Source organism: Microcoleus sp. MON1_C5 (genome assembly GCF_036701875.1).
In the GTDB taxonomy this organism is placed as follows: domain Bacteria; phylum Cyanobacteriota; class Cyanobacteriia; order Cyanobacteriales; family Microcoleaceae; genus Microcoleus.
Genome location: NZ_JAUBRN010000014.1, coordinates 1 through 57,671 on the forward strand (window position 1 = coordinate 1; position 57,671 = coordinate 57,671).

A 57,671-nucleotide genomic window follows, 5' to 3' on the forward strand; every position below is an offset into this window, starting at 1 on the left:
TTTTAAGTCGGGAAGTTTTTCCATTCCTTTATCTAATGTCTATCTCGTCTTCTTGTCAAGGGGGTTGAGCAATTACGGATAATCGACGGGATTTTTTGGGCCTAATGGCGATCGGGCTTTTGTTAATGATTTTGTTGCCGGCGCCCAGGGTACTCCTTGAGTGGTTAAATGTTTAGAAGGAAGAGGGAAGAGGGAAGAAGGAAGAAGGAAGAGGGAAGAAGGATTGATTTATCTAGTAGAAAAAGAAGAAGGAATAAGTAAGAAAAGAGAGGTTCACAAATTATCCAATGGTTGCTATATTAGGACTTCGGCATGGGGGTTAGAAACCCGGTTTCTTACTAGATACTTCTCTAAAAAACCACGATTTATTCCAGAAAGCGGGTTTCTAAGGCGTAAGTCCTGTATACAAACGAGTTTAGCGTTTATTAACTCGCTTTCTCTCTCCAAGTAATCTATAGTTTCAGCGACTTATCTGAGAAATATGTCTTACAAATCCTTTACTTTCCAACAATTAAAAGAGCGATTTGGATTGGAACCGTCACTCAGTCCTATTTGGAGTGCCAAGGTTGTTCCTGTAGAACCCTCCGAATGGTTTTGGAGAAGCCTCGAAATTAGTTCTAACACTGCTGTTACAACTGCCAAAGAACGTTCCGAACGGATTATTTCTCCTCTTTTGTTAGAATTTAGGGAAAGGAACCACAGACAATTTTCTATTTTTTCTGGTTGGTCGTTTGATGTAGATGTTGAGCAGGGATTGAATGGGGAATGCGACTTTCTATTATCTTCTGTGCCGTTTGATTTGGAAATTAAAGTTCCGGTTTTTGCATTGAGAGAAACGAAAGGCCCAGAAATAGAATCTTGTCTGCCACAGTGTGCAGCACAAATGGTAGCGGCTCAGCTATTTAACGAACGCGAACACAATTCCATACCTGCCGTATTTGGCTGCGTAACTACTGGCGTTGTCTGGCGGTTTCTTAAATTAGATGGAAATAATTTAATTATTGATGCTGATGTTTATTGTGTCGATAATGTTCCTAGGATTTTAGGTGTGTTGCAAACAATTGTTAATTCATACAAATAATTTAACGACTCTAATAAAATAGGTTGCTAGGTAAAATTATGTTGTTATTACAAACTTAATGATATTTTTTTACCGGAGGCGAGAGCGAAAAAGTTTGACCGCAAATTAAATCATCTAGCTGTACAAATGATCGCAATTACTCCCGAACAAATAGCGCTAATTCCCATTTATCGCGAGAAGTGGCGACAAATTGGACTTTCGATAAAACCAGTCGATCGCCCGCAAGCGACAGCGGCCATCAACACCGCCTACAACATCATCGGCTGTCCTGAACCGGAAATTATTTTCTGTGACAGCCCTTACATAGCTTTGCAAGCTGTTGAACCGCTAAGGATACGCGATTCGGGTCTGGGAATGGGCAGCGAAATCAGAAACAAAATTCATAATGAATTGTACGATATATTACGAAGTCAACTGGGCAGGGAACTGGAAAATCAAATTTACAGCAAACTCTATAATCCGCTGTATGCTCAACTGATGAATCAACTGCACCTTCATGTTAAAGACGAAGTTTACTTCAAATTAGCAAGGAAGTTGGGCGGGAGATTTCAGAGATTCCTGATCGATCAGGCTTATCATAATAACACCATAGTTTCCGAACTGTCAGCCTGTCACGGAAGTTGGGTGGATTTTTGTATTGGCGCGCTCAATTTGGAGTACGATCGCCCTTTATACTCAGCCTTTAAATCTTTAGTGGAAAACTGCGGCTGGATTTACCCGTTCGAGAAAAAGTGCTTTGTGTGCGATCGCCCGATCCAACTTCATTTTGATAGCGAATATTTGCTCCACGCAGAAGGTCAACCAGCGGTTGAATTTGCTGACAAGTTCAGTGTATACTCTTATCGCGGCGTCCGACTGCCAGAAATAATTGGTCAAGTTCCGTCGCAGTCTTGGCAAGCTTCATGGCTGTTAACAGAACAGAATGCCGAAGTGCGGCGAGTTTTGATTCAGGCGATCGGCTATCCGAGAATTTGTCAAGAATTGCAAGCAACAGAATTGGATTCTTGGCAAGAATATACTTTGTTGAAAATTAAGAATAATATAGACATAGAGCCAATTTATTTGTTAAAGATGACTTGTCCGAGTACGGGACACCTTCACGCTTTGCGAGTGCCGCCAAAATTGCGATCGGCTAAAGAAGCGATTAGCTGGGTAAATTGGGGGATAGATCCCGAAGAATTTCAAGTCCAGACTTGACCGAAAGCATCCAGGATACAAGCCCCCGGATTCATCCGTGGAGAAATAAAAAACCTGTATCCGATAAACACGCCCCCGAATTTATCCGTGGGGTCAATGCTTCAATCTAAAATCTAAAATCTAAAATCTAAAATCGATTGACGGGAAAGTTTAGAGTTTTGAGCACACCAGTTTACAGCTAAAGAATTACAGCGCCACAAAAGCAGCGTTCTGCACAAGTCCAGAACAATTAAAAAATGTAGAATTGCAGCCACCGCTTGATACTATGTACTCTGGCAGCTAAAACCCACAACTTCAAATCGACATGAGCCAGCATTCAGACCGCATTGCCCCTCACGGCGGCACCCTGGTCCACCGCATTGCCACACTAGACCAAAGACAAGAATTTTTCGATAAAGCAGAAGTCTTGCCGCGAGTCCAGCTTTCGGATCGATCGATCTCCGACCTGCAAATGATCGCCATCGGCGCCCTGAGTCCCCTCAAAGGGTTCATGAACGAAGCTGATTATCGATCGGTCGTTAAACAAATGCGCCTCTCCAACGGCCTGCCGTGGTCGGTTCCCATCACCCTCTCGGTTTCCCAAGCAGTCGCCGACTCTCTCAAAGAAGGCACTTTAGTGCGCCTCGACTCGCCGGCGGGCGAATTTGTCGGGCTCTTGGAACTTGCAGAAAAATACCACTACAGCAAAGAAGAAGAAGCCCTCAACGTCTACCGCACCGACGACCTCAAACACCCGGGCGTCCAAGTAGTAGACAAATCCGGGCCCGTTAACCTCGCAGGTGATGTTTGGCTGCTGGAACGCGGACTAGACCCCCGGTTTCCCCAATACCAAATTGACCCGGCGAAATCGAGAATGCTGTTCACAGAAAAAGGATGGAAAACGATAGTCGGTTTCCAAACCCGAAACCCCATCCACCGCGCACACGAATACATCCAAAAATGCGCCTTAGAAACAGTAGACGGCTTGTTTCTGCACCCGCTAGTCGGGACGACAAAAGAAGACGACATCCCGGCTGATGTGCGGATGCGCTGCTACGAAATTCTGCTAGAAAAATACTATCCACACGATCGCGTAATTTTGGCAATTAATCCAGCGGCGATGCGCTACGCCGGGCCGCGAGAAGCAATTTTTCATGCTTTAATCCGCAAAAACTACGGCTGCACTCACTTTATCGTGGGGCGCGATCATGCTGGAGTTGGCGATTATTACGGCACTTACGATGCCCAATATATTTTTGACGAATTTGAACCCGGAGAATTGGGAATTGTGCCGATGAAATTCGAGCACGCTTTCTATTGCACGCTGACGGAACAAATGGCTACAACTAAAACAAGTCCCAGCACTCCCGAACAACGGGTGCATTTGTCTGGAACCAAAGTTCGGGAAATGCTGCGCGCTGGAAAATTGCCGCCGCCGCAGTTTTCCCGGCCGGAAGTTGCCGCAGAATTAGCCAAGGCAATGAATATTTTCAATTACGAGATTTAAATCTTGAACATTGGTGGGGGCGACATTCTGCATAGTTTTTAATTTTGAGTTTTGAGTTTTAAATGGGAAATTTTCAACTTAAAGCTCAAAAGTTAAAACTTAAAAACTCCCTTAATACTAAACACTCACAATCTAATTAATTCCCCTAAAATTATTGAGGGGAATTTAACTTAAAATTCAAAACTTAAAATTCAAAGCTATTTAAAAATGGGACTCAAGCGGCGGGAATTTTTGCAGCAAGCTGGCCGGGTGCTGGCCGCCATCGGAATCAGCGAGGCCCTGTGGCTGCCGTTGGGCGATCGCTACCTCCAAGCCTTAGCGCAGCCGACAGCCAGGAAATTGGCTTTGTTGGTTGGCGTTGACAAATATCCAGACTCGCCCCTGCACGGCTGCGTCACGGATGTGGAATTGCAGCGGGAACTGCTGATATATCGGTTTGGGTTTGTGCCGTCGGATATTTTGACTTTGACTGACGCTAAAGCTACGAGGGAGAATATCGAGACGGCTTTTGTCACTCACTTGACTCAACAAGCAAAACCCGGTGACGTGGTAGTTTTTCACTTTAGCGGCTGCGGTAGTCGAATTAGTTTGGGCGAGTCTCCTGGAAAAATGCAAAACAGTTTGGTGCCGGCGGATGATGTTTTGCCGTTGTTAGCAAACCGGGCGGTGAACGATATTTTAGAGGAAACGCTGTTGCTGTTGATGCGATCGCTCGCGACAGAAAATGCGATCGCCATCCTCGACACCAGCTACACCTATCCGGGTTTCCCCAAAAACGGCAACTTTCGCATTCGCTCCCGCCCCCGCCCCACCATCGGCGAGCCTCGCCTCGCAGAATTAACGTTTGCCCAAGACCTCCGCTCCCGCCCAAATCTCCGTCCGGACGCCGCCGTACTTGCCGCGGGCGCGAATTCCGCACTCGCCGCCGAACAAGAGTGGAACGGATTTACCGCAGGTTTGTTTACCTACGCCCTCACCCAAACTTTGTGGTGGGCAACTCCCGCTAGCAGTTTCAGCGTCAGTTTCGGCCGCGCTGCGGGTAATGTCGAGCAAATTGCGGGGTTATCGCAGCAACCGCAAATTCTCAATCACGATTTAACAACCGCGTCGGCGGTGAATTTTTCAAATTTAATTTTGAATTCCCCTGCATCTGACGGCGCTGTGACGGCGGTGGAAGAGGGGGGCAAAACTGTGCAGTTGTGGCTGGGCGGGTTGTCGCCCGGGGTTTTGGAGTGCTGCGGGGGTTCTGTGTTTGCTGTGGATTCCTCCGAGGGCGCGAGGCTTTTGCTGCGGGGACGCACGGGCCTCTCTGCTAAAGCCCAAGTTTTAGATGGGTCTGCTCAAACAGACGGCCAATTAACAGTCGGCGAACTCGTGAGGGAAGAAATTCGGGTATTGCCGCGAAACATCGGTTTGACAGTAGCTTTGGACTCGGGTTTGGAACGCATCGAGCGGGTGGACGCTACCAGCGCCTTTGCGACTGTGCCGCAAGTTTCGGCGGTAGGCAGCGAGCAATTGGCTGACTGTCGGTTCGGCAGAGTCCCGGAAACAACTTTAGCCGCAACAGTCTCGCCTCACGAGCCTGTTTTGTCTCAAAGGCGTTACGGTTTGTTTTCTTTGGCTCAAATGCTGATTCCCGATACTGAGGGCGACGGGGGAGAAGCAGTTAAGGTGGCGGTGCAGCGCTTGACTCCGCAGTTGAAAGCGCAGCAGGCGGGGAAGTTGCTGCGGCTGACTATCAATGAGGGTTCTTCGCGCCTGAAGGTGCGGGCCGAGCTGGTAACTCTCGCACCGCAAGCGCGGGCTGTGGCGCAGCGAGAGCCGATGCGGGCCGGCGGTGATTATCGGCTGGAACCCCTGAGCGCGGAAAGTGAGAAATCGGCAAGCGCTCATATACTAAGTTTGCCAGAGGGCAGCCGAATTAGCTACAGGTTGTATAACGACAGCGATCGCCCGGTTTACTTTGCGGTGTTTTGCTCGGACTGCGCGGGAAGGCTGTCTGTGCTCGGCGCTGAGGGCAAAGACTCTGTGGGGGGGATGTCGCGGGCGATCGCTCCTGGGGAGAATTTGACCGTGCCGGCGGCTGGGGCTGTTGGGTTGGCGGTATCTGGGCCGATCGGACTTGCGGAAACTCGGATTATATTTAGTGAGAAACCCTTCGCTCAAACTCTGGCTGCAATAGAAGCCGAAATGCAGCAAACGAGGGATGCCCTGCCAATTCGAGTGTTGTTGAATCCTTTAAATGTGGCGCGGGCGGTACTCGAAGATTTGCACGTCGCTAGCATTCCGGGGGTGCAGAAAGTGGGGATATCGACGGACGATTTGGCTTTGGATGTGAATGTTTGGGCAACTCTGAGTTTTGTTTATCGGGTGGTTTAATTGAAAAATGGGGACTTGGGAATGTTTTCTATAACCTATAATCCGAATCTATCCCAGTACGAAATCGATATTCACTTCCACATCAGGAAAGGCGAGCGACGCAACTTGTTGACCCCGCCAAAATTTTTGGATTAAACTGTAACCATTAGGAGTCGGCTGGCGGTAAACTTCTAAACATTGTGCCTCTATATCTACTAGCCAGACTTCAGGAATGAGCGATCGAGCGTAAATAAGAACTTTCACATCTCGATCGTAATCAACCGTGCTATCGGATACTTCTACCAACAGCAAAACTTCTGACGCTACTGGATGTGCTGTTGAATAGTAATCAGCCCGGGGTTTCAGCAATACTACATCAGGTTGAGGTTCGGTGCGCTCGTTCAACTGGATGGGGTTTTGCACATCCAGAAAAGCCCGGTTACTGGGAATTTCGCTGAAAAGTCCGATGAATCGTCTCACACAGGAAGCATGACGAGTTCCAATTGCTGCCATTTGGATAAGTTCTCCTTCTATCAGTTCTACCCGATCGCCCTCGGAAAGAATACCAGCTTTGCCCATTAAATGATATTCTTCTACTGTCAACAACCTTTTGAGTAATTGCACTGCCATAACCCACCGCGCTGCTAATTATTTTTTAAATTGTAGTCGATCGGCCAAGGAAGAAGTTATGGTCATGAGTAGTTGGTAATGTCAACAGTCAACCGTCGTCCAGCAAACAGTCAACTGTCAACAGTCAACCGTCAACAGACTGATAAAGCTTTTCTACCATTTGAGCCAAGCGTTTCATTGCAGTTTCAATCTCATCATTTGTTGCAGTCAAACTGATGCGTAAACACTCATGTTTGTGCTGCCAATCTTCCCGCAAACCTGGGAAGAAAGAACTTCCCGGCACGACAATTACGCCAACTTTTTTCAACTCTTGATACAGTTCCCAATCAGTCATTGGCAAATCTTTCAGCCATAACCATGCGAAAATTGCTCCTTCGCCCCGGTGCAAGAACCACGGCAAATCTTTCGGCATTGCTTGTTCGAGAGTGGTTTCTACGATCGCAAATTTGCTTTGATAGTACGGCCGAATTACATTGATGGAGATGTCGGCAAGAGCGCCGGAAGCAATTGCCCGAGTTGCGATCGCCTGTCCGTATCTCGGCGAATGAATGCACATATTGGTCTGAAAACATTCTAATATTTGAATGATTTTTTCATCGCCGATCGCAATTCCGATTCTTTCTCCCGGCAATCCCGCTTTCGACAAACTCATACAGTGCACGATATTGCCACCAAAAATCGGCGTCATTTCGGTAAAATTCAAGGACGGGAACGGAGGGCCGTAGGCGGAATCAACGAACACCGGCACGTCGAAAGCGGCCGCTAAATCGGCAATTTTCTTAACTTCGTCGTCGGTGAGAACGTTGCCGGTGGGGTTGCAGGGACGGGAAAAAATGACGCAACCGGTGGTTTGGTCGATCGACAATTGGCTGAAATCCGGGCGGTATTTGAACCTGTGGGCGGCTGCATCAATATCGAGGGTAGGTTTGCAAGCGACTACCGCTTCGGGAATCAAGCTAACGCCGCCGTAACCCGTGTAGTCTGGGCTCAACGGTAGGACGATATTTTTAAGGCTACCCCCCCTAGCCCCCCCTTCGTAAGGGGGGGATGGGGGGGGTGCGGTGTAGCCGCCGAAAGCGTTGGCTGCGTAGAAATAGATCGATTGACTACCGGGAGTAATTAGGATATTGCGATCGGTCAAATTCAATCCGTAACGCTGGTTAAAATCCGCCAATACCGCATTGATAAACGGCTGATAACCTTGACTGGAACCGTAGCGACAAACCACCTCGCCGTATTCTGGGCTCGCCAAAAGTTCCGCAGTGCAGTCGCGCCACAACTGCTCAACTTCCGGCAAAATCACCGGATTTCCGGCGCTCAAATTGATAAACTCCTGCCCGCTGCCGGCTCTGAGTGTTTCAATAATATCTTTCATAATTGCCCGAACTCCCGTGAGGTGGGACATCTGAGCGCCAAATTGAGTCAGGGCAGGGTTCATAGCAAATGCAGCGACAATGATAGAAGTTTACAGTTTATCTATAATAACTCCAGTCGCAGGCGTTAGCGTAGCTTGGCTGGGGCATGGGTTGTCGATCGAGCGTCTGATTAATTCAATAAACTCGATCGCACAGCATTTTGTTTTTCCCCTCTGCGCGCGCCGGAGCATAAGATTCAGGGCATTTGTGAAGCCCTATCGATCGATCGATCGAACATCGATCGAACAGTGTTTTTTGTCTAAAAATTAGCGAACGGAACAGCATTATCTAATTCAAGAGTTTTGGTAAGATTTCACACCGCCGCGCCCCATGAATTGCCCATACTTGACAGCAGCCATTGGAAACATCTAATATTAGCACTGTAACCCGATCGCAACAGAATTTTATTGGCTCCGGTTACTGCTATAATTGCAGGTTTAATCCAGCCTCAAGACTCAGATTTGTTGCTAGCTCATTTTCATGATTCGCGGTTTGCTGACAGCGGTGCATTTTATCATCAATCCGACTAAAGCCAAGATAGCTCGTAAGGTCACCCTTTGAGTGGCGTTACATAACAAATACATAAATCCCAACCCAAATTAACTGCCGTCAACTTCAACACAACAATGACACACTTTCCACTTATAGAATATGAGCAACTTACCGATCCTAAAGCCAAAGCGGTGTACGAAGAAATCTTGACAGACTTGGGTTTTGGCATCGTCCCCAACCTGTTCAAGTCAATGGCAATCAACCCTGACCTATTAGAAGCAAATTGGAAAAAATTCCGGGGAACCATTCTGCAAGGAGACTTACCCCGCACGCTTAAAGAAATGGTCGGCGTCGCTATTTCCCAATCAAATAATAGCGAGTACGCTCTCCAAGTTCACCTGCACGGATTGTCAGCCTTGGGGATGAGCGAAGAACTACTGCGAACCCTAGTTTCTGACTTTGCCAACTGCCCTTTGCCAAAACGTGATAAAGCGGTAATTACCTTTGGCTTGCTGGCTGCTACAAAACCTCTGGAAATGACAGAAACTGATTACCAAAATCTGCGGGATTTAGGACTTGATGATTCAGAAATCTTTGAGATTATTGCGACAGCAGACTTGTTTAGCTTTGTCAACCGATATACTGATGCAATAGCCCTCGAAATAGATGCTTTGTAATCTATATTTTATACCCATATTATGGGCGATCGGCTAGAAGATCAAGATCGAGAAGAACTTCTGTTAACAGCCCGCCGTTTGTTAGCAGAAGCTCAAGCGCTTTCCATCCGCATTTCCGCTGTCAACGAAGTTGCCACTGCTATTAACCGCACCCTGGATCTCAACCAGATTTTGCGGGTACTAGGCAAGCAAGCCAAATGGTTGCTAGACTTTGAACACTGTAGCGTTTGCCTGTACAGCACTAACGCTTGCATGACCTTATTTGGCCGGCATATCCCTGTAGATATTGGAGCCCTCCCAGAGGGCGGGCCTATTCACAAGGCTTTCACCACACGTCAACCTCAATTAATTCAAGAAGCGGGTGCTACTGCTATTTTATCCCCCTACGCTTCGCAAATTATCCTTCCCTTGGAAAGCGAAGGTAAGGTTTTAGGAACCATTAATTTTGCCACAACCAAGCCGCGGGCTTACACTCAAGAAGACTTGCGGATTGGCTATCTTTTGGCTTTGCAGCTATCCTCAGCTATCCGCAATGCTGAACGTTTTAAAGAGATAAATAGCCTGTATTCCGAGCTCGATGCCGAAAAGCACAAATCAGATCGGCTACTGTTGAACGTGCTGCCGGTGGAAATTGCCGAGGAACTCAAAAATAACGGCAAAGTCGAACCACTTTATTATGATAACGTATCGGTTTTATTTACTGACTTTAAAGGCTTTACTCAGTTATCTGAAAAAATGACTCCGCGAGAGTTGGTTGACGAACTAGATTATTGTTTTTCTTATTTCGATCGCGTGATGGATAAATACTCTATGGAAAAACTGAAGACTATTGGCGACAGCTATATGTGCGCTGCAGGAATTCCTACGCCTCGCCCAACACACGCATTTGACGCTGTACTTGCTGCCATAGAAATTCGACAGTTCATGGATTTGCGAAAATGGCAGAAAGCTCAACAAAATATCCCTTATTGGGATATCCGCATTGGCATTCATTCAGGCCCAATACTTGCTGGGGTAATTGGCCATAAAAAGTTTTCCTATGATGTATGGGGAGATACAGTTAATATTGCATCTCGGATGGAATCTTCGGGCGTACCTGGAAATATCAATATCTCTCACGACACGTTTGAATTAGTTAAAGATTTTTTTGAATGCGAATACCGAGGAAAAATTTATGCTAAAAATAAAGGCGAGTTGGATATGTATTTGGTTCACCATCTTAAATAAATTAGGGAATGGCTAATTGCCCAGGGAAAATGGCTAAGCGAGCCTTTATACCATTTTAGATTTTAGATTTGGGATTTTAGATTTTGATTAGGGAATGACTGATTACTATCACGTTTGGGATCGCGGGCCTACAGTTGGCGTTTTTTTGACGGGTGTTAGATATAGCAATCCTCAATCAGTCGTAAATTTTTTACCCCACCCCAACCCTCCCCTTGGTAAGGGGAGGGAGTAAGAAATTCACAAATGACTTAGGATTGCTATATTGAAATAAAACTCAAGTATGAACTGAGAATATATCGCTCGAAGTTTTTTTTCATAGTTCGGTATTGTATCGGATTGTCACCAGGCTATATTAAAATTATCGAGTTGTAGATTTTATTTTTAAATTATTTATGAGTATTTGGCAAGTCGATTTTTACCGCCGCCCTCTCCAAGACGAAACTGGCAAACCACTGTGGGAACTCTTAATTTGCGACTCGGAAGGCAGTTTTCAATTTAGCGCTGTTTGCCGCCAGGGGGCCGCAAATTCCACTTGGCTAGCTTCGCAGTTGCAGCAGCAAGCTCAAACCCAAAATTTGCCCGCATTGATTCAAGTATTTAGGCCTCAGTCTCTGGGCTTAATCGAAGCTGCGGGCAAAGTTTTGGGCGTCAAGGTGGAAGCGACTCGGCGCACTGCGGCTCTGAAATTGCTGCTGCAACAACGCGCCAAAGAATATTCGAGTATGCCTAATTATACAGGTGAAACTTACAGTGCGATCGCCCTCGACTCGCCGCCCCCCGTGCCTTTACCCGAAAACCTCTGGGGCGATGGCTGGCGTTTTGCTTCCCTACCCGCCGGCGACATTGAAGAGGCTTTCCAAGGGCGTCCCCTGCCAATTTTGGAAATGCCAGAATTTCTGTTACCGCTGAATTTGGGCTTGGCCTCAACAGTACCCGTACCGGGAGTGGTGATTGACGGCGGACGCCAGTCTATGCGGTTGGCTAGATGGCTTCAGGATGCCAAACCTTTCGCTTTGAATTATATTGCTGGAGAACCAGACGGATTGATATTGGAAGCTGGGTTAGTAGATAGGTGGGTTGTGGCTACTTTTGAAGATAGCGAGGTGAAAGCCGCGGCCCAAATTTACCAACAGCGGAAGCAATTAAGTAAAGGATTACATTTTTTATTAGTGCAGCCCGATGATAGTGGCATGACTTATACAGGCTTTTGGCTGTTGAATTTTGATCGATAAGATGTAATATCAATTCCGGTTGCACGAGCGAAATGATTGTTGACCGTTGACTGTTGACTGTTGACTGTTGACTCAGCGTCGAAAAACTGAATGGTTGAGTGTTAACTGTTGACTCGATTTTATTATTCCGATGCAACCGGAAACGATATAAATAATATTATTGGTGATGTCGATCGCTCGCGTGCCGAAAAATAGTAAAACATTGTCCGAGCTCAGTTCCCGAAGATACAGACTCAAACACAACTTTTAAAACAGCTTCTTGAGCTAGCAAGAGATAGTGTAGCAAAGTTATTCCACAACTAAAATCAATCCGTTTCGGATGCCCTGACACACTCGGTTGATGTGAGAGTGGTCTTTTTCGTTAAGACCTTTCTCCGCTAGCATTGCTGACTTCAGCAGCCGTCTGTCAAGGGGGGTAATTTGGCGAAAAGCAAAAATGCGCTCGACGATCGCCTCGATCGAGATTTTGGGGAGGTTAGCAGAGCTGACAGTCATGGTCTTAACACGCTAAAAACAAGTAACAGAACTATGTACCTTTATTTTTAAAGATTTTGTGAAGGTATTTTGTGATTAAGATCACAGATATTTTGTGACAAAATAGTGTATGTCGGGTGACTGCTATCACGAAATCTTCAATTATCTTTACCCCAACTTAACGATGGCCCGATAGAATCACTCTTGTAAAACTCAAGCAGAGGGTAAAAATGGCACAAGCAAAAATCGGAATTATCGGCGGCAGCGGTTTGTATAAAATGGAGGCCCTCAAGGATATTGAAGAGGTGAAAATTGATACACCTTTTGGATCGCCATCCGATGCCGCAATTGTGGGAACTTTGGACGGTACGCCGGTAGCATTTCTGGCTAGACACGGCCGGAACCACACTTTTTTGCCCTCAGAAGTGCCGTATCGCGCAAATATTTATGCAATGAAGAGTTTGGGAGTTGAGTATTTAATCTCAGCGTCGGCGGTTGGTTCTCTGAAAGCTGAGGCGAAACCTTTAGATATGGTAGTGCCCGATCAGTTTATCGATCGTACAAAAAATCGAGTTTCTACCTTTTTTGGAGAAGGAATAGTCGGTCACATCACATTCGGCGATCCGGTGTGCGGCGAATTGGCTAAAGTATTGGCAAGTGCGATCGAATCCTTGAACCTCCCCGACGTTACCCTGCACCGGGGCGGCACCTACGTCTGCATGGAAGGCCCCGCATTTTCCACAAAAGCAGAATCCCACCTTTACCGCAGTTGGGGGGCGACAGTCATCGGAATGACAAATTTGCCGGAAGCAAAATTAGCCAGAGAAGCAGAAATTGCCTACGCAACTTTAGCATTAGTCACAGACTACGATTGCTGGCATGAGGATCACGACAGCGTAACTGTAGAAATGGTAGTTGCAAACTTGCACCGCAATGCAGCAAATGCCCAAAAAGTTATTCAAGAAACAGTCCGTAGACTAACAGAAAATCCCCCCGTTTCCGAGTCGCATTCAGCTTTGAAATATGCAATTCTGACTCGGCTGGATCAAGTGCCGACCGCAACTAAGGACAAAATGGGTTTGCTATTGAAAAAGTATTTGTAAAACGAACCGCGAAGATGCAAAGAGCGCGAAGGAAAAACTGCATCTCTTCCTTCGCGTCCTTAGCGTCTTCGCGGTTCATTTAATCTTACGACCTATTCGTTATCCTATAGTTGACGATTATATCTGAAGGATTAATTTATCAACTGCTTGAATGCGTCGTGTTCGCGAATCTTCTCCAAATCAGCTTCACTTTTTGCCAACTCTTTACACACATTCGGATTGAGATTGAGGGCGCGCTTTAAATTTTCAATTGCTAATTCAATTTTACCTTGTAAGGCATAACATCGGGCTTTATTATACCAAATTCTGTAAAAATCCGGCCGGATTTTAGCAGCATTGTCGTAGGAATCAATCGCAGCTTCGTATTTTTGCAATTTGGAGAGTGCAACGCCTCGATTGTTCCAAGCATCAGTATAATCATTTTTAATTTGTAGGGCTTGATTGTAAGAAATTACTGCTTGTTCGTACTCCTGCATTTTGGAAAAAGCAACGCCTCGGTTGTTCCAAGCATCGGCATAATCGGGTTTGGCTTGAATTGCCTGTTCGTAACAGCCGATCGCCTCTTGGTACTTTTGCAACTCCAACAATACCACACCTCGATTGTTCCAAGCATCGGGATAATTCGGACGAATTGTAGTAGCTTGTTCGTAAGAGGCGATCGCCTCTGGATACCGCTGCATTCTCGTGAGCACTACTCCCCGGTTATTCCAAGTATCGGCTAAATCCGGCTGAATTTGCAGGGCCTGATCGTAAGCTGCGATCGCATCTTGATAACGGTTTTCAAAGAAACAAGCATCTCCCTGTTTAGCATAGTCGCCGGCCGTCAATAACTTTTGGTAATTGCCATAGTTAACCGGAGCAAATTCTTGAATTTGGGCATCCGGGAATAAAAGGTCTGTTTCTGCCTCTGCCGGATGACTTTGCTGTTGAATTTCGCCTAAGATAGTTTCAGCGTCGGAAATTAATAGTTTTAATTGAGAGATTGTATCGTAATGGAGACTTTCAATTTCTTGGCGGGCAATTGTTGTCTGCTTGGACAATTTGCTCAACAGAAACCAAACCCCGACTCCGGCTGCTGTCGGAAACAAAGTTAGGGCAATTATCAGCCCGTTCAGCAGTACCGCCGTGCGCCCGAAAGCAATGTCAACTTCTTCTTGAACTCGATCGCGAATTTCTTCTTTAACTTGCTGCTGTGGGAATTCCTGCTGAATTAACAGTGTCGGCCTCGGTTCAGAGGCAGAAACGCTACTGGCGCAGACTAGAATAGTCGAAAGGGCGATCGGGCTAATACTTTTTCTAAAGATACTTGACAAACGCATTGCCTTAGTGATACGCACCTGAGTTGCGATTTCCATGTGTCAAGAGATGCTGATAACGATGATCCCAGACTAGCCCATTTGTTCAAAAACTATTAAATACAGGATATCTGTTGTGCAGTCCCCTCCGATCAAATTGCTGACGCAAGAATTGCTAGACGAAGTTGCCGCTTCCTCCCGCCGCAGTCCCCGACAGCGACAAAACTACAATTTCCACGACGATTTGTCTGAAAAAGTGCAGCGGTTTGTCAACGTGTTGCAACCGGGCACTTACGTCCGCCCTCACCAACACCTGCGCCCGCCTGCAATTAACGGTTTTGAGTTTTTTGCCGTGATTCAAGGAGAAGTCGGTATTGTTATTTTGAACGAAAACGGTCAAATCCTGCGCTCCTTGCGAGTCAGCGCTGCCGGCCCGACTCGCGCTGTCGAACTTCCAGAGGGTACTATTCACACGTTAGTAGCTTTGGCACCGGATACTGTGATTTTGGAGTTCAAGGAAGGGCCTTATGACGTGGCGGCAGATAAAGGCTTTTTGGCAGGTTTTCCTGCTGAGGAAACGGCGGCGGCGCGAGAATTAGTCCTGATTTGGGAAGCGGAATTTAACACTTGACTAAGGACTGATGACTGTTGACTGTTGACTGTTGACTGTTGACTGTTAAAAATCTCAAATCTCAAATCTCAAATCTAAAATCGATGGGCTGATTACTAATTACTGATGAATCTAATTGTCGTCATCCGATTGTATAAATCCGGGGCGGTGCGAATGATTTTTCTCAGGAGCTCATCAGTCACCCAAAAGACGAGGGGAAACGAAAATGCTTTGCTGAATTCGCTGCATAGTAGGTTGGTAGAAACGAGCAATCTATCGATCGCCTCCACTGATTCCAAACCGAGGAGCATTAAAGCTGGAGGCTTTTCGCCGTCTATTTCTGCTGCGATTGTCGTGTAGAGAGTTGTCGCCGATTCGGGCAAAAACAGTTGCTGCGGTTTCACGGGACAATTTACTTGCAGCCGATCGACTATTTGCTGCCGTAAAGTTAGCGAGTTGCAGTTGACTAAAACGAAAGAAAAGTAACCTTGGGAAAGACGGAGCGCCCGCATTAAAGTTGAGAACGACCGCTCGTTATATTTAGCTGAGTCGTACTTAGCTGCATTGTCTTTAGCTGTATTTTCTGAGCCTTGCTCGATAAACATAAATTGCATATTTTTTATCTAGTTTTAGAGATTTTCTAGATTAAATGATGTTTCTAAAGAAAATGTGAAGATCGAAACTTTATTTTTCCTTGAAAAACTTTGGGTAAGTGTACCACGGTTTTAAATTAATATCAATAGTCCGATCGAAATAGTCCGCTCGACAGACTTGGCTTGAACCACACAAAAAGCACCTGCGACGCACAACAAAAGTATAGCCGCAGGCAGAAGGAAGAAGCATATTTCGCAAGGGTTTCAGCAATTAATAACGTTCTAAATATCTGGCACGATGGCTAGATAAAATGTAATTAAAAATACAAAAAAATCACCGGAAATTCTCAGCCAGCGGCAAAGTAAACCAAAAACTTGCCCCAGCACCGGGAGTGCTAATTACCCCAATTTGGCCGCCGTGAGCACCAATAATTTGGCGACAAAGATATAGACCCAAACCCAAACCGACGGAGTGTCGGGATCGATCGCCCCTAACGTAAAGGTCAAAAAGATGTTCGCACTGTTCCGGCAATATTCCCGCCCCGTCATCTTCCACAGTACAGTAAATCATCCTACTTCCGGGATTGGGGATTGGGGATTGGGGATTGGTAATGGGGGATTGTGGATTGGTAATCGGTAATTTGTGGATGTCTTGTTTTGCTGTGCTTTGATTTATAATTAATTTTCCCGCCTTGATTACTTGAGCCGAAACTGTTAAATTTAGTCCCGGCAGATTGTGTTTCAAAGCATTAGCAATTAAATTAGAGAATACACGCCACAACTGAGTTTTGTCAGCATTCACGGCTGGCAAATTATCCGGCACCAAATTTTTAAAAGTAGCTTTACCCTCATTCATTAAAGGCTCCAAATCTGTCGCAGCAGCTTCAACTACCGCCCTCAAATCAACCGATTCGCAGTGCAAAACCAAACCGCGCAATTCCCCGGCGTGAACTTCCAACAGCGAATTTATCAAGCGCAATTGCTGCTCGCTACCTTGAATCATCCGCTCCAAAACAGAACGGGGAATTGCGATCGAATCCCCAGGTTTCGTCTGCCAATTTTTCAGCACCATTAACATTCCCGCCACCGGGTTTCGCAAGTCGTGAGAAAGAGCGTGGATAAACAGCCGCAGCGATTCTTGTGCCTGTTTTCGCTGCGTGATATCCTCAATTAAACCCTCATAATAAAGCACGGCGCCGCTGCTGTCCCGTACCGCCCGCGCCTTCTCAGAAATCCAGACAATACTGCCGTCTGAGCGGTAAATTTTAGATTCAAAATCCGATACTGTGCCGCTTTTCTCGATCGATCGCAAAAACTCATTTCTGCGAGCCGGATCGACATACAACTGCCGCTCGATATCAGTAAACTTTGCCGTCACTTCTTCCGGGGAATCGCAGCCGTAAATCCGCGCCAAAGCTGGGTTTGCAGTAATGTAGCGGCCGTCGGGAGTGCTTTGAAAAATTCCCTCGCCGGCATTCTCAAAAATGCTGCGGTACTTCGCTTCCGCCACCTCCAACTGCTGGTAAGCAGATTCCAACTCACGCCTGGTACTAAACTCTTTCCGTTGCAGACATTCGTACCAATAAACCGACAAATCGCAAATCAAACAAAACCAAAACAAATATAAGTAAAACCCGGTCAACTTAAAAGGAGTATACTTAGCAAAACTTAGATTTAAAACCAAATTTATCCCGACGTGGCAACACAAAACGCCGAGTTGAGAAATCAAATGGAGGCGCCAGCGGACGGGCATCAGCGTAGCTTGGATCAGAAACGCTAAACTCCAGGTAAAAATTGGTAATTCCCCTGCTTGTGCGACAGCTAACCCAAGCTGTACAATCACCGTCAGCGACCACGAAAAACCCAAAAATAGCAAACCGGGATAGCGCTGTCCGAAGGAGGTTTTTTGCAACACAAAACAGGTCAACAAACCCAATTCTACAGCAGCGCTCGTGTACAAATAAACACTTTTAAACTCCTGGCGAGCGAAGAATCTTTCGCCCAGAAAATAGACCGTTATTGTGAAGGCAAAAAAGATGGCAATTCCCACAGCAGGGCGCAGCCGATCTCGGAGGAAGCGATCGCGCCACACCTCATAAACCGTTAACCCCTGAACTGATTTTGCGTTGCCCAAATAGCTCATACCATTTTAGATTTTAGATTTTAGACTGGCAAAGAGCGATCGTCCGAGTTGACAGCAGGTAGCGAAAACCAGAAACTCGATCCACCTCCGGGAGTGCTTTCGACGCCGATTTCGCCGCCGTGAGCTTTGATAATTTGCTTGGACAGGTACAAGCCCAAACCCAGCCCTGTTAATTGTCGGCTATTAGGGTCGTGAACGTAAAGTTCAAATAGAGATTCCCGCTGTTTGGCGCTGATTCCCACTCCATTATCTGTTACAGTACAGCGAACCATTTTTACGGTGACTCCGGGCAATTTGCTGCCGAGATTGCCAATTTGCCCCTGATAGCGAGGCATTTTGCCACTGCCGTCGAGGTTAAATTTGGCCAGGGTTTCCTGATTTTTCTGGGTGGTCTCGCCTATCCTAGGACGATCGCCCCCAGAAGATATCCGGTTAGCGATACAACCGGCGAGCTGAGTATTTTGAGATGTTAAAACCTGTGAATTTCCTTCAAAACTTAGCGTTTTTTCAACTTCTATTACTTCGGCTTTAAAAGCGATATTGACTCCCGGATGATTGTGTTTGATAGCATTAGTCAACAGATTTTCCAACACTCGCTGCAAGTGTTTGCTGTCGCCATAGACTCTCGGCAAATCCGTCGGTATTTCCTGAGTCAAAGTTGCTTGGTTTTTGGCCAGTATCGGTTCTAAATCGCCAACAATTTCTGAAGTTAAAGACTTTAAGTGCAGCGGTACAGTATTGAGAACAATACCTTTGACCTCGCTAGCGTGAGCGTCGAGCAGGGCATTAACCATAGTCAATTGGTGTTCGCTGGCTTGAACGATCCGCTCCAAAATCGATCGAGAAACCGGAACATCTTGTAGAGAATCAGAGGCCGATTTGTTTAGCAAATTTTTCAGCAGTATTAACATTCCCATAACTGGAGTGCGGAGATTGTGAGAAACTGCGTGCAAAAATAGGTCTTTGAGGCGGTTGCTTTCTTGCAGTTCGTGCATTTTTTGCTGTAGTTGGCGGGTGCGTTCCTCCACTTGAGATTCCAAGTTGGCATTGAGAGCTTTTACCTGCTGCAAAAGTTGGGCTTGCTGGAGAGCGATCGCCACTTGGGTAGCGAGTTTTTCTAACAAATCAATTTCAAATTCCTGCCACTGGCGGGACCCGGAGCACTGGTTGACGGCCAAGATCCCGAACAATTCATCCCCCAGGACGATCGGCACATTTAACGTCGCTCTAATTTGATAGTCGCTGTATATTTGGGCAACTGCACTGCTGAGTTGAACGCTAGCAGTATCGGAGATAGATCGGACACGGTTGGTGGCATAAAACGTTCTCAAGTTTTCGAGCTGATTCTCATCAGCGAGCACCCACCCGAGAATAGAACGGCATTGGCTTCCCACAGACTCAGCCACAACCTTACCGTACACCGGGCTAGGAAGATGTACCCCGTGCGCGTCAACAATACCGATGAAAGCGCGGTCTGCCTTGAAAAATTGCCGGACTTCGGCAACAGTAGTGTTGAGAATTTCTTCGAGGTCGAGGGAGTTGCGAATTCGCAGGGCGATTTCTGAGAGCAAGCGATCGCGATCGGAGGACGCCCGCAAAGCGGTTTCCGCGCGGTGGCGTTCGGTAACGTCTTGGACTGTGGCGGCGATCGCCCCTGACTGAATGGCCGACTGTTCGCAGACAGTGCGTTCGGAGCCGTCTGCCAGCACAATTCGGTAGTTAATGCAATAAGGTTTGTGCTCAAACATAGCTTGGCGCTGCGATCGCGCCACCAATTCTCGGTCTTCTGGATGTACGGCCTGCAAAAAAACTTCTGGTGTCGGTTTGACAGTTCCCGGAGCAAAACCCAAGAGGCGGTAAAGTTCGTCCGACCACCGCAATTCGCTGTTGGGTGTACAGTGTTCTGACGATTCCTGAAAGTTCTCAGTTGCTGCGACGGCGGTGCAATTTAAATCCCAATTGCCCAACTGAGCGATGCGCTGAGCGTTCGCCAGACTAGCTTCGCGCGATCGCAGCGCCGCCGCCGTGCGGCGCACCTCAAAAAGCGCTTGCTGGCGTTCTGCTACGGCGGCCGCCAACATCAGAGCCACAAGGGCGATCGTACCGGTAAAAGCTTGTAAAAATAACACCGCTTGTTTGAGATTATCGCTTTTGGCGAAAAACGGGCCGCCTCCCTGGACTGCTCCCAAAATCGCGATGTAAGACACGATCGAATAAGCAAAAATCGCTCCCGGCGGTTGAAACCGCAGGGCGGCCCAAACTATCAGAGGAAAAGGCAGATACTCCAGCGGATACTGAGCGATCGCCGCCTGTGTTTTCGAGCAAAAAAACAACCAGCTAACGCTCAGCAACAGAGTCAGCCAGAGCGTTATTTCTGAATAATTAATAATTAAAAATATAAGATTATAACGGTTTTCAGTTGCAGTAAAGGTGTGTTTGCGATTAGAAATTCTTACTGGAAAATTAGTAATTGATAATTGATTATTTTGTCTTTTAAAAAGTGCGATAAAACTTGAAATAATGGGGGAGTTTAATGGAAATTTAAAACTATTAACGGCGTGGTTTAAAGTCAGCAGCACTGGCGTCACGAGCAAAATTCCCATGCCGTCTCCGAGCCACGTAGTCCACCAGTTGCGAGAGAAATTGCTCCACTGAGCCCAACCAAAAATGCACGTTCCCAAGTTGCCGAGGGTAGAACCGACCAAAGTAGACCCGATGACAGCGCCCGCCACTAAAGCCAGAACATCTCGCAATCGATCGAGTTTGGTAGAAAATCCGCTCTCTCTCAGCAAAGCCTCTCCAGCCAGCGCTTGCAGGGTGACGCTAAAGGCTGATGTGACAATGACAGCCGACGGTATACCGCCGGTAGAGTTTAACAGCACCGAACCGAGGACAATTCCCGGCCACATCCGTCGTCCTTGCAGTAGCAGTGCCGCTAGAGCAATACCGGCGGGCGGCCACACGGGGGAGGGTTCGGCTTTCACCAGTCCCAGCATCGACACTGCGAGTTTTCCGGTAACAAAGTAGGCCAGGGCCAGGATGCCGGTGTACAGAAGCATTCGAGTGCGGGGGTTGAGCAGTTTCATGTTGAGTGCGATCGAATCCTCCATTCCTAGTTTTTAATTTAGGCGGCATTGGGGCGATCGAACTTCCTCCTGACGACTCACCTGACTGGGGGAGTGGGGAGTTGACTGTTGACTGTTGACTGTTGACTGTTGACTGTTGACTGTTGACTGTTGACTGTTGACTGTTGTGATTGGTGATTAGTAGCAGCTAACAACTCCCCATGCCCCATGCCCCATGCCCCATGCCCCATGCCCCATGCCCCATGCCCCATGACTTCTTAAAATCCAAAACTCCGCTTGCCATCCGGCTTAACAGTAAGCCAATTGGTCTTTGCCATTGCCAGTTGTTCCTCAGAAACTGTAGCGTTCGTAAGATTCGCCCCGCACAAATTTGCTCCCCGCAAATTCGCCTTAGTCAAATAAGCCCCCGTCAAGTCAGCACCTCGGAAATCCGCGCCTTCAAAATTGGCAGTGCTGCAATAAGCCTCAGTCAAGTTAGCATCTCGCAAATTCGCCTGAATTAACCTCGCGTGACCCAAATTTGCCCCCGACAAATCCGCTGCTTGCAAATTTGTCTTCACCAACCTAGCCTGATAAAAATTCCCCCCCGCTAACTGGGCTTTTTGCAGTTGCAGGCCAGACAGTTCGCAGTCAGCAAAATCGCGCTTGCCTTTAAAATATGCTGCTCGCACGCTGTTGGTGTCCCACTTAGGAGCAACTTTCGATACCTTTGACGCTGCTAAATTGTCGCTAGAAGGTCCAACGGTTCCGAAAGTTCTGCCGGACTCAGCCAGACTTCGGGAAACTCTCGGCTGCATCCCCGTGTTCCCGGATTGCGTGAAGGAAGTTCTACCAATGCGGCTTTGATTCGATCGTAAATCTTGATTGATTTTGCTCTGAGGCGGTGACCACGAAGAACCCTCGTCATTAAATATTGTCGGTTCTTCAACAGTACGAGAAGAGCCGTTGAATTGAGTTGCCAAGCCATCGACAAGACTTGGGTCTTCAAATTGGCCCGAGAGAGCTCTGAGGACATCTGCTGCCGATTGGAAGCGGTGCCCAACCATCGGCTTGAGCATTTTTTCGAGAATCCGCGCAAAATTTGGACTCACCTGAACGTGGGGCTGCCAAACAATTTCGCCGGTTACTCCATCAAAATCTAAATCCTTGGGCGATTTTGCTGTCAGCAAGTACAAGCAAGTCATGCCCACCGCATAGATGTCGCTGGCAAATATCGGCCGCAGCGCCATTTGTTCCGGGGGGGCAAAACTAAATGTGCCGACTGAAAATTTCGTGTTGGCGCTTTGGTCGGCGGGGTCTAATAATATTGTTTGGCTAACTTGGTCTTTTACCGCTCCGAAGTCAATCAGAACTAAGTGGCCGTCTTGAACTCGGCGAATAATATTTGCGGGTTTGATGTCTCGGTGAATTACTCCCTGGCTGTGGATGTATTGCACTACTGGCAGAATTTCTAATAGAAAATTTTTAACGTCGGATTCGTTGAAACGGCCTGAGTGCTTGACTTCTTGTTTCAAAGTCGAGCCTTTAACATACTCTTGAACTAAGTAAAATTGCTGTTCCGTTTCAAAATAGTCTAGCAGCCTCGGTACTTGCGGGTGGTCGCCCAGTTGGCCGAGGGTTTTTGCCTCTCGCTTGAATAATTCCCGCGCCATTTCTAAAACTCGCGGCGACGAACTACTGGGTCGCAGTTGCTTGACTACACAACTCGGTTGACCTGGCAATGAGATGTCTTTTGCCAGAAATGTAGCTCCAAAACCTCCTTGGCCTAACGGTTCAATGACTCGGTAGCGAGCGCGCAGCAATAACCGCGCACCGCACGTCTGACACTGGAGAATAGAGTCAGCAGGGTTTTGAGGATGGGGACAGCCCGGATTTACGCAGTAGCTCATATTGATTGAGTTTGCCTATGTTGTTCTGATCTTGTCAGCGTCGCTCGACTGCACAAATTGCCTGTTCCTGCTTCTGGTAGAAATACTAATCTATCAGTTGTCGGCTGGCCGTGCCTTCGATGGCGAATTGGAATTGCACCTAAGTCTTTTATGCCGATATCTTTTCCCTATTTTGATTATCTCGCTGGTCTGAGTTTTTTCGGTTGATTATCCTTGAAGATAGTTTAAAGACTTGCTAAAGTTGTCCTTTTTTGTGTAAAGTCTTTCTAAACTTAGATGCTTTTTACGTTTTTAGATGTCTCTAGCATACCTCATTCTCTGAAGGAGAATGCTACTCATCCCCCAGTAGACATCGACCTTTGGGCATATTCCTCCTTTTTGCTGATGTGTACCATAAGAGTATTGACAGAATTGAATTAGTATGCTATTAAAAGCTTTCCCGAATAAATTCTGGGACTCAAAAGTCGTAGCCTGTCGGCGCCGACTTTTGACTAATAACTACCGAGCACTGACCACTAACTACTGACTAAATTATGCGTATATCTCTAAAGTGGCTCCGGGAATTAGTGGATGTGGCGATATCCCCGGAAGAATTAGCCGAAACCCTGACAATGGCTGGGTTTGAAGTGGAAGAAATTGAAGACCGCCGCCCCTGGGCAAGCGGCGTAGTTTTGGGCAAAATCATTGCCTGCGAACAGCATCCGAATGCAGACAAATTGAGAGTTTGTCAAGTGGATGTGGGTTCATCAGAAGCTTTAAATATTGTTTGCGGCGCACCGAACGCTAGGGCAGACATTTACGTGCCTGTCGCTGTTGTCGGCACTTATTTATCGACTATTGATTTAAAGATTAAACCAGCTAAATTGCGCGGCGTTCCTTCCGAAGGAATGATTTGCTCTCTGGCAGAATTGGGACTATCTAAAGAGTCAGCCGGCATTCACATTTTCGAGTTAGAAAATCCCGAATTGGGCAGCGATATTCGCCCGCTTTTGGGTTTAGATGACGTGATTTTAGACTTGACAGCAACTGCCAACCGTGCAGACGCTTTGAGCATGGTGGGCGTGGCGCGGGAAGTGGCGGCGCTGACTGGGGCAAGTTTGAGAATTCCCGAAGCGAATGGTGTTGCGATTGAGGGCAAAGAAAGTCCTGGTTTGGCAGTAGAAATATCAGAACCGCAAGGCTGCCCGATTTACATCGGCACGGCAATTGAAGGTGTGAAAATTGGTGCTTCTCCAGCTTGGTTGCAGCAGCGGTTGCAGGCGGCGGGAGTTCGGCCGATTAATAATGTGGTGGACGTAACTAATTACATTTTATTGGAATGGGGACAACCGCTGCACGCTTTCGATCGCGATCGCCTGCAATCTTTCACCGGTACTCAAGATATCAGCATCGGCGTCCGCTTTGCCAAAACAGGCGAATCCTTCAAAACTTTGGACGGACAAAACCGCAATTTGCAAGCTCAAAATCTGTTAATTACTGCTAGCGACAAACCTGTAGCTTTGGCTGGGGTAATGGGCGGCGAAGACACGGAAGTTCACGAAGGAACGCAAAATTTAGTCTTGGAAGCGGCGATTTTTGACCAGGCAACGATTCGCCGTTCTGCGCGCGCTCAAGGGCTGCGTAGCGAGGCATCGATCCGCTACGAACGGGGGGTGAATCAGGCGGCCTTGGCGACGGCTTGCAACCGCGCTGTCGCCCTAATTTTGGAGTTGGCTGGAGGCACTGCGACGGTGCAGAAAACGGCGAGTTCGGGGGAGGATTTGAGTTTTTCGCGATCGCTCGAATTGCGTCTCGACCGAGTAAATCTGGTTTTGGGGCAGTTGAAAAGAGGAGAAACGGGCGGTTCTAAATATCTGGAACCTGAAGAGGTAAAAAATATTCTCACAGCCTTGGGATGCGAAGTTGTTCCGACGGAAAAAGAGCGGGTTTGGAATGTGACTGTGCCGCCTTACCGCTACCGGGATTTAGAAAGGGAAATTGATTTAATTGAAGAAGTTGCCAGACTCCACGGTTATGACAATTTCTGCGATACTTTGCCCAGCAAAACGGAACCCGGTTATTTGTCACCGGAATATGCCGCAATTCGGAATGTGCGATCGGCTTTTCGGGCGGCCGGTTTGACGGAACTGATGCACTATTCTTTGGTGAAAACTGAGGGAGAAAATCAGGTGGTGCTGGCGAATCCGCTATTTGTGGAGTATTCGGCTTTGCGGACAGAAATGCTGTCGGGTTTGATTGATGCTTTTGGGTACAATTTGGAACAGGGAAATGGCGCACTAAACGGTTTTGAAGTCGGCCGCATTTTCTGGAAAGATGGGGATGCAATGAAGGAAGCCGATGCAGTGGCGGGGATTATCGGCGGCGATCCGACTGTGTGGAAATGGCAGCAGGGAGGGCGCGATCGACCTTTGACTTGGTTTGAAGCCAAGGGGGTTTTGGAAAGCGCGTTTCAGGAGTTGGGTTTGTCAGTGGAATATCAAAGCGATTCCTCCAATACACGCTTGCATCCGGGCCGCACGGCTGCGTTATCGTTAAACGGAAAACATTTAGGAGTTTTTGGACAGTTGCACCCGCAATTGCAGCAACAAAAGGATTTGCCTGAGCAGGTTTACGTGTTTCAATTAGATTTAGCGGTGCTGTTAAGTCAATTAGGGCGATCGAACGACTTAACTCGCAAATTCGCTGGTTATTCGAGTTTCCCCGCTTCTGACAGAGACATTGCATTTTTCGCACCGGTGGAAGTTCCGGTTGTAGAGATGCAGAGTGCGATGAAAAAGGCGGCGGGTAGTTTGCTGGATTCGGTGGAACTGTTCGACGAATATCGAGGCGACAACGTGCCGGCGGGACAGCGGAGTTTGGCTTTTCGGTTAATTTACCGCGCGGGCGATCGAACATTAAGCGAAACTGATGTCGAACCGGCGCAGCAAAAAGTTCGTGATGTTTTAGTTGAAAAATTCGGTGTCAGCCTAAGAAGCTAATTGTAGGGGGGGTGCTAAAAGTGCTCGCCCTCTCTCGACTTACACGCAAAGACTGAGAAACCGGGTTTCTTCCAAGATGTACCGCCATCAACCAACTATTAACAAAGAAACCCGGTTTCTGCGGCCAAGCGAGTCCTAAATTTGTTGAACAAGTTAATAACTTAACGGCCGCAACATCTCCCGCACAAAAAAAGAACAATCAGGAAACCGCAAAAGAGAAATACTATCACCATCCGCAAGAATCACCCGACTTTGATAACCATCCTGACTCGGTTCTCGAAAAACGTGGAGTTGCCGATTATTCACATCCAAAACCCAATAATCAGTAATTCCCGACTCAGCATAAATTTTCGCTTTAATCCCGCAATCCGTTCTCAGCGTAGTATCCGCAACTTCAATAATCAGATAAATTTCTGAGGGAGTTGGATGGTGGTCTTCATAATAAAGTGGATCGGGTATGACTACAGAAATACCTGGTTCGGGTTCAGAGTAATTATTGAGCCGAACCGGGTCTTGCAGCCGCACAAAAATCTGCTCTCCTAAACGGTTATCCAGTAATATCTTCGTGCGCGCAATCGCCGCACAGTGTGGCGGACTTTTGGCAGCAATCTTTACTATCTGTCCTGCTAGTAATTCTACTCGTTCATCTGCGTCAAGAATCCCAATTTCTGCCATCCGGTGATATTCTTGAACCGTCAACAAACGAATGTCTAATAAAGTCATAGCAATCTTCTCCTATCTAACAAACATCTCTCTTTCCCCTCTTCCTCAGCGCCCTCAGCGCCCTCTGCGGTTAATTAATCTTATTCTTACAACTTTCGTTAAATCCTCTTACTCTTATTGTACAATAACTTTTAAACAAATTCATCTAAGGCTCAAAACCGTGACAAAATATGTGATGTGGGGAAGTTACTGCGAAGACGTTATCGAAAAACGCGCTCCGTTTCGGGACGCTCATTTGGCCGGACTTGCCCAACAAAAAGAATCGGGTGTGTTAAGTACGATCGGGCCAACGAAAGATTTAACAAAAGTTTTTGCAATTTACGAAGCTGAAGATGAGGCGCAGGTGCGACAATTGGTGGAAGCCGATCCTTATTGGGTAAATGGGGTTTGGACTGAGTACGACGTGAAAGAGTGGATTCAAGCTTTTTGAAGGGGTTAACAGGGTGAACATCTTAAGATTGGATGACAGCGATTTAGTTCCTGTGGACTATGGCGATTTGCTGACCAATATTTTAGAGGTTTTGCAGGGGAAAACTCCGTTTAATATATCAGATGACCGCCGCCGTCTGATCGTCGATATTGATGCCATTGCTGCTGATGTTGCAAAATTAGAAGTGCGGACACCCTTGGGTTCCTTTGAACGTCAAGCAGATGCTGCTACTGTTAATTTCCCACCGGAAGTTGAGGAGCATTTTGGCGATCGAGTCATGCAGATTAAAGAGTGTTTGCGGCAACACTTAGCATCTAAATTAGTGCCACAAAATACTTCTATTGAAAAGTTTGTTTCTAGCTTAATTACTCCTTTAGATTCATCCTCTTTTCAGGGAGACGGCAAAAAGTTAGGTCTCAAATACGATTTTGGCACTCGCCACACTTCTTTAGAAAAAGAAAAGCTAACTTTGGAACGCCGGGTCTCTGGGAGTCCTGGGACTTTAAAACTGCATAAATTGACTATTGCTGTGCGAAATACCGATATTTTTCAACAACAGCTAAAGGAGGGTTTAGAAAACTACATTAGGGAAAATGCCGAGAATAGCGACGATAGGCAAGAACTTAACCATCGTCTTGATGAGATGGTTAATAATGAATACTCGGATTTTCATAAATTGATCCGACTGGTAGACAAAGAAACCCTAGGAAAAATTAACAAAGAAGCTAAGATTACTTATTTGGAGTATCTGCTAGAACACATCAGCGCTAGCAGCACAGATACTGTAGGAATCATCTATTTAAAAGATTTGATTCGTCGTCTCAGATTGATAGAAAATTACATCAACGACCCAAATAAATCCGATGGCTATTACGCGGCAAATTATGCTGGTGTTCGAGTTAATTACAGAGAGATCTTTGCGCGGTCGGAATTTTTAGATGCGCTGCCCATTATTCCCCTTGTAGAAGGTTACTTGGGAGAAAGCACGGACAATCATCGGAACGAACGTAAATTTATCTTTGGTCTCAAACTAAAATTGGACAACCCAGTTCAAGCGCGCGGTGGAAAGGACGTATTTGAATATCATCTGAATCTGCTAAATCCAGATAGTGAAGAACACAAAGCAGAACTTACCGAAGATGCTAATACCGAAACCTTCGTCCGCAAAGTGTTAAAAATAGCATTTTTGTATCACTGTGTGTTTGCATCTCCCCACACTCCAGGCTCGCCAAATTACAACCCCGAATTGGAGCTTGAATTTAATCCTATTCCGGCTTTTGAGCAACTAATGACAAATGTATTAAATCGCGATCATGACGAAATCAAAAAAAGACTTTTCCGAAATTTTCTCACCAGGTTTAAGGAGGTTAATGTTAAATATAAAATTAACCATCTTAAAAGAATGCTGAAAGGCTTTCTGGAACGCCAGACACTTTTGCCAAGCCGCACAGAAACGCGACACGTAAACCTTAAAATAGGTCTGGTAGAAGACATTGACAATATTTTGAACACTGGTAAATTTTTTAATGAAGTTCTGGATCGAAATTACAAGCAGACACTTCATTATATTGTCGTCGAACAGCCTAATGTTGATGAAACAGCCATCTGTCAGCTACCGATAAATATTACTATCGAAGATGTCCGCTATTTTCCTACTGAGGAACGCCAAAATTTCAGCATGGAATACAATATCAAAGGTGTCGATATTTTGCCGATGCTTTCAGCACCTAAAGCCGATCGTTCGAGAAAAATATACAGCCAGCATTTTTTAACAAAATTAGTTTTGTTTCCTTATGACGACAGACGACTAGACAGCGGGGATAAAGGTTTACCACCTGCGGCGGCTTTTGTGTATAAATTTACGATGTTGCTGCTGTCTTATATCTGCCTGAGAGTTTTACTCGAAAATACTGCAAAAAACTTATTTATTCCGATGGTGAGGCTCCATGAAGGTGACGAAAAACACCCTTCGCCGTCTGAAAAATTTATGGCTAACCTTTCCAAAACATTATCTCACATTTTGAGTGAAAAACAACGCTCAAATTCTCAGGGATTTCGTATTAAAGAAGATCCAAATAGTTACAAAGTTCATAACGGTTTGAGTTCAATGTATTCAATTCTGCCGAAAAAGTTTAAATTTAGCAATGTGCAGTTATCTCCAGAGTTGGATAATTTAGCAATCATTGTTGTTTCCAGTCGCGACAGTGATGCTAAAAAAACTAATAAAAACCGCTTCCAAAGAACAGCTAGTTTAATCGGAGAAGCTATCGGGATTAATCGCCTCGAAGACGATGCAATTGAAGTCAAGGTGCTGAAAACTTTTTCAGAGAATTACAGTGTCAGCCGCCTTTATACTGAGCCGTTAATCCTTGAAGATGCAATGAGTCAACTTTATCAGCAAGGGTATCGGAATTTCGCATATATTTCGCAAGCACCTTACATGAGTACGCTGCATATTACAAAGACTGAGGAAGACGAGGAATTGTCTTTTATGTCAAAAAAATTGCTCCGAACTTTGAAGGGAGAGCGACGAGATATCAAAATTTATCCGATGTTTTTTGATAAATACTATGTCCGCAGTTTCCTAGGCGATAAGGGAAAACCTTTTTACATTCAGGATGCTATGGAGCTTTCGAGCTTGTTTGCAGATACCAGTAAACAAGCTGTGATGTTTTTTAACTTGTTTAACGGACTTAAGGTAAAGGAGGAGAAAAACTTTTATAACGGTGTGATTTCCTACTCGACCCTGTTGCATATATACGACGGAATTCTGGACGATCAAGACCTTCACCAAGGGTTGATTTACGACGGTGCAATTAAAGATACTTTGCTACATTATTTAACAATTTTTCACTTTTATCGCTATGAAGCTCGCAAAAAAGATCTGAGTTTTAAACTTGACCCCTACGAGCAGATTATAGGTGATGAATCCGTTGGTGCTTTATCTGTGTTTAGTCATCCGGGCGGGAATGCTGAGTTTAACTCGCTGGCTTTTTTGAATAAGGTAAGAGAAGTATTAAATGTCGGTGAGGTACAAAATAATGATTGGTGAAGATTTGGGACGGCTATTTGAGGTAGGCTTCAATATCGGGATTCTGGCATATATTCAGCGGGAAAATTTAAGTCACAATTTTGGTGATTCCTACCGCCTGGATTTGCAGAGGCTCAAATTGCCAAAGATGACGGCGGAAATCGTCAGAGAAGCCAATCTGCTGGCTAGTTTAGATGCTGAAATCGTTGAAAAATGGAGTTTGTTCTTTGTCCAAAAAGGCTTTTTGGGTGGGTTAAATTTTTTCCGGGAGTACGTCAAATCTACTGGCTGGAAGAATTTGCAGCGGTTGGAAATTGTGTATTGTCAGTGCAGTTTTAGTGATGCTAACAGTATCAGAACCTATAACAAGGGTGATAAAGAAGCGTTTAAAGAGTTATTGTCTCAGTTGACAACTGCCAAACTTAGTTTATCAGGTGATGAGATTAACTCGTACATCCGCCGCTACTCGAAAAAGGGTGAGTTTTTGCAGGCTGATACGCTGATGCTGTTACAGTATGGAAATGATTTTAGAATTCTCTGCGTTGATTTGTCTGTGTTTTCTCCGATGTTAGCTCCAAAACCGGAGGATATCAATGAAATAGAGGTTATACGAAAATATTTGATGAGAGAAATTAGCTATTTGCGCTCGAAAAGTGTGTTTTCTAATCTACGGATGGATACTAGCACTTTAGGTGTTGATTTTTCGGAGGATTTAAAACGCTATTTTACAGCTTTTAAGTATAAGGATAAGGAAAGCGCTAAGTTGATTCAGGCGGGTAGCTACGCTCACAGCTTCTATGGATTTTTGCAACAAACAGCTATAATTTCAAGGGATTCTGAGGTTTTGTTTAATGTGGTTGGTTATGGCGATCGCAATATTAGCGCTATTTCCCTCCGCCAGGACAAAATTAAGTTGTTAGCAACTTGCGCTCAGATTTACCAGAATGAAGCGAAAAATAAAGAGATTAGCGACGCCCGCAGTGAAGTTTTAGATGTTATTCAACTTAACGCCGCTCGCAGTTTCAAAGACGGCCAAAAATTAGTCAATCCTCTGTTAGAAATTGGCAAAAATGTCACTGAACCTATACTTCATACAGAACGGATTGATAATTTTGCTACTTCCATAGATATTATATCAGATAAACTGGCAGATGATTTGCAAATAGATCGCGGATTACACCTGAGAAATGCTCACGCTCAATTAATTGTCAAAGCGCTTCAATCTGATGAAACTTATATCTTTTTGACTGGGAATCCGGGAATTGGGAAAACAACTGCGATCGCCAAATTCCTAAAAACCCATATAGACGACGGTTTCTTATTCCTATACGTCAGTCCCCGCAAGCAAGTAAACTTAGATATCCTCGAAAAATTTAAAGATAAAAATACTGGTTGGCTGTGCGATGAGCGATTATTTTGTATCAACACTAACGCGGATATCATCAAAAGCAATTCAGGACACTGTACCGTCCAGTACGCATCGAATAGCTATTGCGAAGATTTCACAAAAAAAACTGTTCGCTTCCTCAAGCAGGATTCAGAAGTTCAGAGGACGGAGTATCATCAATCCGAACTTAAAAAAAAGGGAGCAACAGTAATCAAACCCGTTAATCCCAAAGGAAATGGAGTGCTTAAGACCATTTGCGAAGGTATATACGCGCTGCTCAATAGTCAGGTATCTAATAATATCGTAGCTACCGTTTCTATTCAATCGGTGAAGATGAAAGAGAACCGCCAAAATACCCTAGAGCATTTAGATAAAATTTTTCAAGATACTTACAATAAACTAGCAAAAAAAGTTATTTCTGGGAAAATGCAAGAAATCTCTAGCCGTATCAAACATATTTTCATTATGATCGATGAAATCACTGGAGATGACGGCGGGGTTGAGTTTTTAGACGGAATTGCCAAGATTGTCAAAAAACATGAGTTGCACAAGCGGGAACACGGTTTTAATACTAAAATTATTGTAGCAGATGCTTCGATTGTTGACTCCGATGTGATCAAACAACACCTTGATAACACGTCACCCGAACCGGATAAAATCTACTTTAAAAAATTACCCAAAAATTCTGAGGTAATTGAACCTTTACAAGTCATTCCTTTTAAATTCAAAAATCTACCTGCAACGGTAATCAATGCTAATTCCTACCCTGCCCGCAGTTTAGAGATAACTTACAAAATATTTGTAGAAACGGTTAAATACAGTGAAAATGCACCTTTAAAAGAGAAGAGTAATTTAGTCAAGCGGGTACAGTGGGAAATAATTGAGGATATCAATCAGCGATTAGCCATCCCCGGTGTCGAACAAATTATAGTATACATTCAGAACAAGCAAAGATTGACTGAATTAATTGAAAAAATTAAAGATAGTCGCGAAAAGTTTGAGCAATTTACCGATTATCTGGAAATTCACGCGAATATCTCGGAAAAGGAGAAAGAAAAAATACAGGAATACAAAAATACAGCTAAAGTAATCTTTATGACTGCATCGGGAAGTCGTGGACTTTCTTTCCCAAAAACTAAGCATATTTTAGTGGATATTCCCCGCTTCCAAATTGAGAAAAATCTGATGGAAGTCATACAGGTGATTTATCGGGGACGCGGAGAAGATGAGAACGGTAAAACCCTTGATGGTGAAGATAAGGAATTGGTTTTTTATCTGTCTGATACCGCAGTTTATTACGCTGAGGATGCGGAACTTTCCCTGCAAGAAAGCAAATTGAGTTTGTTGAATTTACTGCTAATTCTGAAGACTGCGGTGATGACGCGAATTTCGGGCTACGGTTATTTAGGTAGGGATAAGTTTTTGATGATTCCGATTGGCGGAAAGTCGGTTTCCGCAGTCGGGGATACATTTAGCAGCAAAATGGCTGCTCTAATTAAGACATTAAAGAGCGAGAGCCAGCGAGGAAATATGTTGTTTAAGGAGGTTTATACGAGTCTGGAACAGCTTTTGGGTCGCGGGGAGTTTGTTTTGACAAATTCTGACAAGTCCGGTCAAAGGGGCAATTCTTACCTGGAAATGTGGGATGACTTTAATCGTAAATTTTTGGAAAAGTGCAATCCTCTTGATGGTTTGCTGAGCTATGATAATTTAGAGCTCGGTCATGTTTGCGGTAGTTTGTTGATCGTACCTCTAGCCGATCGCACTTTGGTAGAAACATACCAGATGCGGCTTCATCGAGAAATTAAGGAATGTCTAGAGAAGAAGTTGCTGCACAAAATGCGTCTAATTAGGGATAGTGATTCGTCCCCGGAGAATGTAATATCGGCAATTAGAGGCGGTGCGATCGAGTTATTGCAATTTCTCAACAGCGAAGTCGAGAAAAGTCAGTATTTTGAAGAGCAGAGTCAGCAGTTCGATCGCTATTATGCCATACCGCTATTTGCCTTCGTTAGCGCTGAGGAAATGCAGGAGTATTTTGCTGACAGTAAACTGGAAGAACCGGAAGACAGGAGGTTTCGGGATATTTTGTCGGCTTATGTGCGATCGCTCTACCCTGTAGATAGTGTAATGCCGATCGGGCACAAGTATCGAGATTTCCCATTTATCGTGTTTAGAAGCTACAGTTTAGAGCAAAGTAGAGAAAAGATTTTTACAGATAAATATCTTTTAAGTTCCAACGAGTTGAACGTGCTTAATTTAATTTTGTCGAAGCAGGTAAACTGAAACTTGTCGGGTGCGTCATACCATTTTAGATTTTATTTAGATTTTAGATTTGGAATCAAGGATGACTATGGGGGTTTGGAGTTTACCTACAGTTGCATTCTTGTTTGAAACTGCTATCAGTTAGCTGTCACCCTATCCGCACATAAAATAAAACTCTTCAGACGCACCCTACTTGCTACTTGCTAACTTCAAACGGCGTGTATTTCCCCCCCAAAGCTTCGACGATGGCGCGAGTATTAGCCGACATCATTTTCACATAAGAATCGCCCTCGCTTCCGGCCGCCCCTATCGAATCCGAATAAAGTTGCTGCGCCGCCAATTTCACCCCCGCTTCCTCCGCCACTGTTTTAATTAGTTGCGGGTTAATTGTAGTCTCGGCAAAAATAGCAGGAACTCCTGCAGCTTTCACCGATTCTACTAACTTTTGCACCGTTTGAGCGCTCGGCTGTTCCTCCGTACTAATCCCGATCAAACTGTTAGCATCTCCCAATCCGTAGGCGCGGCTGTAATATTGAAAAGCATCGTGACTTGTGACTAATTTGCGCTGATTTTCTGGAATAGTTTTAATCTCTTGTTCGATCCAACTATCCAAACGTTTTAACTCTTCAGTAAGTTTCACAGCATTCTGCGTAAACTTCTCCCGATCTTCCGGCGACACTTCGATTAGCGCATCCCGAATTGCTTCCACCATTTGAACTACATTTTCCACATTTCCCCAAACGTGCGGATCGGGTACGGTATTGCCTTCTTTATTCAGTAGCAAAGGCTTGACAACTTCCCCCACTGCTAATTTCCGCGCCTTAATTCCGGCGGCATTCATCATCCTAATTAATCCCGGTTCCAAATTGTAACCGTTATACAGAATTAAGTTAGCTTTTTCTAAAGCTTGAGAATCTTTTGGCACCGGTTCGTAAACGTGAGGATCGGTTCCAGGCTGCAAAATTCCTGTTAGCTGAACTTCGCCACCCGCTAGTCGATCGGTCAAATCCTCAATAATTGTGCTGGTAGCAACTACCTTGGGTTTAGCATCTGCCTCTGGAGAGAGGCGATCGCCCTGAGTTTGAGCGCAACTAAATAAACCCAAAGTCAAAATGCCGCAGGCAATAGTTCTCATCCAAAATACCTTGGACTTGTCCAATCCAGGGCGGGCGGTTTTAATCCCCGACTCACCGCTAAACTCCCCTGGATAGGATTGCTTCACAATTGTCGTTGGTTTTAACTCACATTTTGCACTCTTCTCCACCACAGGCAAGATGACTGTTTCACAATGATTCAATATTCTGGTGGGATGGGCGAATAGCCCGCCCAGATCGCGATCGTTGAGAATGGTAGAAGATATAAGTTTTAACCTACTTGAGATTTTCGCCACAAAACCTATGGTTTGAGGGGTTTCCATCTTGGACTGTCGCATTATCTACCTCTGGTGCGTTCCCGATTATTCCTATTTACCGATGATTTCATATTCTTTTCATTTTTACAGTAAACTTAATAAAAAGGAGATAGAGTCACCGCAATGAATACCGCCGCCTTCCCCAACGAGAATCCTTGGTCTCAAATGGTTTGCCACCTCAAAGACAGCGCTACCGACACTGAAATTATCACTGTTAAGCACTTAGCAGTAAACTACCGCACGGTAGAGGCACTCAAAGATATCAGTCTTTCCGTGAAACCGGGAAGGCTGACGGGTATTATTGGGCCCAACGGTGCCGGCAAAAGCACGCTGATCAAAGCAATGTTGGGCTTAATTCCGGCAGCTCGCGGCACTGTTACCTGGGGCGAAGAAGCGATCGCCGATCGACTCGAAACAGTAGCCTACGTGCCCCAGCGATCGCAAATTGACTGGAACTATCCCGCCACCGTTTGGGATGTCGTGATGATGGGAAGAGTCAGAAAAGCCGGATGGTTTCGCCGCTTCTCCGCAGCTAGCCGCCGCAGCGCTGCCGATGCCTTAGAAAGAGTAGGCATGAGTGCTTACAAAGACAGACCGATCGGACAACTTTCCGGCGGACAGCAACAGCGAGTATTTCTAGCTAGAGCATTAGCCCAAGAAGCCGCTATTTTCTGCTTTGACGAGCCGTTTGTCGGCGTTGACCAAAAAACTCAAAATATCATTTTTGACATCTTCCACCAACTAGCAAATGCCGGGAAAATCGTCTTAGTAGTCAACCACGACTTAGGCGAATCAATCACCAATTTTGACGATTTAATTTTGCTAAATACAGAAGTGATTGCCGCTGGTCCCCGTCAAGAAGTGCTAACACAAGAAAACCTTTACCGCGCCTACGGCGGACAAGTAATGTTCTTTGCCGGACAAGCAGCTTAATTAGCCAACAGTCATTAATCTACGAGTTACGCTTTTGAACCCAGTTTCTTGGATAATATTGGGTTTGGCAACGATAAATCTCCGGTTAAACCGGGTTGCTTTGATTGTTAGTCATTAGTTAACTGTGATTTTATAATTTTATGATACAAACCTTAATTGAGCCGTTGCAGTACGGATTCATGCAGCGATCGCTCATAATTGCCATTCTCGTCGGCATCGTCTGCGCGATCGTCGGCAGCTACCTAATGGTACAGCGGCTGGCCTTGCTCGGAGACGCCATCAGCCACTCGGTTTTGCCCGGATTGGCGATCGCATTTATCCTCGGAGCAAATATCTTTATCGGCGCGTTCATTGCCGGAGTTTTGAGTACAGTAATCATAGCTTGGATCAAAGCTCGATCGACAATCAAAGAAGACGCGGCAATGGGCATCGTATTTTCAGCCTTCTTCGCCCTCGGCATCACCCTAATTACGATCGTCCAAAAAGACAATAAAATCGACCTCAACCACTTTCTTTTCGGCAACATCCTCGGCGTTACCCCCCAAGATGCGATCGACACAGCCTTGATTGTCGCCCTAGTCTTATTAGTTGTAGTATTCTTTTACAAAGAACTGCTATTTTACACATTCGATCCATTAGGAGCGCAAGCAACAGGTTTGCCAGTAAACCTCCTCAACTTCGGACTGATGGTACTCATCGCGCTCACAATAGTTGCCAGCCTCAAAGCCGTTGGCGTAGTGCTAGTCTTGTCCCTATTAATTACACCCGCAAGTACCGCCTATCTCCTAGTCACTCGCCTGCATCAAGTAATGATTTTAGGCGCAATAATCGGAGTTATTTCCAGCATTAGCGGAATGTATCTCAGCTACTTTTATAACTTGCCATCCGGGCCCGCAATAGTTTTAGTTGCATCGGGATTCTTTGTGTTATCATTGCTGTTCAGTCCCACTCAAGGAATCCTCACTCAGCCACGCACACACTCCGGCCAAATTCCTCCAATCTGGCGGGAATTAAAAAATTTAACTAAAGGCCGATAACAATTAACTTTGTGGTAACGCTTCAGCGCCGCCCCTCCCATTGTTAATCAGAATCTTGGTTAATCCCCGTGGATGTGTGGTTCAAAAAAGCCTCTTCAATTAATCCGCGTAACTGTGAATCGCTGACAGCATTCCGATTTTGTAAAAAGGGTTTTTGTTAGGAGTGCGAGACAGGAAAAATCGGAGGCTGTCGAATTGCCCGATCGCAATTACGAACTATTGCTCAAAAAAACTGTACAATAAAAAAAGTTAAATTTTCACCCAAACAGAGCTACTCCGTTAAAAAAACATGACAGTCAAAGTAGGAGACACCGCACCCGATTTTACCTTACCATCTCAAACTGGCACATCAGTCAGCCTCAAAGATTTTAAAGGTAAAAAAAACGTCATAGTCTACTTTTATCCCAAAGATGACACACCCGGATGCACCACCCAAGCTTGCGCTTTTCGAGATAGTTACGAAGTTTTCAAAGACGCAGGTGCAGAAGTCATAGGAATCAGCGAAGATTCGCAACAATCGCACCAACAATTTGCCTCCAAATATCAGCTACCGTTTACACTGCTGAGCGATACTGGCAACAAAGTGCGACAATTATACGGAGTTCCAGCTACACTGTGGATTATGCCCGGTAGAGTAACTTATGTCATTGACAAAGAAGGCGTTGTCAAGCATATTTTTGACTCCATGTTAGACTTCAAAGCACACGTTGCAGAAGCACTCAAAACTTTAGAAACCATCAAAAGTTAGATGGATTTGCTTAAAATATATTGTTGGTAGTGAGGACGAAAGTCCTCATCCATCATTGTCTAAAAAACAAGAAAAAACTAAATTCCTGACTGCGAACTAAGGGTTTTTAGTGATAACGGAAATTCTCCGACTATAGGTTTTCCCCTACCCAATTTTTAAAAGCTTGAATAGCGTGGGTTCTACCAGCAACTTGACTCTGCTGAGTGTACTTATTCACCAGTTCGACAATCGGGATATTGGGGAAAGTGGGACTAACATCAGACTCAATATAGTGTTCGGCTTGCAAGAGGTTGATTTGTAGCCCTCGCCGTGCGTATCGCCAAAGTTCCGGCACTCCTAGAATTTGATAATTATCCAACTGCGTGCGGGAGGTAAGATCAATTTCTATAGCTAAGTCTGGGGGTGGATCAACACTCATATCGAGGCGATTTTTACCGATAACGGCTGCTTGATTTTGAATGTAAAAACAGGTATCCGGTTCGACAGCCTGACTCATGCGTTCATTTTTCAACGTTGTCGAACCTAACGGCTCAAATGCTATTTGTCGTGTTTCCAACAAAATTTTTACCATGTCGCCAATAATTTCTTTGGCTTTTTCATGTTCGGGCAGAGGAACCATAATTTCTAACCGTCCGTTACTATAGGAAAGTCGGGAAGCACGACGTTCTCCCAATTCCGCCAAAATACTTTCAAATTGTTGCCAGTTCACATCCTCAACCAGTAATTGCTGACCCGGTTGAATCTTTAATTGTCTTAACTCCAATAGCATAATTGTTCATCCCTTTTCTCTAGGAAATATCGCCCAAGTCCTAACTGCGAATCACGATCTTAAAAAACAAGAAAGGACTAAAGTCCTTACTAAAAACTCGTGGTTCGTAGTAAGGACTTTAGTCCTTTTTTGCTAACGGCTTGCAGCCATTAACAATTAGCACTCAGCAATTATCTAGCTTTTCGCAACACTCGATTTTTCCGATGTAGCGCTTTCGGCAGTTTTGCCATTTTTGCTATTACCGTTACCGTTGCTGTGGCGCGGTTGAATAACTCCATAGCCGCTGTGACTCTTGCGTTCGTAGAGCACGTTAATTTCGCCTGTTTCCGCATTACGGAACATATAGAAATCGTGATCGATAATCTGCAATTGTTCCAAAGCTTCTTGCACAGTCATTGGAGGCATGGCAAAATACTTAGTTCGCACCACCTCAGCAGGAAGTTCGGGAGTTCGATCGCCAATCAGATCCGCTACTACAGGATGTTCATCAACTACCGTAACCGTTTTGGCACTACTCTGGGTCTTGTTGTCGTGGCGTTTTTCCTTAAATTTCCGCAGTTGACGAGCTATCTTGTCGGCAACCAAATCGATGCTAGCATAAAGGCTTTCCGTGCTTTCTTCAGCCCGAATCACGCTGCCGTTAGCATAAATTGTCACCTCAGCAGTCTGCTTAGGATTGATCCTGGGGTTACGAGCCACCGATAGATGTATGTCCACTTCTGTAGTCAAAGTTTGAAAATGGCTAACTGCCTTTTCAACCTTTTGATTGACGTACTCGCGAATCGCATCGGTGATTTCTATATTCTTACCCTGGATAACAAGCTTCATAGAGCTCCCTCCCTTCTGTAACGTGGGTATATTTTACACAGTAGCACTATGTATTCTGGAAAACACTTATCTTCCAAATCTTTTATTATATGTTGACAATTCTTGATTTAATCTGCGCCAATATTCCGTAAATACACTCTTGATTTTTTTCATGATTTCTCCTCTCATCCCTCAACAGCTAAATGCACAACCCTGCTTACTCCTCGATTGGGGACAAGTGCCCTACTCCAAAGCTTGGGAAGTCCAGCAAAAACTCGTGCAAGAACGCCGCGAGACGCCTGATTTGCCAGATGTCCTGATTTTGCTGGAACATCCGCCGGTTTACACTTTGGGAATGGGAGCAAATTTGGAATTTCTGAAATTTGACCCAAGTCAAACTGCGGCGGAACTGCACCGAGTTGAGCGGGGCGGCGAGGTGACTTACCACTGTCCGGGCCAATTGGTGGGCTATCCAATTTTAAATTTGCGGCGTCACCAGCAAGATTTGCACTGGTATTTGCGGCAGTTGGAGGAAGTGCTGCTGGGGGTGCTGGAAGTTTGCGGGTTGAAGGGTTCGCGGGTTCCCGGTATGACTGGGGTTTGGGTAGATGGGTGCAAGGTAGGCGCGATCGGCATTAAAGTCAGCCGCTGGATTACGATGCACGGTTTTGCCTTAAATGTTTGTCCGGATCTCGCAGGTTTTGGGCAAATTGTACCTTGCGGGATTCCCGATCGACCTGTTGGAAGTTTAGAGCAGTTTATCCCGGGAATTGAGGTCGATCGAGTGCGATCGATCCTTGTCGCTGAGTTTGCTCGCGTTTTTGCAGTGGAAATTGTGCGATCGGAACTAATACCAATCTAAAAAAGCTTCCCGTAAGGACACAGCATTGCTCGCAGTATATCGTCAATGTGCTGTAAGTTCTACAGACTTTCGGCGTGCTTATGGGATACTTTTTCCTCAAAAAAGACACAGATTAGTAGGAAAGGATACGAGTCTGACAAACTCTCTAGAAAGATTTAATAATACGATGAGACAAAGAATATCTCCTAGGGTCAAAAAAAGTCTTTAATTCTCTAAAATACTCTCCAATCACATTGGGTCTCTTTGGTATTTTATTCATGAGTATAACGCCAGTTTATCTATAAAATAAAACCCCTAATTATACTGACTATGCAGGACTACCGATTTTTGGGTAGATTCCTAGGCGATCAATTAGACTTGCTACTAAGCCGAGATAATCTAAGTTTTCTACTCTCATCTCAGATGCTTTTTGCATGGGCTGCTGAATGTTCAAAAGAGTGTGACGCTTCGATCGCAATTTTACCCTATTTTTGGCGCCATGATTGGCTGATGCACGCGATCGCCATTCACGCATTTTGTGGCTCGAACTTGTTACTGCTAGGTGATTAACTCGGTTCATGACGATCGCCATTTTCACGAGCTCAGGTTTAACTGTTGATTTAAAAAATTCACCCTATCTACCACACAAGGATTTAGGGCAAATAAAAATGCTCTCCGCTACTTTGCCGAGAGCATTTTTGAGCAGTTAAACTGCGTTTTGCTACAGATTTGCAACAATCATAGACAAGTCATAGACAAAAATCGCTGAAACCCAAAGCCGATGGTGGGATTTGAACCCACGACCGTTCGATTACGAATCGAATACTCTACCCCTGAGCTACATCGGCACAGACAATTTTGAATCATAGCACAACCTAAGCGAAAAAAGCAAGGAGTTGTAGAATTTAATTCAAAACTCCACAACTCCTAGCTCACCAACAGTTAAACGGTCACTTCCGCGTCAGTTGAGCCGCCTCTGGCCCCGGAATAAACCAAACCGCGCTGCATATCGAGCGTCAGCATAGTTCCGTCCCGAATTACCCGCGTGGCATTCTTTACGCCCACCATCACCGGCACGCCCAAGCGCAAACCGATAATCGCGGCGTGAGAAGTCAAACTGTCCTCCTCCGTCACCACACCTGCTGCTTTCCGAATCATCTCCACAAAAGCGACGCTGGTGTGTTCCACTACCAAAATTTCTCCCGGGTGGAAATTGCCTACATCCGCAGCAGTGCGAGCAACTCTGGCCATGCCACTCACCGAGCCCAAACCGACACCGGTGCCTTTGCCTAAAACTGCTGTCACTACCTCAACTTTGATCAAATCCGTCGATCCGGCAACCCCTTGCAGAGTACCGGCGGTCATCACCACTAAATCTCCGTCGCACACTAACTCTTTTTCCTGGGCGACAGTCATGGCAGAGTGAAATGTCTGGCCGGTGGAGGGCAAATCCAGCACCAGCAGGGGTTTTACTCCCCATACTAATTGCAGTTGTCTGGCTACGTCTACGTGAGGAGTAATTGCCAAAATCGGAGTTTTGGGTCGGAACTTCGAGACATTTCGGGCTGTGGCGCCGGTTTTGGTCAGCGTCATGATCGCCGCCGCGTTCAACTGTTCCGAGATTTGGCTGACTGCTTGGCTGATGCCGTTGGGGATCGATCGACCAATATCTTCTACATTCCTAATATTCCGCTTAATTCCTTCCTTCTCCATCCGCACCGCAATTCTCGCCATCGTCGCCACCGCTTCGACGGGGAACTTGCCGACAGCAGTTTCATTCGAGAGCATCACGGCATCAGTTCCGTCAAGAATCGCGTTGGCCACGTCGGAAATCTCGGCGCGGGTGGGACGGGGATTGTTGACCATGCTGTCGAGCATCTGGGTAGCGGTAATTACCGGAATACCCAGGCGGTTGGAGGTAGCAATCAGCCGCTTTTGCAAAATCGGCACGTCTTCGGCGGGCAGTTCCACTCCCAAATCGCCGCGGGCGACCATCACGCCGTTGCAAAGGGTGAGAATTTCTTCCATTTGTTCGATCGCCTCGTGCTTTTCGATCTTGGCAATCACCGGTACTTGCTTGCCCGCACTGGCAATCAGCTCTTTAATTTCGAGCACATCTTGGGGATTTCGCACAAAGCTCAGGGCTACCCAATCTACACCTTGGTCGAGGCCGAACATTAAATCTTTGCGGTCTTTATCAGTCAGCGCTTTAATTGAGAGGTAAACTCCCGGAAAATTCACGCCTTTGTTGTTGGAAAGCGGCCCGCCGACGACGACGCGGCAGTATAATTCCCGCGCCGCGCGGTCTACTTTTTCGACCAGCATTTCCACTTTCCCGTCGTCGAGCAGAATCACTGCTCCTTCTGGAACTTCGTCTGCTAGGGGGTCGTAGGTGACGGAAGAAATGAGCTGAGTACCTGGAACCTGGCGGCTGGTGAGAATGAAAGGATCGCCGTTTTTGACAACTATAGAGCCTGTCTCAAAGCGCCCTAAACGAATTTTCGGGCCTTGGAGGTCTTGGAGGATGGCAACCGGCTGGTTGAGTTCAAAGGATGTTTGCCGGATTAAGCGAATGCTGCGCTGGTGGTCTTCTTCTGTTCCGTGGGAAAAGTTGAGTCGCAAAGTTGTGGCACCGGCTTCTATGAGCTGGCGCAGCACTTGTGGGTCCGAAGTTGCTGGGCCAATGGTGGCGACGATTTTAGTCCGGCGTAGGGCTTTTGGCAATTGCATCAGCGGTGTTCTCGGGAGGCAGGTGGATTTCTTGTTTAAATTTCGGCTAACGTTTCATCTTTGCACTACAAGCAATGACGCTAGTCTCAAGTCTTAAAAATTTTGATAGTCGTCAAAAAAAAAGCAGGTATTGAACAATATATAGAATATCTGACTTTTTACCGATCGGTAATTTTTTCTTGGGGATCGCCCTTTTTTGCAAATTTTTCCGCTCTCAGGCTTGACATACATACAGATATACCCATTGATTTTGTTTCTTCTGCTGAGATCTTTTGGCTAATTTAGGACTGGTATCCTTGTACAACAGCAATACTTTGCTGTTTGTGCAGACGCTAGTGTCTGGCGATCGGACTCTGTTCTTTCATGCCTTTAGGCTGAGGTTCCTGACAAAACTTTACTATTGTCTGGCTTGTATCTTATACTACGCAAGTGTGAAATATTAAGGAGTCTTAACAAAGATGTCGGAGGCAGGACGGCCGCTGACAGTGCCGAAAGAGTTTCTGAGTCCTCCCGGTGACTTCAATCCGACACTGCTGCTATTTTTGAGTGCAGTAGCGATTCTCGTGATTTCTAACTTGGGTTTCTGGTGTTGGGGATGGCCGCAGTGGTGCTGTTTTACGCTGAACGTGTTGGCTTTGCACATGGCTGGAACTGTGATTCACGATGCGTCTCACAATGCGGCCCATCGCGATCGCACAGTTAACGCTATTTTGGGACACGGTAGCGCGCTGATGTTGGGTTTTGCTTTCCCGGTGTTTACGCGGGTACATATGCAGCATCACGCCCACGTTAATGACCCAGATAACGATCCAGACCATTATGTTTCGACCGGCGGGCCTTTGTGGTTGATTGCTGCGAGGTTTTTTTACCACGAGATTTTCTTTTTTAAGCGCAAACTGTGGCGGAAATACGAATTATTGGAATGGTTTCTCAGCCGTTTGTTTGTGATCGCGATCGTGTATATCTCAATTCAGTACGACCATTTAGGTTACGTGCTGAATTTTTGGTTTTCTCCCGCTATGGTGGTGGGATTGGCGTTGGGGTTATTTTTTGATTATTTGCCGCACCGTCCATTTCACGATCGCGATCGTTGGAAAAATGCCAGAGTATATCCTAGTCCTATTCTAAATATCTTGATTTTGGGGCAGAATTATCATCTAATTCATCACTTGTGGCCTTCCATTCCTTGGTACAATTACAAGCCTGCTTATGAGGCTGTGAAGCCGCTGTTGGATGAGAAAGGTTCCCCTCAAAGTTTGGGAATATTGGAAGGGAAAAAGGACTTTTGGAATTTTATATATGACATCTTTTTAGGGATTAGGCTGCATCACAAGAAAGCGTCTAATTGACAAAAAACCCGGCTTCTCAAAGAAACCGGGTTTTTTTTATAATAAAAGCTTTTAACCATATATCCCCAGGGCAGGTTTTGTACTTTATCAAGTCCCGTAAAAAATAAACCCACCTGTAATGGTGAGTTAACTTTTAAATCAAGCCCAAAGTGAATCTATTATTTTTCCCCAGCCACCGCCACCGCTAAATTCCTATCCGGGCGCAAATTTTGAGCTCCCCGCAAATAAGGATGATAAATTTCAGTATGTGCCGGCCAATTGACGTGAATTAAAAACCGGATGCAGCGTTCCAAAGCACCCTCAACGTGCATTTGCTGGACATCCAACAAAGGAACATTACACCAGTGAGGACGTTCGCGGGCGATCGCCGCCGGAAACACAGCATCTAAATCGCGAGTAGCAGAAAACGTAGCACTAATAATTAATTCTGGATTTATATCATTTTTTGCTTCTAATTCATCTAACAATTCTCTCACCGCTTCTCGAATTGCTGCCACCGAATTCTCGCTAGCAGTAGTTGCCCCACGAATACCCCGCACTTGCCACTCCACGCAAATTTCCTCCATATTTTTGTTATTAGTCATTAGTCATTAGTCATTTGTTATTAGTCATCAGTCATACTAAATTAGGTTTAAATACCCACTTTATTTCTTAGTCCCCGCTTGAGTGGACTTCGTTTGTGTAGTTTGACCTCGAACTCGTAGGCGAAGCCAGCGCGAAGCGCTTATGACGGGCGAAGCGCCACATTGGAGTTTGAGGTCAACACATTTCAATCGCCCAATCATCCAGGGGGTAACTAATGACTACTGACTCCTGACCAATGACTAATTTATTTAATCACGGGCGATACATCCACAGCGGCAAACCGCTAGTAGAAAGCTCGAATTCCAGCAAATTATTGTAAGCTGAAAGCCTAGATATATCCAGACTACTCCCCAAGACGCGATTTAGGAAAGGTTTTTGTTTTTCTAGCGTGCAAGACTCGGTTTTTTCCGGGTCGAGGCCTGCGAGTTCGGCGGCAAGGCGGCGAGCGTCCTCTTCTGTTCCCAGTCGATCGACCAAACCCAATTCTAAGGCTTGCTGGCCGGTGAAAACCCGACCGTCGGCAAAACTTTTCACTTTCTCAACAGCCAATTTCCGGGCTTCAGCAACGGTTTCCACGAATTGCTGGTAGCTGGTGTCGATCAAGTCTTGCAGAATTTGCTGTTCCGGGTCGGTCAATTCTCGATCGAATGCCAAGATATCTTTATACGGCCCCGATTTAATCACCTGAAAAGAAACCCCTACTTTTTCTAACAGCCGTTCTAGATTGTTGCCCCGGATAATCACGCCAATGCTGCCAGTAATTGTACCGGGATTAGCAACGATATGCTCGGCTCCCATGCCGATGTAAACTCCGCCAGAAGCTGAAATATTGCCGAAACTGGCGACAATTTTGACTTTTTCGCGCAAACGCTTGAGCGCGCTGTAAATTTCCTGGGAATCGCCCACAGTGCCGCCGGGGCTGTCTATCCGCAGCAGCAAGGCGGGAAATTTGCGTTCTTCAACAGTTTTGAGAGCTTCTAGGACTCGTTTGCGGGTTTCTCCGGCAATGGCTCCGGTGATTTCGATACGGGCGATTTGTTTGCGGTAGCGGGGCTTGAATGGCCAAATCATGGGCAGTGTACAGACAATGTTACGGATTTTTGTAGCTAACTTCTTATAGTGTGCCTTATTCATCGGGGTAGATGCTGTGCTTGTGTTCGCAACAGGCAAGGTGCCTGTTGCACAAGAAAATTCTTGATTGTGGAACAGGCAAGATGCCTGTTCATAATGGCCGCAACAGGCAAGATGCCTGTTCCACCTTGATTTTGTTGTGGAACAGGCAAGATGCCTGTTCATAATTGCCGAGGTTTGTGCGATCGAATTTAACTCAACAGCGATATATAATTGTAAAAATTGCTTAACAAATCTACATCATTCTCATGAGAGCCACTCTCATCAATTATTTGGAGTCTCCGCCATGCAGTTAAAACTTACCGATTCAAAATTGCCTTTTGCCCCGCTGTTGCTAATTGCGCCGTTTTTCCTGTGGGGAACCGCGATGGTAGCGATGAAGGGGGTGATGCCGCACACAACGCCGCTGTTTGTGGCTGTCGTGCGTTTGATACCTGCGGGTGCGTTGGTGCTGCTGGCGGCCGCATTCATGGGAAAACCACAGCCGCAGGGTTGGAAAGCTTGGCTGTGGATTTCGCTGTTTGCTTTGGTTGACGCTACTTTGTTTCAAGGCTTTTTAGCCGAAGGTTTGGCGAGAACCGGTGCGGGTTTGGGTTCGGTGATGATTGATTCTCAGCCGCTAGCAGTGGCGATTTTGTGTTTGTGGCTGTTTCAAGAAAAAATTGGTTTTTGGGGCTGGTTGGGATTAGTTATTGGCGTTGCGGGCATCAGTTTGATCGGGTTGCCGGATGGCTGGATTTTGGGGCTTTTTCATCCTGAAAACAGGCAGGTTTCTGCGGGTATCGAACAGTTGTTTCAGGGTGGAGAATGGTTGATGCTGTTGGCGGCTTTGTCGATGGCTGTGGGTACGGTTTTGGTGCGCTGGGTTTGCCGGTATGTTGACCCGGTGGTGGCGACTGGTTGGCACATGATTTTGGGCGGTTTGCCGCTGTTGGCAATTTCGGCTGCAACTGAGTCTGAGCAGTTTGTGAATATCGATTTTTCCGGCTGGATGGCGTTAGCTTATTCTACGGTGTTCGGAAGTGCGATCGCCTACGGTTTATTCTTTTATTTTGCTTCGAGTGGCAGTCTAACAAGTTTAAGTTCTCTTACCTTTCTTACGCCTGTATTTGCTTTGCTGTTCGGCAATTTGTTCTTGGGCGAAGTGCTGAATCCGCTGCAATCTATGGGAGTTGGGCTGACTTTGGTGAGTATTTATTTGATTAACCAGCGGGATACTTTGGGTGAGAAATTGCGAAAAGGGCGGCACGGTGAAGCGAGTGCAGAAGTTGAAGCAACAGGATTGTTAGAGTCGTCTGATTTGGATTCTGTAGAGTTGCAGGTGCAGGTGCGGGTTAGCGAATTGGAATCAGAACTTTAGCGCTTTGAGAAATTTAGGGAGAATTGGTTAATTCTTGAGTTAATTGATTTGGAGTTACAATCCTAGGAGTAGTAACCGGAAAATCTCGCGGGTTGCGGGTGACAATGGCATCAATTAGATTGATGACAGCAGTGCTGTACTGAATCGCATCTTCAAAATCCTTGAAGTTGCAAGTTAATGCAATGGAAATAACAGAATTATCTACTGTTGCGACTTGACAAAATGTGGCTAACTGCCGCAAAAACTCAAGCGTCCAATCGCGGCCTTTGTCTCGGCGAATGATATAGTAAAGGTCGCTAAAAGTTGAGGCAGAAACATAGCCTTGAATTTGACCTTCTTCAACAAAAGTTAAAATGCGATCGCTCTCGGCAAAGAAAGGTTCTCGATCGAGCGCAACATCTACTATTATGTTGGTGTCTATCAAGACTTTCACAGGTTATGTTTCTCCTTTAAATATTCCCATTTTGCTTGTTTGTCTGGATCGTCAAAATCCAGCGGTTCCGGTACAGCATCTCGATCGAATAAACCTTGAAATGCCTTCACCCTAGTTTTAAACTTTTTTTTAGGTGTTTCAGGTGCGATCGCACTTTCTGAAGCGCTGGCTTGTTTAACCGTGTCAGCTAGCTGCAAGACGATGATTTCTACATCTCCCGGTGGCATATTCACGGGTTCCACAACTACCAAGTTGCCAGTTGCATCGATTTTACCTCTAAGTTTGTATGCTTGCATGGTAATCTCCGATAACTATGTTTCTATTATATGACATAACAACCTTCTTCATTACCAATCCTCTTCATCACCAATCTTAATGTCTCTGCTTTGAATCTCTTCTAAAAAAAATTTTAAACTGGGATTTTCTGCGTAATGCTTCATCAAAACTTTATGCTGGCGATATGGTTTTGAAATTTTTCGATAATCTTCAGGATTTTTAGCCTTAGCGTCCATCTTATCGGTTTTTTTCGCAAGTTGCAGATTTAAAGTATCGAGACAGTTCTTAAATTTAGATTTTTTCTTTTTGTCGGTATAATACAGTGGAAGCAACCAACACTCAATAGAATGTACGGAGATTGCAAATATAATTTTTTGTTGATATTTGCTGTAAAAATCATCGCCGATCGCACCCCTAAACTTTTCAATAACTTTTTCAATTAACTGCTGAGGAGTAAATTCACCGTTTTCATCTTGCTTGGGGATATTATAATCTTCTGAAACATCCGTATCTATTTGGATAATGATATAGTCAATTAATTGGAAGGCTTCTTGAAAATCTCTTGACTTACAATACTTAAAAACTAGAGTCCAGCCGCCGTATGTGGATTTATTCTCATTGTCTTTATCTCTTTCTGGTTGAAGTGGTCTAATCTCTACATCTGGACTATTAAAATATCCAGCTAAAATATTCTCAATAACAATCTGGTCAGTAAGTCCCTCTGTAACCAATCCCAAACTAATCATATTAAAAATTCTTAGGAAGTCCGCCGATATAGCCCCTCAAAAACGCCTCTGATAATTTTACAGGTTCTTGTCCCTCTAGAGGTTCAGGTTTGAGAATGCGTCTAGCTTTAGTATGCCCTAATTGGTTGCGGTAGATCACAAACAGCCGCTGTTCCTCATCATCTAAATCTAAACCGTCCAAAACTGCCGGGTTGTGGGTTGTGAATATAACTTGTTTGTCGTGTTGTTTTGCTAATTCGACTAATTCTTGCATTAATCTGCGACACAATCTGGGGTTGAGAGAAGCATCAATGTTATCAATTGCAAAAAAATTAGGGGTGAGATCGCTAATGAACAAGGCAAAGTAAAAGAGTAAAAATAAAAAGCCTTCATTAGAGCTTTTTTGGTCGAAGTAAGTTAAATCTGTATCTAAATATTTATCTTTTATTTGGAGAGAACTTTGCAGGGGTGATAAATTTTCAGGCACTTCAAAATCTCTAAACCAATCTATTAATCGCAACTTTTCTTTAATTGGATTGAGTTTATCTTGGTTTGTTTCTGAGTTCAAAAACTTTATAAGTTTAAACAAGCCTTCACCATTAATACCTAATGGCTGAATTTGTCCTTCTTTTTCAAAAGTTCGTAAGGCTTGGTTTTCAGGAGAGTAAATTGTAAATTTAATTAATTTAGAATGATAAGAAAAATTGTTCAACATTATTTTTAACACTAAGGCCATATTTTTTTCCACTTCTTCTATACTGAAATTTTCTCTTTCTAAGGGGGCCATTTTTAAAATTTTATTTATTTTGTTTTGAAATGTTTCTTTTTTTGATCTTTCAGCAACCTCTTGTGCAATTTTTTTTAAGATAAGATCTTCTGCCTTACCTGAGTTGGGAGCAAGATTTTTCAAATAAATTTCAGGATCGCTCACGATGTTTTTATTAACCCATTGAGAATAGGGAGAGTTGTCATTATGTAAAATACAACTAAATTTCTCTCCATCATTTTCTTTAAGATCAATTTTGATATCTTTAATCAAATTGTCAATTTCAAAAGCCGAGCGCATCAATTGAGGTTCTGTAACTCTAATTCCCCGAGAAGCTAAAAACTCGTTATCCAGCTTGTCATCTGCCGCAGCAGAAGCAAGAGCGATCGCCTCTAGGATATTACTCTTGCCGCAGCCATTTTCACCAATCAATACGGTGACTCGTCCTAATTCTAGCTTCAGCTTTTGAATGGACTTATAATTTTCGATTCTGACTTCTCCAATCATAATTCAATCCCATATAATCTTAGTGTACTCATTGTATCTCCGATCGCATGAATCTCAAAGAACGGTTGCACAGCCATCTGATTCAAATTGTACGCGATCGCAACCCATACCTCGCATCCGAAGGGCATTTTTATGCCCAGCAATACATCCGCGAACAGTTGGCACAGTGGGGAAGTGTAGAAATTGACGATTTTGCGGTGCGCGGGCGAATTCATCACAATTTTATCTTGGATTTACCCCCCCTCAGTCCCCCCCTTGCTAAGGGGGGGAAGCAAGACAATCTGGGTCTTGAAAAGCAGATTAAGAAGCGGTTGCCGCCGATCGTAATTGGTGCTCATTACGATACTGTACCCGGATCGCCTGGGGCCGATGATAATGCTACTGGTGTTGCTGTTTTGCTGGAACTGGCAAGGGAGATCGCATCTGGGCCGCTCAAATATCCAGTGCAATTAGTCGCCTTCGATATGGAAGAATACGGTTATTTGGGAAGCAGTCATCATGCAGCTAAATACAAGCAACAGCAAGAGTCAATCCGGTTAATGATTTCTTTGGAAATGTTGGGTTATTGCAACCCTAATCCTAATTCTCAAAACTATCCCGCTGGCTTGAAATATTTTTATCCAAATAGTGGTATTTTTATTGCTTTAATTGGCAATTTGCGGACGGTTCCCGATTTGATTAATTTGAGTGGCAAAATTCGCAAATCAGGTCAGCCCTGCGAGTGGCTGCCGGTGCCGAATCGAGGTTTAATTGTGCCGGATACTCGCCGCAGCGATCATGTTCCTTTTTGGGATAATGGTTATCCGGCTATCATGGTGACTGATACTGCTAATATGCGAAATCCGCATTATCATCGAGAAAGTGATAGGATTGAAACTTTGGATTTGGATTTTCTGGCTGGTGTTTGTCAGGGGTTAGTCGAGGGCATTCGACATCTATAATTAACGCGAGCGATCGCCTGCTAGTTTGAGCGACCAGAAATTATGACTTTTATGAGCAGAAGTTATGAGTTTTATGAATTGACTCGAACAGAATTTGGCTCAATAATTGTAAATTAATCAAGCAAAAATATCAAAAAAAAGAGATATGAATCCTACTTATCCCGCTCGCACTCGCTGGCAATTTTGGATCGATCGCGGCGGTACTTTTACCGATATTGTCGCCCAGCGCCCCGACGGTAAATTAGTCATTCACAAGCTGCTGTCGGAAAACCCGGAACGCTACACCGACGCCGCAGTCCAAGGAATTCGCGATATTTTGAGAATTCCCGCCCACGCAGCGATACCCGCCGCCGAAATTGAAGCGATTAAAATGGGGACGACGGTGGCGACAAATGCTTTGCTGGAACGAAAGGGCGATCGCACAATTCTGTTAATTACTAAAGGTTTCCGCGATGCGCTGAGAATTGGCTATCAAAACCGCCCGAATATTTTCGCGCGTCACATTGTTTTGCCGGAGATGCTGTACGATCGAGTTATTGAAGTTGCGGAACGCTACAGCGCTCAAGGTGAGGAGTTGACTGCTGTCAATCCCGAGTTTATCCCATCTTTACAACAAGCATACGATGAGGGAATTCGCAGTTGTGCGATCGTATTTATGCACGGCTACCGCTACTCGGAACATGAAAAACAAGTTGCTAAAATAGCGAGAGAAATTGGCTTTACTCAAATTTCAGTATCTCACGAAGTTAGCCCGCTGATGAAATTAGTTTCGCGGGGAGATACTGCGGTTGTCGATGCTTATTTATCTCCGATTTTACGGCGTTATGTCGAACAAGTAACCAGTCAGTTATCTCCTGTAGGGGCGGTGTCCCCGTGCCCGCCCTCCCCGTGCCCGCCCCCTAAATTAATGTTTATGCAGTCAAACGGCGGCTTAGTGGACGCCGCACAATTTCAAGGAAAAAACAGTATTTTATCCGGGCCTGCTGGGGGAATTGTCGGTGCTGTTCAAACCAGCAAAAAGGCAGGTTTTGATAAAATTATTACCTTTGATATGGGCGGAACTTCCACAGATGTTGCCCATTTTAACGGCGAATACGAACGCGAATTTGAGACGGAAATTGCTGGGGTGAGATTGCGATCGCCCGTGATGGCAATTCACACTGTAGCAGCCGGCGGCGGTTCAATTGTCTTTTTTGACGGGGCTCGCTACCGCGTCGGGCCGGAGTCTGCAGGGGCTAATCCTGGGCCTGCTTGCTATCGCAAAGGTGGCCCGTTGACGGTGACTGATTGCAATGTGATGTTGGGGAAAATTCAACCGGAGTTTTTCCCGAAAGTATTTGGATTGAATGGCGATTTGCCGATCGCCCCTGACGTAGTAAAGCAAAAATTTGGGCAACTAGCGGGGGAAATTGGGGGCGAGAGGACGGCGGAACAGGTGGCGGAGGGTTTTTTGGCGATCGCGGTGGAAAAGATGGCAAATGCTGTCAAAAAAATCTCGCTTCAGCGCGGTTACGATGTTTCGGAGTATACATTGTGCTGTTTCGGCGGTGCGGGCGGCCAACACGCTTGTGCGATCGCGGATGCTTTGGGGATGAAACGGGTGTTTATTCACCCTTATGCCGGTGTGTTGTCGGCTTACGGTATGGGTTTGGCTGATGTGCGGGCTATTCGCGAAAGGGCGATCGAGCAACAGTTAAATGCAGAATTATTAGCTGATTTGCATCATATTTTAACTGCATTGGAGGCTGATGGAAAGAGGGAATTGAACCGCCCAGAGGCAGAGGACGCAGAGAAAGAGTCAGAGGTTTTAGTTATTAGGAAGCTGCGCTTAAAATATCAGGGAAGTGACTCGGTTTTGGCGGTAGATTTTGCTGAGAATATTGAGGTCATGCAGGCTGAATTTGAAGCAGCCCACCGACAGCGTTACAGTTTTATTATGCCAGAAAAACCGCTGATTGTGGAAGCGGTTTCGGTGGAAGTTGTAGAAAGAATGGATGTGCCGGAAGCATCCACAATTTCCCCCTCTTGTGGGACGGAAATCTTGCCTGTGCAACCAATTTCAACCGTGCAAACCTATGTTGCTGGCGGGTGGCGGGAAACGCCTGTTTATCAGAGAGACGATTTGCGATCGCACGACTGCATTAGCGGCCCTGCTATGATTGTTGAGGCAACGGGAACCAATATCATAGAACCGGGCTGGGAAGCGGAAATCACCGAAAATAATGATTTAATTTTGAACCGCCGATGCACGCAGATAGAGGCAGATAATATCCGCGTTCATTCGGGTTTATCTGCGGTTAAATCCGATCCAGTTTTGCTGGAAATTTTTAATAATTTGTTTCGGGCGATCGCCGAACAAATGGGCGTCACATTGCAAAACACAAGTTCCTCAGTCAACATCAAGGAACGTCTCGACTTTTCCTGTGCAATCTTCGACAAAAACGGGCAATTAGTTGCCAACGCGCCGCACATTCCCGTGCATCTGGGCTCGATGAGCGAAAGCGTTGAAGCTTTAATTTTAGCACAAGGCAATGCGATTCAACCGGGGGTTGTTTATGTTTCTAACAATCCCTACAACGGCGGCACACACTTACCAGATATCACCGTTATTACTCCAGTATTTGCTCGTGATTCCTCCCTTCCTTTGTTTTATGTAGCCTCGCGGGGACACCACGCCGACATCGGCGGCATCACTCCCGGTTCCATGCCTCCTAACAGTACAACAGTAACCGAAGAAGGCGTATTGCTAGATAATTTTCAGCTAGTAAGCGAGGGCAATTTTCTCGAAGAAAAATTACTAGAAATTCTGACAGCGGGGAATTTTCCTGTTCGCAATTCCGCTCAAAATATAGCAGATTTGCAAGCACAAATTGCTGCTAACAAGCGCGGCGCAGAAGAGCTGATCGAGATGGTAGAACATTATGGATTAGAGACTGTGCAAGCTTATATGGGCTTCGTACAAGACAATGCGGAAGAGTCGGTGCGGCGGGTAATTGAGGTTTTGAGTGATGGCGAATTTACTTATCCGATGGATAGTGGCGGACAAATTAAGGTAGCGATTACAATTGACAAATCTGCGCGCAGTGCAAAAATAGATTTTACTGGCACTTCTGCTCAACAATCCAACAATTTTAATGCTCCCGCTGCGGTGTGCAAAGCCGCTGTTTTGTATGTTTTCCGCACCTTAGTAGATGACGATATTCCTCTAAATGCGGGCTGTTTGAAACCTCTCGAAATCATCAATCCCGAAGGCTGTATGCTGAATCCTCGCTATCCAGCGGCGGTGGTTGCAGGTAATGTGGAAACTTCGCAGAATATTACCGATGCTTTGTATTGTGCTTTGGGAGTGATGGCGGCTTCTCAGGGAACTATGAATAATTTTACTTTTGGGAATCAGCGGTATCAATATTATGAAACTATTTGCGGCGGTTCGGGTGCGGGTGCAGATTTTGACGGTACTGATGCGGTTCAAACTCACATGACTAATTCGCGTTTAACTGATCCCGAAGTTTTGGAATGGCGGTTTCCCGTGTTGTTAGAAAGTTTTGCAATTCGGGCTAATAGTGGGGGGAATGGATCTCATCGCGGCGGTAATGGAGTGGTGCGGCGAGTACGGTTTCGGGAGGCGATGACGGCGGGAATTTTATCGGGGAGGCGTTTAATTTCTCCCTGCGGTTTGAATGGGGGTGAAGCGGGGAAAGTTGGGCGGAATTATGTTGAACAGGTTGATGGTAAAGTTGAGGACTTGGGGAGTACGGCGACTGTGGAAATGCAGCCGGGGGATGTGTTTGTCATTGAGACTCCTGGGGGCGGAGGTTATGGTGTTAGATCTAAATAGTAATTGACAATTAAACTGAAACCCTAGGAGATTAAGTGCGATCGCATCCTGGTGATGTATTTGCGAGCGAAATATTGGGGGGTTGAGGGTTTGGGGAGAGCGAGCAAAACATAACTTGACTCTAACTCTTTTAAGATCCTAACTTTTATGCTAGATTGATTCTTAATGTAGCATTTTTGTGTAGGGAAGTGAAAAATGGAAGGAAAGCAATTATCTTTATTTTCCCAAGAACCCGAAAATCCCGAAAAATTTTTTGAACGCAAACGAGACTGGTCAGCATCTAAACATCGGATACTACTTAAATACCTACAAGCATTCTGCTATAATCTTGGAGGTAATGAGAAATATCAATCCGAGCATATCAACTATGTTGATGCTTTTGCCGGTCCGGGGAAATATAAAGAAGGAATTGGAATTGAAGATTTTGTAAATAATTCTAATTTTTGGACAAAGTATCAACATAACTTTGAAAATACAGATGGTTCACCCTTAATAGCTCTAAAATGTGCTAACCTCTTTAATCAAGAAAGACGAGTCAACTTAAGATGTTTTTTTGTAGAGGCTGAAGCGGAGTCTAATCAACAGCTTAAGGAAAACTGTCGCTTTCTGGGTAAAGATTTGTTTTACAAAGTTTATGAAAGTCAAAAATTTGAGACCGCTTTTTCAGGTGTAATGAAGGACTTAAATCGCTATCCTACGTTATTTTTTCTTGACACTTTTGCGGTCAAAGGAGTTACTTTTGAGCATATCTGTGAAATAGGAAATTATGTCCGTCAGAACAAAGGAGAGCTATTTATACTATTTCACAACAGTGCAGTAGCTCGCCATGCGGGGCATTATAAAACCGTATATGATAGTATAAAAGAGCAAAAGACTGCTGAAACTTATATAGAGAACTTGACTAAACTCCTAGGTATCAATTCAGACCAAGATTGGAAACCCAAGTGGCTAGAACTTAAAGATCAACCTCAACAATTTGAAAAATGGGCCCTTGAATATTTTAAGAAAAGAATGAAAATAGAAGCAGGGTTTAGAGGAGCAACCAGTTTTGAAATTAAAGAAAGCTACAGCGATCCCCGACCCAAATATAGTATTGTAGTAGGTAGCAATCACCCCAAAAAAGCTTTTGGAAGTTTCTTGAACGATTTCGTTTGGGAGGAGGAAAGATTGTTATTTTTTAAGGACAGCCACACAGGAATTAAAAAATTTTTAGAAAAAGAATGGAATTCAGAGCAGCAGAAAAGATTAGCTGAAATAAAAACTCAGGCTATCAAAACTTTTAGTAAGCTTAATGATTGGATATCTTTTGACGATGCAATTACTCATCTAATATTAGAAATGAATGACATAGGACGTTTAAAGCGAACTCATTACAATAATGATGTTTTAGATTGGCTGTGCACAGAACAATTGATAGAAATCAAACATCCTTCTAAGCAGAAAAAGCCTTACACATTAAAAAGCCACTTTAGGCTTAAAAAATGATACCAATATCAAACCGTATATGTAAGAAAATTTAGATTTTTTTACTCAACAGGGATTAAGGGTAGTTATTTTAGCCATCTTTTTTGATGTTTCTTCCACGTTTCAGGCATTTCATCCCAGATTTTCCCATCCAACAGTCTCCCAGCAGCTTTAGGTGTTCTACCTCCCCATTGCTTGAAGAAAAACGCGATTCCAGCCTCCTGACACTGATCGCGAATACTTTGTGCCCATTCTTCCTGCATCGGACGGTGTTTTTGTCCAGATTCTCCCCCAACTATTACCCAGTGAATATCTCTTAGATCGAGTTGCAAAGGCCCTAAAAGTGGTTCGCAGGATAAAAAGCGTACCTTTGCATTGACTTGTCGCAAATGATCCACACGATGAACATAGTTTTGATTTTCAACAGACACCCCCATCCAAATATTATCAGACCAATCAAGTTGAGGGGCTAAGTCGGCTAAACGCTCATGTCGCTTCGTAAGAATTTGATAAATGTGGTGAGGAGTTTCACGCATTACATCAAAAACTTGTTTCAGGAATTCAATAGAAACATCTTCATGGAACAAATCACTCATTGAGTTAACAAAAATGCGACTCGGCTTTCGCCAGCTTTTAGGCTCATTCAAACGTTTTGGATATTCCGTTAAATCAAAACCGTTAGGAAAATTAGTATGAAACCGTTTTGTTAATGCTTCAGCATAACAATGCGTACAACCTGGACTGACTTTATCGCAGCCCGTCGTTGGATTCCACGTTCGGTCAGTCCATTCGATACCAGTATTAATGCTAGACATACAAAGAATTTACCCTTTAAACAACCTTTGTATGTGACGGTAAACAAATAAAATTCGATCTACTAATTGAGGTTTATTCACCGTCACCTACAACTTAATTATATAATTAATTTGACTTTATTATCAACATATTTTTTAAGCACTTGCATCAAATGTATATCGTGTTGTAGAATCGGGCTGCACCCGCATTTATTCTCCAAACCTTTCCAGAACAATTGTGCAAACACCTAATTTTTCAGAACTCAACCATCCTGTGGTCAAATCCCTGTTCCATCACAGCGACCAGGAATTATTGACTCTGTTTCAAAACCATCCCGATCAGGGTCGCTTCTTCACGGCGATTTTTTGCCGCTACGCTCAAATTGTACACTCCCTGATTCGCCATTCCGTGCGATCGCCCGTA

The 57,671-nt window shown here is 45.1% G+C and carries 45 protein-coding genes, 1 tRNA gene and 1 pseudogene (1 of these 47 running past the window's edge); 25 read left to right on the top strand and 22 right to left on the bottom strand.

Annotated elements, in window-relative coordinates; translation table 11 throughout:
- Positions 1-481: 481 nt before the first annotated feature.
- From QUA71_RS09425 to QUA71_RS09440, 4 genes are all read left to right on the top strand, one after another.
- The gene (locus tag QUA71_RS09425; protein WP_333284317.1) at positions 482-1,081 is read left to right on the top strand and encodes a hypothetical protein; all 600 of its coding nucleotides are present in this window, start codon (positions 482-484) and stop codon (positions 1,079-1,081) included.
- A 126-nt stretch (positions 1,082-1,207) separates the two neighbouring features.
- Positions 1,208-2,278: a DUF6745 domain-containing protein gene (locus QUA71_RS09430; protein ID WP_333284319.1), complete on the top strand. Its 1,071-nt coding sequence runs from the start codon at positions 1,208-1,210 to the stop codon at positions 2,276-2,278.
- A 304-nt stretch (positions 2,279-2,582) separates the two neighbouring features.
- Positions 2,583-3,764, top strand: a complete 1,182-nt coding sequence (gene sat / locus QUA71_RS09435) for a sulfate adenylyltransferase (protein WP_333284321.1) — start codon at positions 2,583-2,585, stop codon at positions 3,762-3,764.
- 207 nt (positions 3,765-3,971) lie between these two features.
- Positions 3,972-6,143, top strand: coding sequence for a caspase family protein (locus QUA71_RS09440; RefSeq protein WP_333284323.1), 2,172 nt, complete (start codon positions 3,972-3,974; stop codon positions 6,141-6,143).
- Between the two features lie 48 nt (positions 6,144-6,191).
- Here the strand turns inward: QUA71_RS09440 and QUA71_RS09445 are convergent, their stop codons facing one another.
- Entirely contained in the window at positions 6,192-6,752 is a 561-nt protein-coding gene (locus QUA71_RS09445; RefSeq protein ID WP_333284325.1) for a Uma2 family endonuclease, read from the bottom strand.
- Positions 6,753-6,876: 124 nt separating this feature from the next.
- A complete protein-coding gene (locus QUA71_RS09450) occupies positions 6,877-8,190 on the bottom strand; it encodes a valine--pyruvate transaminase (RefSeq protein ID WP_333284327.1) in 1,314 nt (437 codons plus the stop codon).
- 16 nt (positions 8,191-8,206) lie between these two features.
- On the opposite strand from QUA71_RS09450, the gene QUA71_RS09455 reads away from it, so the two are divergent.
- The 4 genes from QUA71_RS09455 (at position 8,207) to QUA71_RS09470 (ending at position 11,795) form a co-directional block, all read left to right on the top strand.
- Positions 8,207-8,437 (top strand): hypothetical protein, encoded by a 231-nt coding sequence (locus QUA71_RS09455; protein ID WP_333284329.1) that lies wholly within the window; start codon positions 8,207-8,209, stop codon positions 8,435-8,437.
- Between the two features lie 356 nt (positions 8,438-8,793).
- Entirely contained in the window at positions 8,794-9,336 is a 543-nt protein-coding gene (locus QUA71_RS09460; RefSeq protein WP_333095122.1) for a peroxidase-related enzyme, read from the top strand.
- A 21-nt stretch (positions 9,337-9,357) separates the two neighbouring features.
- Positions 9,358-10,563: an adenylate/guanylate cyclase domain-containing protein gene (locus QUA71_RS09465; protein WP_333284331.1), complete on the top strand. Its 1,206-nt coding sequence runs from the start codon at positions 9,358-9,360 to the stop codon at positions 10,561-10,563.
- Between the two features lie 392 nt (positions 10,564-10,955).
- Positions 10,956-11,795 (top strand): Tab2/Atab2 family RNA-binding protein, encoded by an 840-nt coding sequence (locus tag QUA71_RS09470; protein ID WP_333284332.1) that lies wholly within the window; start codon positions 10,956-10,958, stop codon positions 11,793-11,795.
- A gap of 288 nt (positions 11,796-12,083) precedes the next feature.
- Here QUA71_RS09470 and QUA71_RS09475 read toward each other — a convergent pair whose 3' ends face one another.
- Positions 12,084-12,290 (bottom strand): hypothetical protein, encoded by a 207-nt coding sequence (locus tag QUA71_RS09475; RefSeq protein WP_190662201.1) that lies wholly within the window; start codon positions 12,288-12,290, stop codon positions 12,084-12,086.
- Positions 12,291-12,499: 209 nt separating this feature from the next.
- On the opposite strand from QUA71_RS09475, the gene QUA71_RS09480 reads away from it, so the two are divergent.
- On the top strand, positions 12,500-13,372 hold the full coding sequence (locus QUA71_RS09480) for an S-methyl-5'-thioadenosine phosphorylase (RefSeq protein ID WP_333284334.1): 873 nt from the start codon (positions 12,500-12,502) through the stop codon (positions 13,370-13,372).
- Between the two features lie 131 nt (positions 13,373-13,503).
- On the opposite strand, the gene QUA71_RS09485 is transcribed toward QUA71_RS09480, so the two are convergent.
- The gene (locus QUA71_RS09485; protein WP_333284336.1) at positions 13,504-14,727 is read right to left on the bottom strand and encodes a tetratricopeptide repeat protein; all 1,224 of its coding nucleotides are present in this window, start codon (positions 14,725-14,727) and stop codon (positions 13,504-13,506) included.
- Between the two features lie 76 nt (positions 14,728-14,803).
- Here QUA71_RS09485 and QUA71_RS09490 point away from each other — a divergent pair, with 76 nt between their 5' ends.
- On the top strand, positions 14,804-15,298 hold the full coding sequence (locus tag QUA71_RS09490; protein ID WP_190662213.1) for a WbuC family cupin fold metalloprotein: 495 nt from the start codon (positions 14,804-14,806) through the stop codon (positions 15,296-15,298).
- Positions 15,299-15,393: 95 nt separating this feature from the next.
- On the opposite strand, the gene QUA71_RS09495 is transcribed toward QUA71_RS09490, so the two are convergent.
- From QUA71_RS09495 to QUA71_RS09510, 4 genes are all read right to left on the bottom strand, one after another.
- On the bottom strand, positions 15,394-15,891 hold the full coding sequence (locus QUA71_RS09495; protein WP_333284338.1) for a hypothetical protein: 498 nt from the start codon (positions 15,889-15,891) through the stop codon (positions 15,394-15,396).
- Between the two features lie 313 nt (positions 15,892-16,204).
- Positions 16,205-18,013 carry a PAS domain-containing sensor histidine kinase gene (locus QUA71_RS09500; RefSeq protein WP_333284340.1) on the bottom strand — a complete coding sequence of 603 codons (1,809 nt, stop codon included), beginning with the start codon at positions 18,011-18,013 and terminating at the stop codon, positions 16,205-16,207.
- Positions 18,014-18,033: 20 nt separating this feature from the next.
- Positions 18,034-21,123: an MASE1 domain-containing protein gene (locus QUA71_RS09505; RefSeq protein WP_333284342.1), complete on the bottom strand. Its 3,090-nt coding sequence runs from the start codon at positions 21,121-21,123 to the stop codon at positions 18,034-18,036.
- 233 nt (positions 21,124-21,356) lie between these two features.
- Positions 21,357-22,988 (bottom strand): serine/threonine-protein kinase, encoded by a 1,632-nt coding sequence (locus QUA71_RS09510; RefSeq protein WP_333284344.1) that lies wholly within the window; start codon positions 22,986-22,988, stop codon positions 21,357-21,359.
- 533 nt (positions 22,989-23,521) lie between these two features.
- Here QUA71_RS09510 and pheT point away from each other — a divergent pair.
- Complete coding sequence (gene pheT / locus QUA71_RS09515; RefSeq protein WP_333284345.1) at positions 23,522-25,966, top strand: phenylalanine--tRNA ligase subunit beta; 2,445 nt, start codon at positions 23,522-23,524, stop codon at positions 25,964-25,966.
- Between the two features lie 153 nt (positions 25,967-26,119).
- Here pheT and QUA71_RS09520 read toward each other — a convergent pair whose 3' ends face one another.
- Entirely contained in the window at positions 26,120-26,689 is a 570-nt protein-coding gene (locus QUA71_RS09520; RefSeq protein ID WP_333284347.1) for a Uma2 family endonuclease, read from the bottom strand.
- 160 nt (positions 26,690-26,849) lie between these two features.
- Here QUA71_RS09520 and QUA71_RS09525 point away from each other — a divergent pair, with 160 nt between their 5' ends.
- Genes QUA71_RS09525 through QUA71_RS09535 form a run of 3 tightly spaced genes read left to right on the top strand, consistent with a single transcriptional unit; the run spans position 26,850 to position 33,823 of the window.
- Entirely contained in the window at positions 26,850-27,119 is a 270-nt protein-coding gene (locus QUA71_RS09525; RefSeq protein ID WP_333284349.1) for a YciI family protein, read from the top strand.
- 13 nt (positions 27,120-27,132) lie between these two features.
- A complete protein-coding gene (locus tag QUA71_RS09530) occupies positions 27,133-30,171 on the top strand; it encodes a hypothetical protein (RefSeq protein WP_333284351.1) in 3,039 nt (1,012 codons plus the stop codon).
- Positions 30,161-33,823, top strand: a complete 3,663-nt coding sequence (locus QUA71_RS09535; RefSeq protein WP_333284352.1) for a helicase-related protein — start codon at positions 30,161-30,163, stop codon at positions 33,821-33,823. Before QUA71_RS09530 ends, QUA71_RS09535 begins: the two co-directional genes overlap by 11 nt.
- A gap of 175 nt (positions 33,824-33,998) precedes the next feature.
- Here the strand turns inward: QUA71_RS09535 and QUA71_RS09540 are convergent, their stop codons facing one another.
- Positions 33,999-35,219 carry a metal ABC transporter substrate-binding protein gene (locus QUA71_RS09540; protein ID WP_445243772.1) on the bottom strand — a complete coding sequence of 407 codons (1,221 nt, stop codon included), beginning with the start codon at positions 35,217-35,219 and terminating at the stop codon, positions 33,999-34,001.
- Positions 35,220-35,336: 117 nt separating this feature from the next.
- Here QUA71_RS09540 and QUA71_RS09545 point away from each other — a divergent pair, with 117 nt between their 5' ends.
- From QUA71_RS09545 to QUA71_RS09555, 3 genes are all read left to right on the top strand, one after another.
- Positions 35,337-36,146, top strand: a complete 810-nt coding sequence (locus QUA71_RS09545; RefSeq protein WP_333284354.1) for a metal ABC transporter ATP-binding protein — start codon at positions 35,337-35,339, stop codon at positions 36,144-36,146.
- Positions 36,147-36,286: 140 nt separating this feature from the next.
- Positions 36,287-37,183 (top strand): metal ABC transporter permease, encoded by an 897-nt coding sequence (locus QUA71_RS09550; RefSeq protein ID WP_333284356.1) that lies wholly within the window; start codon positions 36,287-36,289, stop codon positions 37,181-37,183.
- 289 nt (positions 37,184-37,472) lie between these two features.
- On the top strand, positions 37,473-37,931 hold the full coding sequence (locus QUA71_RS09555; RefSeq protein ID WP_333284357.1) for a peroxiredoxin: 459 nt from the start codon (positions 37,473-37,475) through the stop codon (positions 37,929-37,931).
- A 130-nt stretch (positions 37,932-38,061) separates the two neighbouring features.
- On the opposite strand, the gene QUA71_RS09560 is transcribed toward QUA71_RS09555, so the two are convergent.
- Both QUA71_RS09560 and hpf read right to left on the bottom strand, forming a co-directional pair.
- A complete protein-coding gene (locus QUA71_RS09560) occupies positions 38,062-38,700 on the bottom strand; it encodes a Uma2 family endonuclease (protein ID WP_333284359.1) in 639 nt (212 codons plus the stop codon).
- A 174-nt stretch (positions 38,701-38,874) separates the two neighbouring features.
- A complete protein-coding gene (gene hpf / locus QUA71_RS09565; protein WP_333120983.1) occupies positions 38,875-39,528 on the bottom strand; it encodes a ribosome hibernation-promoting factor, HPF/YfiA family in 654 nt (217 codons plus the stop codon).
- A 151-nt stretch (positions 39,529-39,679) separates the two neighbouring features.
- Here hpf and lipB point away from each other — a divergent pair, with 151 nt between their 5' ends.
- Both lipB and QUA71_RS09575 read left to right on the top strand, forming a co-directional pair.
- A complete protein-coding gene (gene lipB, locus QUA71_RS09570; RefSeq protein ID WP_333284361.1) occupies positions 39,680-40,369 on the top strand; it encodes a lipoyl(octanoyl) transferase LipB in 690 nt (229 codons plus the stop codon).
- A 22-nt stretch (positions 40,370-40,391) separates the two neighbouring features.
- Positions 40,392-40,658 (top strand): annotated as a pseudogene (locus QUA71_RS09575) (IS1 family transposase); the annotation flags it as partial.
- Positions 40,659-40,676: 18 nt separating this feature from the next.
- Here the strand turns inward: QUA71_RS09575 and QUA71_RS09580 are convergent.
- The 3 genes from QUA71_RS09580 to pyk all read right to left on the bottom strand — a co-directional run bounded on the left by QUA71_RS09580 (position 40,677) and on the right by pyk (position 43,078).
- Complete coding sequence (locus QUA71_RS09580; RefSeq protein WP_333284362.1) at positions 40,677-40,928, bottom strand: hypothetical protein; 252 nt, start codon at positions 40,926-40,928, stop codon at positions 40,677-40,679.
- Between the two features lie 196 nt (positions 40,929-41,124).
- Positions 41,125-41,196 (bottom strand) — tRNA-Thr (locus QUA71_RS09585).
- A gap of 94 nt (positions 41,197-41,290) precedes the next feature.
- Complete coding sequence (pyk, locus tag QUA71_RS09590; RefSeq protein ID WP_333284364.1) at positions 41,291-43,078, bottom strand: pyruvate kinase; 1,788 nt, start codon at positions 43,076-43,078, stop codon at positions 41,291-41,293.
- 458 nt (positions 43,079-43,536) lie between these two features.
- Between pyk and crtR the strand changes: the two genes are divergently transcribed.
- A complete protein-coding gene (crtR, locus tag QUA71_RS09595) occupies positions 43,537-44,427 on the top strand; it encodes a beta-carotene hydroxylase (protein ID WP_333284366.1) in 891 nt (296 codons plus the stop codon).
- Between the two features lie 158 nt (positions 44,428-44,585).
- Here the strand turns inward: crtR and aroH are convergent, their stop codons facing one another.
- A complete protein-coding gene (aroH, locus tag QUA71_RS09600) occupies positions 44,586-45,011 on the bottom strand; it encodes a chorismate mutase (RefSeq protein ID WP_333284368.1) in 426 nt (141 codons plus the stop codon).
- Positions 45,012-45,264: 253 nt separating this feature from the next.
- Entirely contained in the window at positions 45,265-46,083 is an 819-nt protein-coding gene (gene sppA, locus QUA71_RS09605; protein ID WP_190663313.1) for a signal peptide peptidase SppA, read from the bottom strand.
- A gap of 346 nt (positions 46,084-46,429) precedes the next feature.
- Between sppA and QUA71_RS09610 the strand changes: the two genes are divergently transcribed.
- Positions 46,430-47,503: a DMT family transporter gene (locus QUA71_RS09610; RefSeq protein ID WP_333284370.1), complete on the top strand. Its 1,074-nt coding sequence runs from the start codon at positions 46,430-46,432 to the stop codon at positions 47,501-47,503.
- 13 nt (positions 47,504-47,516) lie between these two features.
- Here QUA71_RS09610 and QUA71_RS09615 read toward each other — a convergent pair whose 3' ends face one another.
- Genes QUA71_RS09615 through QUA71_RS09630 form a run of 4 tightly spaced genes read right to left on the bottom strand, consistent with a single transcriptional unit; the run spans position 47,517 to position 50,210 of the window.
- On the bottom strand, positions 47,517-47,936 hold the full coding sequence (locus QUA71_RS09615; protein WP_333284372.1) for a PIN domain-containing protein: 420 nt from the start codon (positions 47,934-47,936) through the stop codon (positions 47,517-47,519).
- A complete protein-coding gene (locus tag QUA71_RS09620) occupies positions 47,933-48,232 on the bottom strand; it encodes a hypothetical protein (RefSeq protein ID WP_333037391.1) in 300 nt (99 codons plus the stop codon). The genes QUA71_RS09615 and QUA71_RS09620 overlap by 4 nt, the downstream gene beginning before the upstream one ends.
- A 51-nt stretch (positions 48,233-48,283) precedes the next feature.
- Positions 48,284-48,958: a phage tail protein gene (locus QUA71_RS09625; protein ID WP_333284374.1), complete on the bottom strand. Its 675-nt coding sequence runs from the start codon at positions 48,956-48,958 to the stop codon at positions 48,284-48,286.
- A 1-nt stretch (position 48,959) separates the two neighbouring features.
- Positions 48,960-50,210, bottom strand: a complete 1,251-nt coding sequence (locus QUA71_RS09630; protein WP_333284375.1) for an AAA family ATPase — start codon at positions 50,208-50,210, stop codon at positions 48,960-48,962.
- A 47-nt stretch (positions 50,211-50,257) separates the two neighbouring features.
- Between QUA71_RS09630 and QUA71_RS09635 the strand changes: the two genes are divergently transcribed.
- The 3 genes from QUA71_RS09635 to tcmP all read left to right on the top strand — a co-directional run bounded on the left by QUA71_RS09635 (position 50,258) and on the right by tcmP (position 56,474).
- Positions 50,258-51,151, top strand: coding sequence for a M28 family peptidase (locus QUA71_RS09635; RefSeq protein WP_333284377.1), 894 nt, complete (start codon positions 50,258-50,260; stop codon positions 51,149-51,151).
- A 145-nt stretch (positions 51,152-51,296) separates the two neighbouring features.
- Positions 51,297-54,989, top strand: a complete 3,693-nt coding sequence (locus QUA71_RS09640; RefSeq protein WP_333284379.1) for a hydantoinase B/oxoprolinase family protein — start codon at positions 51,297-51,299, stop codon at positions 54,987-54,989.
- A gap of 195 nt (positions 54,990-55,184) precedes the next feature.
- Positions 55,185-56,474 carry a three-Cys-motif partner protein TcmP gene (gene tcmP / locus QUA71_RS09645; RefSeq protein ID WP_333284381.1) on the top strand — a complete coding sequence of 430 codons (1,290 nt, stop codon included), beginning with the start codon at positions 55,185-55,187 and terminating at the stop codon, positions 56,472-56,474.
- A gap of 65 nt (positions 56,475-56,539) precedes the next feature.
- On the opposite strand, the gene QUA71_RS09650 is transcribed toward tcmP, so the two are convergent.
- Complete coding sequence (locus QUA71_RS09650) at positions 56,540-57,268, bottom strand: phage Gp37/Gp68 family protein (protein WP_333284383.1); 729 nt, start codon at positions 57,266-57,268, stop codon at positions 56,540-56,542.
- Positions 57,269-57,485: 217 nt separating this feature from the next.
- Between QUA71_RS09650 and QUA71_RS09655 the strand changes: the two genes are divergently transcribed.
- Positions 57,486-57,671 carry the start of an RNA polymerase sigma factor gene (locus tag QUA71_RS09655; protein ID WP_006634336.1) on the top strand. The gene runs 462 nt beyond the window's last position, so 186 of the gene's 648 nt are visible here — the first part of the coding sequence; its start codon is at positions 57,486-57,488; the stop codon falls past the right edge of the window.

Bases quoted from the DNA above. Each gene is read 5' to 3' on its own strand.
- QUA71_RS09440 (WP_333284323.1), top strand. From the start codon at position 3,972: ATGGGACTCAAGCGGCGGGAATTTTTGCAGCAAGCTGGCCGGGTGCTG.
- lipB (WP_333284361.1), top strand. From the start codon at position 39,680: ATGATTTCTCCTCTCATCCCTCAACAGCTAAATGCACAACCCTGCTTA.
- QUA71_RS09425 (WP_333284317.1), top strand. From the start codon at position 482: ATGTCTTACAAATCCTTTACTTTCCAACAATTAAAAGAGCGATTTGGA.
- QUA71_RS09635 (WP_333284377.1), top strand. From the start codon at position 50,258: ATGAATCTCAAAGAACGGTTGCACAGCCATCTGATTCAAATTGTACGC.
- QUA71_RS09630 (WP_333284375.1), bottom strand. From the start codon at position 50,210: ATGATTGGAGAAGTCAGAATCGAAAATTATAAGTCCATTCAAAAGCTG.
- QUA71_RS09620 (WP_333037391.1), bottom strand. From the start codon at position 48,232: ATGCAAGCATACAAACTTAGAGGTAAAATCGATGCAACTGGCAACTTG.
- tcmP (WP_333284381.1), top strand. From the start codon at position 55,185: ATGGAAGGAAAGCAATTATCTTTATTTTCCCAAGAACCCGAAAATCCC.
- QUA71_RS09580 (WP_333284362.1), bottom strand. From the start codon at position 40,928: ATGAACCGAGTTAATCACCTAGCAGTAACAAGTTCGAGCCACAAAATG.
- aroH (WP_333284368.1), bottom strand. From the start codon at position 45,011: ATGACTAATAACAAAAATATGGAGGAAATTTGCGTGGAGTGGCAAGTG.
- sppA (WP_190663313.1), bottom strand. From the start codon at position 46,083: ATGATTTGGCCATTCAAGCCCCGCTACCGCAAACAAATCGCCCGTATC.
- QUA71_RS09500 (WP_333284340.1), bottom strand. From the start codon at position 18,013: ATGAGCTATTTGGGCAACGCAAAATCAGTTCAGGGGTTAACGGTTTAT.
- QUA71_RS09485 (WP_333284336.1), bottom strand. From the start codon at position 14,727: ATGGAAATCGCAACTCAGGTGCGTATCACTAAGGCAATGCGTTTGTCA.
- crtR (WP_333284366.1), top strand. From the start codon at position 43,537: ATGTCGGAGGCAGGACGGCCGCTGACAGTGCCGAAAGAGTTTCTGAGT.
- QUA71_RS09475 (WP_190662201.1), bottom strand. From the start codon at position 12,290: ATGACTGTCAGCTCTGCTAACCTCCCCAAAATCTCGATCGAGGCGATC.
- QUA71_RS09545 (WP_333284354.1), top strand. From the start codon at position 35,337: ATGAATACCGCCGCCTTCCCCAACGAGAATCCTTGGTCTCAAATGGTT.
- hpf (WP_333120983.1), bottom strand. From the start codon at position 39,528: ATGAAGCTTGTTATCCAGGGTAAGAATATAGAAATCACCGATGCGATT.
- QUA71_RS09560 (WP_333284359.1), bottom strand. From the start codon at position 38,700: ATGCTATTGGAGTTAAGACAATTAAAGATTCAACCGGGTCAGCAATTA.
- QUA71_RS09495 (WP_333284338.1), bottom strand. From the start codon at position 15,891: ATGCAATTTATGTTTATCGAGCAAGGCTCAGAAAATACAGCTAAAGAC.
- QUA71_RS09510 (WP_333284344.1), bottom strand. From the start codon at position 22,988: ATGAGCTACTGCGTAAATCCGGGCTGTCCCCATCCTCAAAACCCTGCT.
- pyk (WP_333284364.1), bottom strand. From the start codon at position 43,078: ATGCAATTGCCAAAAGCCCTACGCCGGACTAAAATCGTCGCCACCATT.
- pheT (WP_333284345.1), top strand. From the start codon at position 23,522: ATGCGTATATCTCTAAAGTGGCTCCGGGAATTAGTGGATGTGGCGATA.
- QUA71_RS09480 (WP_333284334.1), top strand. From the start codon at position 12,500: ATGGCACAAGCAAAAATCGGAATTATCGGCGGCAGCGGTTTGTATAAA.
- QUA71_RS09445 (WP_333284325.1), bottom strand. From the start codon at position 6,752: ATGGCAGTGCAATTACTCAAAAGGTTGTTGACAGTAGAAGAATATCAT.
- QUA71_RS09520 (WP_333284347.1), bottom strand. From the start codon at position 26,689: ATGACTTTATTAGACATTCGTTTGTTGACGGTTCAAGAATATCACCGG.
- QUA71_RS09535 (WP_333284352.1), top strand. From the start codon at position 30,161: ATGATTGGTGAAGATTTGGGACGGCTATTTGAGGTAGGCTTCAATATC.
- QUA71_RS09505 (WP_333284342.1), bottom strand. From the start codon at position 21,123: ATGGAGGATTCGATCGCACTCAACATGAAACTGCTCAACCCCCGCACT.
- QUA71_RS09430 (WP_333284319.1), top strand. From the start codon at position 1,208: ATGATCGCAATTACTCCCGAACAAATAGCGCTAATTCCCATTTATCGC.
- sat (WP_333284321.1), top strand. From the start codon at position 2,583: ATGAGCCAGCATTCAGACCGCATTGCCCCTCACGGCGGCACCCTGGTC.
- QUA71_RS09625 (WP_333284374.1), bottom strand. From the start codon at position 48,958: ATGATTAGTTTGGGATTGGTTACAGAGGGACTTACTGACCAGATTGTT.
- QUA71_RS09450 (WP_333284327.1), bottom strand. From the start codon at position 8,190: ATGAACCCTGCCCTGACTCAATTTGGCGCTCAGATGTCCCACCTCACG.
- QUA71_RS09610 (WP_333284370.1), top strand. From the start codon at position 46,430: ATGCAGTTAAAACTTACCGATTCAAAATTGCCTTTTGCCCCGCTGTTG.
- QUA71_RS09550 (WP_333284356.1), top strand. From the start codon at position 36,287: ATGATACAAACCTTAATTGAGCCGTTGCAGTACGGATTCATGCAGCGA.
- QUA71_RS09650 (WP_333284383.1), bottom strand. From the start codon at position 57,268: ATGTCTAGCATTAATACTGGTATCGAATGGACTGACCGAACGTGGAAT.
- QUA71_RS09455 (WP_333284329.1), top strand. From the start codon at position 8,207: ATGATAGAAGTTTACAGTTTATCTATAATAACTCCAGTCGCAGGCGTT.
- QUA71_RS09555 (WP_333284357.1), top strand. From the start codon at position 37,473: ATGACAGTCAAAGTAGGAGACACCGCACCCGATTTTACCTTACCATCT.
- QUA71_RS09460 (WP_333095122.1), top strand. From the start codon at position 8,794: ATGACACACTTTCCACTTATAGAATATGAGCAACTTACCGATCCTAAA.
- QUA71_RS09640 (WP_333284379.1), top strand. From the start codon at position 51,297: ATGAATCCTACTTATCCCGCTCGCACTCGCTGGCAATTTTGGATCGAT.
- QUA71_RS09465 (WP_333284331.1), top strand. From the start codon at position 9,358: ATGGGCGATCGGCTAGAAGATCAAGATCGAGAAGAACTTCTGTTAACA.
- QUA71_RS09470 (WP_333284332.1), top strand. From the start codon at position 10,956: ATGAGTATTTGGCAAGTCGATTTTTACCGCCGCCCTCTCCAAGACGAA.
- QUA71_RS09540 (WP_445243772.1), bottom strand. From the start codon at position 35,219: ATGGAAACCCCTCAAACCATAGGTTTTGTGGCGAAAATCTCAAGTAGG.